29 protein-coding genes (1 of these 29 running past the window's edge) are annotated in these 57671 nt (G+C 42.8%); 21 read left to right on the top strand and 8 right to left on the bottom strand.

Annotation, left to right across the window (positions count from 1 at the left end; genetic code table 11):
• The 4 genes from AC59IL_RS00145 to AC59IL_RS00130 form a co-directional block, all read right to left on the bottom strand.
• A protein-coding gene (locus AC59IL_RS00145) for a TolC family protein (RefSeq protein WP_496550028.1) crosses the window boundary here: on the bottom strand, nucleotides 1-981 show its 5' portion. The gene continues 348 nt to the left of window position 1, outside the view; only the first 981 of its 1329 coding nucleotides appear in the window; the start codon lies at nucleotides 979-981; its stop codon lies off the left edge, out of view.
• 88 nt (nucleotides 982-1069) lie between these two features.
• Complete coding sequence (locus tag AC59IL_RS00140) at nucleotides 1070-4159, bottom strand: efflux RND transporter permease subunit (protein ID WP_496550027.1); 3090 nt, start codon at nucleotides 4157-4159, stop codon at nucleotides 1070-1072.
• Between the two features lie 6 nt (nucleotides 4160-4165).
• Nucleotides 4166-5218, bottom strand: coding sequence for an efflux RND transporter periplasmic adaptor subunit (locus tag AC59IL_RS00135; protein WP_496550026.1), 1053 nt, complete (start codon nucleotides 5216-5218; stop codon nucleotides 4166-4168).
• A 203-nt stretch (nucleotides 5219-5421) separates the two neighbouring features.
• Complete coding sequence (locus AC59IL_RS00130) at nucleotides 5422-6732, bottom strand: 5-(carboxyamino)imidazole ribonucleotide synthase (RefSeq protein WP_496550025.1); 1311 nt, start codon at nucleotides 6730-6732, stop codon at nucleotides 5422-5424.
• A gap of 97 nt (nucleotides 6733-6829) precedes the next feature.
• On the opposite strand from AC59IL_RS00130, the gene AC59IL_RS00125 reads away from it, so the two are divergent.
• From AC59IL_RS00125 to AC59IL_RS00045, 17 genes are all read left to right on the top strand, one after another.
• On the top strand, nucleotides 6830-8284 hold the full coding sequence (locus AC59IL_RS00125; protein ID WP_496550024.1) for an alpha-L-fucosidase: 1455 nt from the start codon (nucleotides 6830-6832) through the stop codon (nucleotides 8282-8284).
• 159 nt (nucleotides 8285-8443) lie between these two features.
• Nucleotides 8444-8782 carry a GIY-YIG nuclease family protein gene (locus tag AC59IL_RS00120; RefSeq protein WP_496550023.1) on the top strand — a complete coding sequence of 113 codons (339 nt, stop codon included), beginning with the start codon at nucleotides 8444-8446 and terminating at the stop codon, nucleotides 8780-8782.
• Between the two features lie 370 nt (nucleotides 8783-9152).
• A complete protein-coding gene (gene hppD, locus AC59IL_RS00115; RefSeq protein ID WP_496550022.1) occupies nucleotides 9153-10283 on the top strand; it encodes a 4-hydroxyphenylpyruvate dioxygenase in 1131 nt (376 codons plus the stop codon).
• A 506-nt stretch (nucleotides 10284-10789) separates the two neighbouring features.
• On the top strand, nucleotides 10790-12007 hold the full coding sequence (locus AC59IL_RS00110; protein WP_496550021.1) for a L,D-transpeptidase family protein: 1218 nt from the start codon (nucleotides 10790-10792) through the stop codon (nucleotides 12005-12007).
• Between the two features lie 744 nt (nucleotides 12008-12751).
• A complete protein-coding gene (locus AC59IL_RS00105) occupies nucleotides 12752-15439 on the top strand; it encodes a 4-alpha-glucanotransferase (protein WP_496550020.1) in 2688 nt (895 codons plus the stop codon).
• Between the two features lie 95 nt (nucleotides 15440-15534).
• Entirely contained in the window at nucleotides 15535-16560 is a 1026-nt protein-coding gene (locus AC59IL_RS00100; protein WP_496550019.1) for a dipeptide epimerase, read from the top strand.
• A gap of 397 nt (nucleotides 16561-16957) precedes the next feature.
• The gene (locus AC59IL_RS00095) at nucleotides 16958-19555 is read left to right on the top strand and encodes a hypothetical protein (protein ID WP_496550018.1); all 2598 of its coding nucleotides are present in this window, start codon (nucleotides 16958-16960) and stop codon (nucleotides 19553-19555) included.
• A 9-nt stretch (nucleotides 19556-19564) separates the two neighbouring features.
• On the top strand, nucleotides 19565-20659 hold the full coding sequence (locus AC59IL_RS00090) for a hypothetical protein (protein WP_496550017.1): 1095 nt from the start codon (nucleotides 19565-19567) through the stop codon (nucleotides 20657-20659).
• Nucleotides 20660-20700: 41 nt separating this feature from the next.
• On the top strand, nucleotides 20701-21243 hold the full coding sequence (locus tag AC59IL_RS00085) for a hypothetical protein (protein ID WP_496550016.1): 543 nt from the start codon (nucleotides 20701-20703) through the stop codon (nucleotides 21241-21243).
• A complete protein-coding gene (locus AC59IL_RS00080) occupies nucleotides 21233-28132 on the top strand; it encodes a carbohydrate binding domain-containing protein (RefSeq protein ID WP_496550015.1) in 6900 nt (2299 codons plus the stop codon). The genes AC59IL_RS00085 and AC59IL_RS00080 overlap by 11 nt, the downstream gene beginning before the upstream one ends.
• Nucleotides 28133-28172: 40 nt before the next feature.
• Nucleotides 28173-28973, top strand: coding sequence for a hypothetical protein (locus AC59IL_RS00075; RefSeq protein WP_496550014.1), 801 nt, complete (start codon nucleotides 28173-28175; stop codon nucleotides 28971-28973).
• A gap of 38 nt (nucleotides 28974-29011) precedes the next feature.
• A complete protein-coding gene (locus AC59IL_RS00070) occupies nucleotides 29012-39475 on the top strand; it encodes an RHS repeat domain-containing protein (protein ID WP_496550013.1) in 10464 nt (3487 codons plus the stop codon).
• A gap of 9 nt (nucleotides 39476-39484) precedes the next feature.
• The gene (locus AC59IL_RS00065; RefSeq protein WP_496550012.1) at nucleotides 39485-40225 is read left to right on the top strand and encodes a hypothetical protein; all 741 of its coding nucleotides are present in this window, start codon (nucleotides 39485-39487) and stop codon (nucleotides 40223-40225) included.
• Nucleotides 40226-40349: 124 nt separating this feature from the next.
• Complete coding sequence (locus AC59IL_RS00060) at nucleotides 40350-40475, top strand: hypothetical protein (RefSeq protein WP_496550011.1); 126 nt, start codon at nucleotides 40350-40352, stop codon at nucleotides 40473-40475.
• 392 nt (nucleotides 40476-40867) lie between these two features.
• The gene (locus tag AC59IL_RS00055; RefSeq protein ID WP_496550010.1) at nucleotides 40868-41440 is read left to right on the top strand and encodes a hypothetical protein; all 573 of its coding nucleotides are present in this window, start codon (nucleotides 40868-40870) and stop codon (nucleotides 41438-41440) included.
• Between the two features lie 11 nt (nucleotides 41441-41451).
• Nucleotides 41452-41988, top strand: coding sequence for a hypothetical protein (locus AC59IL_RS00050; protein WP_496550009.1), 537 nt, complete (start codon nucleotides 41452-41454; stop codon nucleotides 41986-41988).
• Between the two features lie 21 nt (nucleotides 41989-42009).
• Nucleotides 42010-42594: a hypothetical protein gene (locus AC59IL_RS00045; RefSeq protein ID WP_496550008.1), complete on the top strand. Its 585-nt coding sequence runs from the start codon at nucleotides 42010-42012 to the stop codon at nucleotides 42592-42594.
• Between the two features lie 1530 nt (nucleotides 42595-44124).
• On the opposite strand, the gene AC59IL_RS00040 is transcribed toward AC59IL_RS00045, so the two are convergent.
• A complete protein-coding gene (locus AC59IL_RS00040) occupies nucleotides 44125-46560 on the bottom strand; it encodes a TonB-dependent siderophore receptor (protein ID WP_496550007.1) in 2436 nt (811 codons plus the stop codon).
• 525 nt (nucleotides 46561-47085) lie between these two features.
• Nucleotides 47086-47553, bottom strand: a complete 468-nt coding sequence (locus AC59IL_RS00035) for a carboxymuconolactone decarboxylase family protein (protein WP_496550006.1) — start codon at nucleotides 47551-47553, stop codon at nucleotides 47086-47088.
• Nucleotides 47554-47628: 75 nt separating this feature from the next.
• Here AC59IL_RS00035 and AC59IL_RS00030 point away from each other — a divergent pair, with 75 nt between their 5' ends.
• Nucleotides 47629-50502 carry a hypothetical protein gene (locus AC59IL_RS00030; RefSeq protein ID WP_496550005.1) on the top strand — a complete coding sequence of 958 codons (2874 nt, stop codon included), beginning with the start codon at nucleotides 47629-47631 and terminating at the stop codon, nucleotides 50500-50502.
• A gap of 8 nt (nucleotides 50503-50510) precedes the next feature.
• Here the strand turns inward: AC59IL_RS00030 and AC59IL_RS00025 are convergent, their stop codons facing one another.
• Nucleotides 50511-51389: a sigma-70 family RNA polymerase sigma factor gene (locus AC59IL_RS00025; protein WP_496550004.1), complete on the bottom strand. Its 879-nt coding sequence runs from the start codon at nucleotides 51387-51389 to the stop codon at nucleotides 50511-50513.
• A 211-nt stretch (nucleotides 51390-51600) separates the two neighbouring features.
• Between AC59IL_RS00025 and AC59IL_RS00020 the strand changes: the two genes are divergently transcribed.
• The 3 genes from AC59IL_RS00020 to AC59IL_RS00010 all read left to right on the top strand — a co-directional run bounded on the left by AC59IL_RS00020 (nucleotide 51601) and on the right by AC59IL_RS00010 (nucleotide 56549).
• Nucleotides 51601-54066 carry an ABC transporter permease gene (locus AC59IL_RS00020; RefSeq protein WP_496550003.1) on the top strand — a complete coding sequence of 822 codons (2466 nt, stop codon included), beginning with the start codon at nucleotides 51601-51603 and terminating at the stop codon, nucleotides 54064-54066.
• Nucleotides 54067-54696: 630 nt separating this feature from the next.
• Nucleotides 54697-55311 carry a hypothetical protein gene (locus tag AC59IL_RS00015; RefSeq protein ID WP_496550002.1) on the top strand — a complete coding sequence of 205 codons (615 nt, stop codon included), beginning with the start codon at nucleotides 54697-54699 and terminating at the stop codon, nucleotides 55309-55311.
• Nucleotides 55312-55670: 359 nt separating this feature from the next.
• Nucleotides 55671-56549 carry a leucine-rich repeat domain-containing protein gene (locus tag AC59IL_RS00010; protein ID WP_496550001.1) on the top strand — a complete coding sequence of 293 codons (879 nt, stop codon included), beginning with the start codon at nucleotides 55671-55673 and terminating at the stop codon, nucleotides 56547-56549.
• A 419-nt stretch (nucleotides 56550-56968) separates the two neighbouring features.
• Here AC59IL_RS00010 and AC59IL_RS00005 read toward each other — a convergent pair.
• A partial coding sequence (locus tag AC59IL_RS00005) for a reverse transcriptase domain-containing protein (protein ID WP_496550000.1) occupies nucleotides 56969-57671 on the bottom strand: 703 nt, incomplete at its 5' end.

Raw genomic sequence — 57671 nt, 5'->3', positions numbered from 1 at the left:
GTTCAGAATGGGAACATTTAAACCCAACCCGTAATTATATCCTTTATTCTGATTAAAAAAGGCCAGGTTTGGGTTTACCGCTATGTTGTTATTGGTTTGGGAAAAATTATAGGCTGAGTTGAATGAAAGAGTAGGCCATAATCCTGCCCGTTGTTCTTTTACGGTGAGGCTGGCAATATCAATGTTCTTTTTGGCCATCAATAACGTAGGATTGGTTTGTTCGAACTGCTGTGTCAGTGCACCAAATTGTAAGGCTGTGTTGAGCGGAATGCTGTCACTTACCTCGTAAACCGAGCCGCTTGTAAAGCCAATGAGCCGGTTCAGCTGATCGCGCAACTGGGCTATCAACGTTAACTGTTGCAGCTGTGCCGCTTTTTGCGCATTGTAGTCAACCTTTGCCTGCAGCAGTTCGGGCTTGTTGCCTAAACCAACCGATAATTTTTTATCGGCCAGTTTTACCCTTTCTTCATTGATCGACATCTGCTCTTCCACTGCTTTCAGCTGTTGCTTCTGACGAACAATATTGAAATAATTATTGATAACAGCTGCAATGCTGTTCACCATCTGACTTTTTACACCCAATGCACCCAGATGTTCAAGTTCTATGAGCTTTTCGCGCGTGGCGAACATTTTCATGCCATCGAATAAGGTCCAGCTCAGATTAACAGAGTAACTGAGATTGGTAGTTCTTACAGCGCTTCGCGAAACTGTACTATCTTTTCCCGACACACGGCTTACAAACTTTTGTTTTTGATTATTGGTATTCCAAACAGTAGCTGCCACGCCATTCAACTGAGGTAAAAAGGCGCCAAACGAATAATAACGGTCCAGTGCATAGGACGTTGAATCGTTCCGGCTCATCAAGATATCGTAATTATTTTTCAGCGCAGCGGAAATCGCGTCTTCAAGGGTCAATAATTGTTGCCCTTTTGCCAGTAATGTACAACAGAGGCAAGCAATTAGTATAAAAGCATATTTCATATTGCCGGGAAAATAGTTTGTTGTTTGTAGTTGTGTTACCAGTTACCGGATACCAGATACCAGGAAAACTGGTAACTGGTAACAGGCATCATGCTCTATGCACCTCCGCTTCCATCAGTTCCAGCTCACTCTTTTTCTTTTTGGCGCTCAGGAACGAATACATGGCTGGTATCACATATAAGGTTAATATAAGTGAGAACATAATTCCACCTACGATCACAATACCCAATGGTATACGGCTGGTAGCCGCTGCACCAAGCGATAAAGCAATTGGCAATGCACCCAGCGACATAGCTAAACTGGTCATTAAGATCGGGCGCAAACGGGCGCTCGCTGCTTCAATAACTGCCTGTTTTTTGGGCAAACCTGCCAGCTGCTTTTGATTGGCAAACTCCACAATCAGGATACCATTTTTGGTAACCAGTCCTATAAGCATAATCATGCCAATCTGCGAAAATATATTCAGGGTTTGATCGAATAACCATAACGATAATACAGCACCGGCGATCGCCAGCGGTACCGTTAACATAATCACCAGCGGATCGATAAAGCTTTCGAACTGTGCCGCCAGTACCAGGAATATCAGCGCCAGCGCCAGTATAAAAGCAAACGAGGTATTACCCGAGCTTTCGGCAAAGTCGCGGCTTGAACCGGCCAGCGAAGTAGCAAATGTATCATCCAGCAAATGACCGGCGATGGTTTGCATCTCTTTTATACCTTCTCCTAACGTACGGCCGGGTGCCAGGCCGGCAGAAATAGTAGCCGACTTATACCGGTTAAAATGATACAGCGTAGGAGGGGTGGTTTGTTCGCGTATCGACACAAGGTTATCGAGCGAAATGATTTCGCCGCGGGTATTACGAACATATATATTTTTCAGATCGGTTGGGTCGTCACGATCATTACGCGCCACCTGGCCAATCACTGAATATTGTTTACCGGCCCTGAAGAAATACCCCAACTGCAGATTACTCAATGCCAGTTGCAGGGTTTGCGATACGTCGGCCACGCTTACACCCAGCTGGCTCGCTTTTATACGGTCAATTTCAATATTTATCTCAGGCTTATTGAATTTCAGGTCAACATCAACGCCCTGGAAAACCGGGCTCTTGTTGGCTTCTTCAAGAAATTTGGGCAATACCTGCGATATCTTGCTAAAGTCATTATTCTGAATTACGAACTGTACGGGCAGTCCACCACGGCGGTTTACCGAAATGGTTTGTTCCTGTATGGCAAAAGCCTTTCCTTCAGAAAACTTACCGAGGTTGCGGTTCACCATATCAACAATCTGCTGTTGTGAACGGTTTCTTTCATTTGGTTCACTAAGGGTTAAGCGTACAAAACCTGTATTGGTAGCGCCGGAACCACTGAAACCTGGCGCCACTACGGTAAGATCGGTGCGGTTTTCGGGAACAGAATCGAGCATGAACTGCGACAGGCGATCGATGTACTGATCCATATAATCGTACGAAGTGCCTTCGGGTGCTGTAACCGATAAACGAAACTGGCTGCGGTCTTCCATGGGCGCCAGTTCCGACTGCAGGCCAGTACCGATAAAGTAGATAATGCCAAAACAAACCACCACAATGATCAGCGCCACCCAGCGTACGCGCATAAATCTTTTCAGCGAATTGTAATAGCCGGTTTCCATCCAGCGAAAGAAGGGTTCGGTTTTATGATAGAACCAGCCGTGCTTTATTACTTTTCGGGTAAGCTTTACGTTCAGTACCGGCGTTAAGGTAAGCGATACAAAAGCCGATATCAATACCGCACCCGCTACCACAATACCAAACTCGCGGAACAGGCGGCCTACAAAGCCCTGTAAAAAGATAATGGGTAAAAAGATAATCGCCAGGGTAATGGAGGTGGCAATAACCGCGAAATATATTTCCTTGGAACCTTCACGCGCCGCCTCGTATTTGTTCATGCCCTGTTCAAGCTTCTTAAATATGTTTTCGGTAACCACAATACCATCATCTACTACCAGACCGGTTGCCAGCACTATACCCAGCAACGACAACACATTTATGGTAAAACCGCTCAGGTACATAATAAAGAAGGCGCCGATGAGCGAAACAGGAATGTCGATCAACGGACGTAATGCAATTAACCAGCTTCGGAAGAACAAATAAATGATGAGCACCACCAGCACAAGCGCCACAATGAGCGTTTCCTCTACTTCGGAAATTGATTTTTTAATGAACTTTGTTTGGTCCAGTGCAATGCCCAGTTTAATATCGGCGGGCACTTCTTTTTTTATCTGCTCATAACGTTTATAAAACTCGTCGCTGATAGCCACATAATTCGAGCCGGGCTGTGGCACCAGCGCCAGCGCAATCATCGGTATGCGGCTTTCCTTTAAAATCGTTTCCTCATTTTCGGGGCCCAGCACGGCTTCTGCCACATCTTTCAGGCGAATATCGCTGCCGTTTACGTTCTTTATTATTACATTATTGAAATCATCTTCGGTAGTTAAACGGCCAAAGGTTCGAACCGTTAATTCGGTTGAATTGCCTGATAATTTACCCGATGGCAGCTCAACATTTTCGCGGGTCAATGCAGTTTGTACATCACCCGGCGTTAAGCCATAGGCGCTTAATTTGGCAGGATTGAACCATATGCGCATCGCATACCGTTTTTCGCCCCATATCTGAATGGCGCTTACACCCGGTATCGTTTGCAACCTTTCCTGCAACACGTTTGTGCCATACTCCGTAATCTCTAACTGGTTACGGGTATTGCTTTGCACCGTCATAGAAATAATGGCATCACTGCTGGCGTCGGCTTTGGCAACTACAGGTGGCGCCGGAAGGTCATCGGGTAATGACCGTTGCGCCTGCGACACTTTATCACGCACATCATTAGCTGCTGCTTCAAGATCGATGCTCAGATCAAATTCTACGTTTATACTGCTAACGCCCTGGCTGCTGGTAGAAGTAATGTTACGAACACCGGCAATACCATTGATGGCTTTTTCGAGTGGTTCGGTTATCTGCGATTCAACTATTTCGGCATTGGCTCCCGGATAACTGGTGCGCACACTTACATTCGGCGGATCAATTGCAGGATAATCACGAACTCCGAGGTACGTAAAACCAATCACACCGAACAGCACGATCGCAATGTTCAGTACGGTTGCCAGCACGGGGCGCCGTAAACTCAGCTCAGAAATGTTCATGGAACCTTATTGTACTTTGGTTAATTTAATTTTACTATCGGGGCGTATGGTAAGCAAAGCCGTTGTTACTATTGTATCTCCTTCCTGCACGCCATCTAACACCTGTACAAATGAAGAATCACGAATGCCGGTAGTAACAACCGTAAAATTGGCGGTACCACCTTTATAAATGATCACCCGCTTGTTGCGCGCCTGCGGTATTACAGCCTGCGAGGGCACAATCAGCGACCGGTCGTTCTTTCCCAACTGCAAAGATACTTTAGCAAAAGCACCCGACACCAACAGCTGGTGTTTGCCGTTTACTACAGCACGTATTTTTAAGGTGCGTGTATTGGCTTCGATATTCGATTCGGTAGCAATTACCGAAGCGGTGAATCTGGCATCGCTGCCGGCCACCGAAAAATTTATCGGTCTGCCTTTGCGCATGTCTTCGCTGTATTTTTCAGGTACAGAAAATTCCAGTTTCAGCTGACTTACCTGACTGATGGTGGTAAGCAGGGTAGTGGGGGTAATGTATGCTCCGGTACTGATATTCTTCAAACCAATTCTTCCGGCAAAAGGGGCCCTGATTTCGGTTTTACCAATGCTCACCTGGGTTAGTTCAATATCGGCTTTAAGATTACTAACCTGCAGTTCACTTAAATCGTATTCCTGCTGACTGATGCCATTGATCTTTAATAATTCCTTCTGACGTTCGGCTGTTTTTTGGGCGATCTGTAACTGCACCTGTAATTTTTTTAACTGTGCCTGCAGATCATTATCGAACAACTTAACGAGTAGCGTTCCTTTTTGAACAAAACTTCCCTCGGGAATGTTCAACCAAACTATGCGACCCGATATTTCGGGGCGAATTTCAGTTTCTTCAAACGGTAACAGGGTCCCGGGAATTTCGAGGTTTTCGCTCAGCGATTTTGTTCTTACAACAAATGCTTCTGCCTGTACAGGACGGTCGCCACCTGAACGACCACCGGCAGGAGGATTAGTTTTCTTTTCGCTTTTGCAGGAAATAAAAATAAAAGACAGAATAAATCCGAGTAAAATCCGGCACTTAAAATTCATCTGATGTTATATATTTATAAACTACCTAAACCGGCAAATGTGAAACGGCAAACGCGAAAACATTCCCAAATCAATAAGGTTACTTAATGAGGGCATGGCTTCTCGTTTGCCGTTTTTACAAATCACGTTGCTCGCTCCGCAAAATTAATGCTTTCACAATGGCAGAACCATAAAAAGGGGATGAACGGAAGGCTGAACCGCTGCTAACTTACTACTTTTAATATGTTTTTAATCCGGTTAGCTTTATACGTCAAATCCTGTTTGTCTTTACTGACGATAGTTACATGTCCCATCTTGCGACCTGGTTTGGTTTGTTTTTTACCATACAAATGAACAAATACATTATCCATTTGCAATACTTCCTGCAGGCCTTCATATTTTGCTTCACCTTCAAAACCGGCAGCACCTATGAGATTCACTATCGCTGCGGGTAAAATATGTTCTGTATTACCGAGCGGATAGCCGAGCATTACGCGCCACAGCATATCGAACTGCGAACTGTAATTGGCTTCAATAGTATGATGTCCGCTGTTATGAACGCGGGGAGCTGTTTCATTCACAAAAACATCCCCCTGCTTATCTACAAACAATTCAACAGCGAATATGCCGGGACTCTTTAAACCTTTTACCACCGCCAGTGAAATGGCCTCTACTTTCCATAATATTTTTTCGGTAAGTTCGGCCGGACTTATCTGGTAGTCGAGCAGGTTTAACCGTTGATCAAAAACCATATCTACCGCCGGATACAAAGCTGTTTCGCCTTTTTCATTTATGGCAATGATCTGTGATATTTCGCGGTGGATCGAAACCATTTTTTCCAACACTGCGGGGGCATCAAATCCTTTGTCGAGGTCTTCGTTTGTTTTAAGCAATTGTACGCCGCGGCCATCGTATCCGCCCTGGCCCAGTTTATGTACAGCTGGCAGGTAAGAGGCATTGCTTTTTAATTCGGCGATGTTTTGGGTAACTATAAATTGCGAGGTAGGTATTTGTTGTTCTTTATAAAACTGCTTTTGTAATATTTTATTTTTTATGGTACGCAGGGCCGAAGGGCGGGGATAAACCTTCACACCTTCCTGTTCAAGTTTTTCCAGCGCATCTTCATTCACCGATTCAATTTCTATGGTAATCGCATCGAGGCCTTTACCGAAATTGTACACATCGTCGAAATTGCGAATATCACCCTTTACAAACCGGTGGCATAAATGCGCTGCAGGGCATTGCTCATCGTTTTCAAGCACAAAGGTTTCAACAGGATAATTCGCTGCTGCCTGTAACAACATCCTTCCTAATTGTCCGCCCCCAAGGATACCAATTTTTTGCATGGTTAGTTTTATTGAGCGGCAAAGATAAGTATCCTGAGCGTAGTCGAAGGATCGCAAAAAAGGATTGAGCGTAGTCGAAATCCATTGAATAATCGAAATCCACACTTCGACTACGCTCAGTGTGTTAAACTGGTCCTTCGATAGTTCGACTTCGCTCACTACGCTCAGGACCAATGACTGATTTGACAAACTTGACTAATTTTACCTGCTATTTTAAGGGTAAAAGGCTGTTATGGTTGCCTTACTGTTGAAATCCCGGAATAATCATTTACTTATAAAACACAACATGAGTTTCAACCAAATTGTATTATCTGCAAAAAGATACCTGGCCTTCATGGCGGCAGCCTGTTCATTAATCCCTTTATCAATGTATGCCCAGCCGGCCCCCAAACCCATAGGTCCCGAACCCAACGCAAGGCAAATTGAATGGTACCATCGGGAGATCATCGCTTTCTTTCATTTTGGTATGAATACTTTTACCAACGATAACGAGGGCGAAGGAAAAGCAAGTCCGCAATTGTTTAATCCAACTGCCCTGAACTGCAAACAATGGACAAGCGTTCTTAAAAAAGCCGGCATTCACTGTGCTATTCTGGTAGCCAAACATGCCGATGGTTTTTGCAACTGGCCTTCGGCCTATACCGATTATTCGGTAAAGAACAGTCCCTGGAAAAATGGTAAGGGCGATGTGGTAAGGGAATTTACCGATGCCTGCAAAGCTGCCGGCATAAAAGCCGCTATTTATCTCGGTCCGCACGACCGCCACGATCACCGATATGGAACACCGGCTTATAGTGACTACTATGCCGGTCAATTGTCGGAGTTATTAAGAAATTATGGCCGTATTTGGGAAATATGGTGGGATGGGGCAGGAGCCGATAAGCTGACGACGGATTTTTATACACGCTGGGCAGATACGGTTCGTCGTTTGCAGCCCCAATGTGTTGTTTTTGGAACCAAAAATTCATATCGCTTTGCCGATTGCCGGTGGATGGGCAATGAATCGGGTTATTCAGGCGATCCGTGCTGGTCGACCATTAATCCAAACTCAATAAAAGAAGAAGCCGATCACATAAAGGAATTAAATGAAGGAGAAATAAATGGAACAGCGTATGTTCCGGCCGAAGCAGATGTATCGATTCGCCCCAGCTGGTTTTATCATCCCGAAGAAGATGATAAGGTAAAAAGCGTCGCTACATTGTGGGATATTTATTTTAAATCGGTTGGCCGCAACAGCGTATTGCTGCTGAATTTTCCGCCGGATAAACAGGGACTCGTTCCGGCCATTGATGCACAAAGAAGCGATAGTTTGCGCCGGCTCATCAATACAACTTTTAAAACCAATCTTGCCAAAGGCGCCGTTATTCAATCGCTTCATGGCCGTGGTGCAAAATACAGAGCAATCAACTTGACCGACAATCTGGAAAGCACGTATTACGCTACTTCAGATGCTTTTACAACAGATACCATTACTTTTCACCTGACATCGCCCAAAACATTTGATGTACTGATGCTACAGGAAGTAATTGAACTCGGCCATCGTACCACAGTATGGTCGGTGGATTATTCAGCCGATGGCAGCAACTGGACGGCTATTCCAGAAGCAACCGGCAAACAATGTATCGGTTACAAATGGCTGGTAAAATGCAAACCGGTAACAGCGTCGCATGTACGCCTGCGCATCACCGGCGGCAAGGCATGTGCAGCAATACACACGTTTGGGATTTATAAGCAGCCGTAAGGATCCTGAGCGTAGTCGAAGGATCGAAATAAAGGATTGAGCGTAGTCGAAATCCACACTTCGACTTCGCTCAGGACACTTTGAATACCTTGTAGAAATCTTTTAATATCCTCTTTAGTACAAGTTTCAAAAATAGTTGTTATAATAGTAAACATCTATATGATTTACCACGATGGACCCCAGGATGCATACTATGTATATATCATACTTTGTAAGGATAATTCCTATTATGTTGGATTAACAAACGACCTCATTAAGAGATTTGCTGAACACCAAACCGGAGTATATCCCACCTGCTATACATTTAAAAGAAGGCCATTGGAATTGAAATATTATGAAATGATTCCTTTTCTACAGGATGCAGTTCAAAGGGAAATGCAATTAAAAGGCTGGACAAGAATAAAGAAGCAGGCTTTAATTGATCAAAATTTACATAAGCTGCAGTTATTATCTCAATGTCAAAATTTGACACATCATATTTATAAGGATTTACATTAGATCCTGAGCGTAGTCGAAGTACCACACAAAAGGATTGAGCGTAGTCGAAATCCTTATCGGAAGTGGTTTGCTATATTCTTTGCGGCCGCACTTCGACTGCGCTCAGTGCGTATTAAGCGATCCTTCGATAGTTCGACTTCGCTCACTATGCTCAGGACCTTTTCCTCCATTTTCTTTATCTTTGTACGGTAATATGCAACCCGATTACCCTCATAAAGTTTTTAACGACAAACGCATGGGCTATTGCCTGCTGATGGAAGCATTGGCTATGGACAGTTGTTTATAATCTTTCTTTTATTCTTCTTCCGCTGCTTATTGCGAATTCACTGCATTCGTGAATGTATAATTTATACTATCTAAACAATTTATTATGTCAAAGACAGTAATGGCGTCTGCATCTGCCGATACAAAAACTGATTTTTTACCGCTCGAAGGAACCGATTATGTTGAGTTTTATGTGGGCAACGCCAAACAGGCCGCTCATTTTTATAAAACAGCTTTTGGGTTTCAGTCGCTGGCTTATGCAGGCCCCGAAACAGGGGTTAAAGACCGTGCCAGCTACGCCATCAGACAAAACAAGCTCACTTTTGTTTTAACCACGCCGTTGCGCGCCGGCAATGCCATCGCTGATCATATTTACAAACATGGCGATGGCGTAAAAATGTTAGCGCTCAGAGTTGGCGATGCCACCAAAGCCTGGGAAGAAACCACCAGCCGCGGTGGTAAAAGTTATATGGAACCAACCCGCCTTACCGACGCTCATGGCGAAGTAGTATTAAGCGGTATTCACACTTACGGCGAAACGGTTCACCTGTTTGTTGAACGAAAAAACTATCGCGGTGCTTTTATGCCGGGTTTTGTTGAATGGAAATCGGTATACAATCCTACGTCAACCGGCCTGCAGTATGTTGACCATTGCGTGGGCAACGTAGGCTGGAACCAGATGAATAAATGGGTAGGTTTTTATGAAGAAGTAATGGGCTTCAGGAACATCCTGAGCTTTGATGATAAAGATATTTCCACCGAGTATTCAGCCCTCATGAGTAAGGTAATGAGCAACGGTAATGGTTTTGTGAAATTCCCCATTAATGAACCAGCCGAAGGCCGCAAAAAATCGCAGGTGGAAGAATACCTCGATTTTTACGATGGCGAAGGATGCCAGCACGTGGCCCTTGCCACCAATAACATCGTAGAAACCGTAACGGGTTTACGCGACCGGGGAGTAGAATTTCTGAAAGTGCCCACTTCTTATTACGATGACCTGATAGACAGGGTAGGGAAGATAGATGAAGATCTAGCCCCGTTGAAAGAACTGGGCATACTGGTCGACCGCGACGACGAAGGATACCTGCTGCAGATATTTACCAAGCCCATCGAAGACCGGCCCACCTTATTTTTCGAGATCATTCAGCGAAAAGGCGCCAAAAGCTTCGGCAAAGGCAACTTCAAAGCCTTGTTCGAAGCCATTGAACGTGAACAGGAATTAAGAGGGAATTTGTAGAAAAAGTCATTTCTCTGGTATAGCCATAATAAAGACCAACGTCCCGCCTGCGGCGGGACTTTTTTTATTTGAAAAAAATCAAATATCAGTAATCCCGGAAAAGAAAATATTATATTTAAACCATATATACCCCTGAGCGTAGTCGAAGGGTATTGTTTAAAAAGATTGAGCGAAGTCGAAATCTTTGTAAGTCGCACTTCGACTACGCTCAGTGCGTATTTTGGATCCTTTGATAGTTCGACTTCGCTCACTACGCTCAGGATCTTTTCGCTGAAACACCTGAATATGAATATTGATTAAGGTTAATTTGTAATTTATAAGAAAGTCAGGTGATAAAACCGGCTGTGTTAATAGCGATGCCTGCCCTATAGGATTTTTCCGTTTTCCACAATGTGCATAAGCTAAAATGAAATTTGGTGCTTTGTTTGCATTAATTTTAACATCAGATCAGCATTGTGAACCAAATAATCATAACCTAATTTTCGTTTTAATCGCAGTTACCTTCAATGAGATACCTAACCATAATTTTACTGGCAGCCATGGGAATGGCAAAAACAGCAACAGCGCAAATGGCTGCTGCCAGTTATAATTTTATCGACTATCAAAGGTCGTTCCCGCGTATCAGTGAAGCGCTTAAACATAAGGAAGATACGCTGATGAAACAGTTTAAGGATAAAAGATTAACCTGGCCTGCCAGGTATATTTATATCCGTTCGTTCAAGTACGACAGCCAGATAGAAGTTTGGGTTAAACAGGAAATGAACGAAAAGTTTAAGCTGTTTAAAACCTACCGGGTATGTGCACTGGCCGGATCGCTGGGCCCTAAGCGTATGGCAGGCGATTATCAGGTTCCCGAAGGGTTTTATTATATCAATGAGTTTAATCCCAAAAGCAACTACCACCTGTCGCTCGGTTTAAATTACCCCAATGCATCAGACAGGATACTCAGCGATTCATTGATGCCGGGTGGTGATATTTACATTCACGGCAGCTGCGTAACAACCGGTTGTATTCCGGTTAATAACGAACAGATCGAAGAATTATACATTCTCGCTGCGCAGGCCAAAAGCATGGGACAGGATTTTATTCCGGTGCATATTTTCCCCATACGGTTCGATAATCCGCGCAGCAGCGATTACCTGAAAAAATACGTAAAGGATTTTCCTGAATACCACGATTTGAGTGAAGAATTAAAACACGCCTACCTGTACTTCGAAAAAACCCATAACCTGCCCGTTATTATGGTTTCAAAAAAGGGCGATTATGTGGTAGAAGGCTCCCTTCCCAAAGAAAAAGAAGTGGCGCCAGCCGTGGTGGCCAAAAAGGAACGCCGTCCGCTTAAAACCTACAACCAGGATGAAATTTCATCGGTGGTTGAGCGCCTGCCGGTATATCCGGGCGGAAACGATAAATTTCAGGCTTTTCTCGAAAAGCTGAGTAAAGACATGGTGCCTTACCTGCAAAACGGCCAGGCCAAAACCTTTGCCATGGTTGAGTTTGTGATCGATAAACAGGGAAAAGTGATCTATGCCAATGTTATTAAAGGAGGGAACGACGACCTGAACGATCGCCTGATAGAAGCTTTTGAAAATATGCCGCAATGGACACCCGCCGTTAAACACGAACAAACGGTAGCCGTTAAATTAAAACAAACCATTTTTATCGAAAAGCCCGAAACGGCTATTGTAAACCTGCAAACGGCGCCTATGAGCAATCAACAATAGCGTGAATGGTGAATGGTCAATGGTGAATAGGAGTCTCAGTGAGCAATTTTGATCAGCAATCAATACAGACCTTTTGTTAGAAATGATATAAAACAAATGCCACCGATATGGTGGCATTTGTTTTATATAGAACGAAATAACGTGATGAAATATACTGAGAAATGAATTTACCAGGGAATTCCAAAGCGCAACGACTATTGCCTATTGCCCTTTGCCCATTGCCTTTTAAATAATGTCCATTGCTTTTACAAAAAATGTACAAACAAAAGGAAGGATCAGGGTCAGATACTCAAATCGCGAAGCGATTGCGAAAACAAACAGGGCAGCAGATGCTAAAAACAGGATCCAGTACAAAAATTTTGAAGCGCCATTAGCCATATGGTAAAATTTTGTCGCAAAAATAGGGCGAAATTGCCGATTCAGGTACAAAATAATGCTGTATTTTTTGCTACCTTCCCGGCCTTGTATTTTTAACTCTGCTTGTCCGCCAAAGCTTTAGCAAAGGCGGATACCCTGAACCTTGTATCCTGAGCCTTGTGCTTTGTTTCTTAATCCTGTGCCCTGAGCCTTGTATCTTGTGCCTTTATGATGATTCCCCTCCCGGTTGCGGCCTGTTAGCATTAATCATATAATAACATGAATTTGTACACTTTGTAATAATTTCGTTGACAATTATCAGCTTTCCTGCCATTCAGGAAAGAGGAAAAGTTTACAGGTTAAAAGCGTACAGTTAAATACTGCAATATGACGATTCATTTTTTTATCAGGTTTTATACCCGGCCCGGCGAATCTCTGCTGGTTACGGGCAATACCGAAGAATTAGGAAATTTTACCATTGAAAAAGCGATCCCCTTAACCTGGCTGAACAATGACCTTTGGACAGGCACCGTTACGATCAATTCGCCCCAAACCGATACCATTCACTACAGCTACGTTTTTAAAAACCAGGAAGGGTACAGCGAGCTGGAATGGGACGACAATAAAACGATCGACATCACCAAAAATCCCATGCAGGAAATAAAGGTGCTTGATACCTGGAACCATCCCGGCGAATTTGAAAATGCGTTTTATACCGACCCTTTTCAGCAGATTTTGCTAAAAGACAACGAAACACGCATCAAAGCAAAAGCCGTTAAACACCCCACCCATGTTTTTAAAGTAAAATCGCCGCTGCTCAAAAAAAATGAAGTGATTTGTTTATCTGGCAGCACCAGGGATATGGGCGACTGGGACGAATCGGCTCCCGTGATATTACACCGTGAAGACAACTGGTGGACAATAAAACTGCAGCTTCCCAAAGAATCATTTCCCATTCAATACAAATACGGCGTTTACAATATAAAAAACAAAACTTTCGAGCGGTTCGAAGATGGTGAAAACCGCTGGCTGCATGGTGATGCCCTTACGAACACCCTTACTATATTACACGATGGGTTTGTTCGTTTACCCAATACCACCTGGAAGGGCGCCGGTGTAGTGATCCCCGTATTCAGTTTGCGCAGTAAAAATTCTTTCGGAACGGGTGAGTTCACCGATCTGAAATTACTGGTCGACTGGGCCGCAAAAACAGGCCTGAAAATGATCCAGATTTTACCGGTGAACGATACAACCGCCACCCATACCTGGGTTGATTCATATCCATATGCGGCCATTTCGGCTTTTGCGTTGCATCCTTTGTACCTGAATCTTACCAAAGTAGCAGGAAAGGAATATGCCGAATTATTAAAGCCACTGAAGAAAAAGCAAAAACAACTCAACGATCTGGCCGAGCTGGATTATGAAGCAGTGATGAAACTAAAACTCGCTGCTATAAAAGAATTGTACATGGTGCAAAAAGAAGAGTGGGCAAAGGACGCAGACTATCTTGAGTTTTTTGAGAACAATAAACACTGGCTGGTGCCTTATGCCGTTTTTTGCTACCTGCGCGACTATAATGGCACTTCTGATTTTAATAAATGGAAGCAATACACCGAATACAAAAAAGAAGCCATTGAGAAACTGGCTGCAGCAAAAGGCAAATCAGCTGATTATATAGGCATCCATTATTTCACCCAATACCACCTTCATCAGCAACTGCAGGATGCTGCAGAATATGCCCATAAGAATGGTATTATTTTAAAAGGCGATATTCCCATTGGTGTTTACCGCTATGGCTGTGATGCCTGGGTTGAACCGGAACTGTATCATCTTGAAATGCAGGCCGGCGCTCCACCCGATGATTTTGCGGTGAAAGGACAAAACTGGGGATTTCCTACTTACAACTGGGACCGCATGGCAGCCGACGGATACGAATGGTGGCACCAGCGGTTTATACAAATGAGCAATTATTTCGATGCTTTTCGTATAGATCATATTCTTGGGTTCTTTCGTATATGGAGTATTCCTTTGCATGCCGTGGAAGGCATCATGGGACATTTTGTACATGCCGCTACGGTACACATCGAAGAATTTGAACAACGGGGAATTTGGTTTAACGATATAAGGTATTGCCAGCCCTTTATCAACGATACCGTTTTGTGGGAGCTGTTTGGTCCGAATACAGAAAAGTTCAAACCATTTTTAGATGGTCCCGGAAACCAGTACACGTTAAAGCCGGAGTTTGCTACGCAACGGCAGGTTGAAGCATATTTCAACAAACTCGAATTAAGCGAAGATAACAATCACCTGCGGCAGGGATTATACGACCTCATATCGAATGTTATTTTGTTTGAAGAACCAGGTTCGCAGGGCAGGGAATTTCACTTCAGAATAAGTATCGAAAGCACCGCTTCGTTCAGGCACCTCGAAACCTACATACAGGATAAACTAAAAGATCTGTACATAGATTATTTTTACCGCAGGCAGGACTTTTACTGGATGAAAGAAGGGTTAAGAAAATTACCGGCACTGAAACGGTCGACCAATATGCTTATTTGCGGCGAAGATTTAGGCATGGTTCCGAATTGCGTACCAATCGTAATGAAACAGCTGGGAATTATAAGTCTGGAAATTCAACGCATGCCGAAAGATATACATACCGAATTTTTTCATCCGGCACATGCGCCGTATTTATCGGTAGTTACGCCTTCAACCCACGATATGAGCACCCTTCGCGGATGGTGGGAAGAAGACCGCATAAAAACGCAACGGTTTTACAACAATGTATTAGGGCAGTGGGGCGAGGCGCCATCTACCTGCGAAGCATGGATAAATAAGGCCATCGTAATTCAGCATTTTGAATCGCCCGCTTTGTGGGTTACCTTTCAGCTGCAGGACCTGCTGGGCATGAATGAAACGTTGCGCAGGGAGAACCCGCATGATGAGCGCATAAACGTGCCTGCTAATCCCCAACATTACTGGCGCTATCGCATGCACATTACACTTGAACAATTGCTAAAGGAAAAAGAATTTAACTCGGAAATAGAAGAGTATATAAATGATGCAGGACGCTAAAAATTAATATCGAATATTGAATATCCAATATTAAATGTCGAAATTTGAAGGTTCTTCATTTCGACATTTAGCATTCGACATTCGATATTTACAATATGAAAGTAACATATAAACCAGTCAGTTTTCCGTTCACATACCCTTTTACTATTTCAAAAGGAACCAAAACCCATCAACCTTCTCTGATTGTTCAGCTCGAACACCGCGGTTTATATGGCTATGGCGAAGCGCCGGCCATTGCCTATTATAATATTCCGGTCGAAAAAATGATCGAAGACCTTGAACGCAAAAAAATGTTCGTTGAAAAATTTGCATTTACCGACCCCGAACGTTACTGGCATTACCTGCACCATCTTTATCCGCAAAATAATTTCCTCGTTTGTGCATTAGACATAGCAGCCTGGGACCTGTACGGTCAAATTCGTCAGCAACCTTTGTATAAACTATGGGGTCTGGATATGGAAAAAGCACCCCCTACCGATTACACTATAGGCATCGACACCATTGAAAAAATGGTGCAGAAGATGCAGGAAAAGCCCTGGCCCATTTATAAGATCAAAGTAGGTACCGATCAGGATATAGCCATTGTAACTGCCTTACGAAAACATACCAATGCTGTTTTGCGTGTTGATGCCAATGCTGCCTGGACGGTTGATGAAGCCCTTGAAAAAATACCGGTGCTTAAAGACCTGGGGGTTGAGCTGGTAGAACAGCCGCTGGCTAAAGATGACTGGGCAGGAATGAAGCGGTTGTTTAACGAATCACCATTGCCATTAATCGCCGATGAAAGCTGCGTAACCGAAGAAGACGTGCAAAAGTGCCACGAACATTTTCATGGCATTAATATAAAGCTCACCAAATGCAGCGGCATTACACCTGCCCGCCGCATGATCACCAATGCCCGCTCGCTCAACATGCAGGTGATGATCGGCTGCATGAACGAAAGCACTATTGGTTCTGCCGCCATTGCACACCTGGCTCCCTTACTCGATTATGTTGATATGGATGGCCCCTTATTACTCGCCGAAGACAGTGCAACCGGTTTACAATTTGATTATGGAAAAGTTACCTGTTCCAGTCAGGCCGGACTTGGTATAACCGTAACAGATAAGGCCTTTAATTAATGTAACATCCGCAGGTCACTTACACAGTTATCGCCCAAAATAACACACTTATTGTTTAAACTGCACGGCTATCAAAAATAATTAGGTGATATATTAAAAGTGTTACTTTTAAACTGTTAAGGTACTCAGAAACACCAAGCAAGGGACCTGTTAATTTAATTTCCTAACCAAAACGAAACCGAGACCATGTTAACCTCTTATCCTCACGTTTCGCGCAATACCAAATTGCCTGTTATCACTTACTGTTTCGAACACTATTTCCCGTCAACATCTTTACTCCCCGATTATTCATAGCAGTTTAGCACAGCTGTTACTATTGTTTTTTTCATAACGCTGCGAAAGGTTTTCCCTTTTTCACAATTGCTGTTATGCCAGTTTTTGGCTGTAAAGAATTTATATGCCTTATAAAAAAATATTATTCCTTTCGGGTAACCGAAAAAGTGTATTGATAATGGCATTGCTGTTATCAGGTATAATCAGCGTGCAGGCCCAAAATACAACCAGCTTAAAGCTGCCGGCAAAGGATTCTTTGTCTTCGGGTATAGCGCTGCCTTTAATTGCCGATAAAGCCATGTATAATAATATGGTCGATTCGCTGAATCACCGCAGGTTGTTTCCCAACGGTTTTGCAACGAGTCAAACCCGGTTGGATACACTTTTTAAAAGCAAACTAAAAGAAACTGCTTTTGGTGGCATGAAGGATTCTGTTATGGGGGAGTTCCTTTATTATGTAAAGAACAATTTTGGAACAGACCGGGTAAATAAAATAGTGAAAAGCTTTTCGGTTTCGCGCGACTCAGGTTCATTGCAGAAATTTATTGGCAGTAAAATACGCGGTTTTTATTCGGTAAATGGAAAGGAATCTTTTAAGATACCTACATTCGATAAATTCCTGAACAATCATTTCAGTGGTATTGAATACAACGTTGTACACGATAATACCCAAATAACCCCGGCTCCATGGATGCACCAGTTGCAGGTAAGCGACCAGGTAATGCTGATGGATATTCCTTTTCAGGTTGGGTTTTCAAATCTCTCCAATGACTATACGCCGTTGCAGTACAACAATCTCATGAAAGTATCCTTCGACAAAGACGGGTTTCAGCAGGGCCTGCAGCAAAAGTTGGGGAAGTATTATAATATGAAGAAGTACCTGCTGACAGATATGGACATGCTATCGTATGTGAAAACACATTTCGACAGCGAAGTGACGCAGCAAATAAAAGGTGCCACAACCGATGCAATTCCTGATCCCGAAGCTTTTGTAAAAGCAAGAATTTCGAACGATGAACTGCTGAAGCTCGACAATAATCAGATAAAAGAAAAGCTGATGCCGGCCGGTGAAATACAGGCCCTTCGTGAACGCCTGCAGGGATCGCAGCAATTACTCGATGAACATGGCGCTTCGATGACCGCTCAGCAAAAAGATTCATTGCTGCAGCAAATGAAAAACCAGAGCGACTATTTGTCGTCGATGGAGCAACTCAGCAATAAAATTGGGTCTTTAAAAAATAAAATGGCTGCCAGCGGTATCAACGCTAACCAGGTTACACGACTGCAGCAGCATATGAATGCCCAGGCCGAAGAAAGCCTGAAACAACCGCAGGTAATAAAAGAAGCCGCTTCTAACTTATTACCGCTAAATGGACTGCAACGGTTCTTTACCAATGTAGGTGCAATGAATGCCGGTACGTTTGGTATGAATGGAAGTGAAAGAGGAGTAAACACATTACTTCGCGGAGGTGCTGCATTATCGGTTCTTAAAAATAAAAATACATTCTCGGGTGGTTTGGGCCAGGTTAAAGACGGCGGCTTTTTAAAAGATGCCGGCTTACAAAATTCGCTCATGAGCTCAGCTTCGTTTATGCAGTTCTTACAATTCGGAAAAGGCGAAGAAGGAAAGAACAGCACCCACGTAACCGTAATGAACAGCAATACCACCTCGCCCAATACAGCTTATTTTTCACAGCTGGCATTACCCAGAAATATTTTTGCAGGTACTATTTCAAAATCAATTAAAGTACGCAGGGCCGGACTGGTAGAAGCCGAACTGTCAAAATCGGCTACACAATATAAAAATACCGTATCGCCCGATGCCAATACAGTAATGGAACATAAAAGCGCGGTATTCAGCTATACCGACGATTTGTTCCAAACGCTTTCGGCAGGCGTTCGGTATATGGATGAATGGGAAAAAGCAGGCCTTTCGCATAATGTGCATGTTGCATATGCAGGTTTTGGGTATACCAACCCCGGCAACCCTTCTGCTTCAAAAGGGTCCTGGCAATATGATATGCAATTACGCAAGCAGATCACCCGAAAGGGTTATGTGCAGGCCCGGTTCGCCAATCGTATTTATAATTATTCCGGCGACGGAAATCTGAAATGGAACAACATGCAGTTTGATCTGCAGGGACGCTACCGCTTCAGCCGCATACTTACACTTGGTGGAAAGTTCAATCAGTATCAGTTAGTGCGCAAAGATGCAGACAGTAAAGAAAAAATGTTTGTAAGTCGCAAAGTAACGGCCGATGCGCAATATTCAGGCCCTGTAAAGGGGGTGTCGCAACGCACTAATTTTTCACTCGGCTGGCAGCAGTTCGATAACATCGCCGTTCAAAAAGGCGGACAAAGCAATCTGTTGTTAATGCAATGGTCAACATCGGTACCAGTGGGTTCAACCGTGCTGATGATGAACACCTTCTATAATAAAGAAATTGCCGATTATGAATTAATGGGCAACCTGTTTACCACCGAAATAGGAGCGGGGTATCCGTTGTTCAAAACAATATCGCTCAATTCATCCCTTACATACCTGAACAATTCCATAGCAGCACGGCAGGTGGGCATCAGACAATCGGTGAACGCCATGGTGTTGAAGAACTGTTCAGTTGGCTTATATATCGATTGCCGTAAAAATCTTATTACGCCTGTAAATGCTTATTTGTATGGCAGTTTCCGCGGCGAGCTGTCTGTTCGTTACCAGATCAAATGATGCTGAATTATGAGAAAACTATTTATAATAATTTTTTGCACCAGCCTGTGTACCATTAGCCGTTCGCAAATAATTGTACAGTTTGTACCTGAATTGCAGGGACGCACCACCGATGGCTTACTGCTGGCAAAATTTACCAATGCAACCGCTGAAACAAAAACCGTTTCGATCGACATTGCCGTAACCGAAAAAAAATCGGGCAAAGTGGTGATGATCAGTACGGCTCCTTTTAATCTGATGCCGGGTGTAAACAGTATCGACCGAAATGCGGTATCGGCAGCGGTTATCAGATTCTCAGAAAATAACCTTGCCCGGTTGCTCAGGCAAAGCGGTGTATTTCCCGAAGGCGAATATGAATATTGCTTTCAGATATACCGGCAGGATAAAACGGGCAGGGGCGAAATGCTGGGCGAGCAGTGCTTCGATTATTTGGTAGAACCCCTGACCCCGCTGTTTTTGATTGAACCCTATTTAAAAGAAAAGATCTGCGAAAAACGCCCATCTTTTACCTGGCAGCCTTCGTTGCCCGCCATTCCGGGGTCGCAATACCGCGTTACAGTAGCCGAAATGAAATCAGGACAGCCGGCCAGTGAAGCATTGGTATATAATCTTCCACTTATCAATCAGTCGAATATTTTGTCGTCCATGCTAATTTATCCGCCTGCTGCCAAAGAGCTGGAAGAAGGAAAATCCTATGCATGGCAGGTAACGGTATATAAAGAAGGAATGATCCTGAACCGGTCAGAAATATGGGAGTTTACAATAAAATGTAACGACACACCGAAAGTCGACAAAGACGACGGTTTCAGGGATATCGAAGACCTGGCAAGGGGCAATTACTACATAGCGAATGGCAAAATAAAGTTTGCCGTGTATAATGCATATGAAGAAACCAACCTGCAGTACTCGATCTTTTGTTTGAACAAACCCGACCAGGCTGTAAAGCATCTTCCAAAAGTTAAGCTGAAAAAAGGTAATAACAATATTGTGATCGATGTGTCGGAAAACGACTCATTCACCGATGGGTATCATTATATCATGACTGTACGATTACCCAATAACACCGAAAGAAAATTACGGTTTTTGTATAAATCTGGATCATGAAACAAACATCCGTCCTGCTTAAACTAATTAACCCAATGCGGATGAAACTAACTGCTTATTGTTTTACGGCACTCCTTATTGCTACCGGTTGCCGCGAAACCTGCAAGGAGAAAATTGCCCGTATTTATTCGGCCGGCCGGAAGGATCTGGCTGAACAAAAAGAAGTAAACAAATTCTCGCTGCAGCTTTCATACGTGCCTTCCTCGGTATTAATGAAGGATGATTCACTGCCAACGGCAAGGGATACGGCTTTTTATTATTTCAAATTACAGGTTGTATGTCCTGAAAACAATGCACAAACGGCAGGCGATAAAACAGCACTGTATTACGGATTGGATAGTTTGTTTGCCACTTCCGAAGCGCTGCCACGCCTGACCCCCGTTTTGGTAGAACCGGTAGTTACCGGTAACCATAAAAGCTTTGAATACCTGCTGGTATTTGCCAAAAAAGATTTTACGCCAGGCAAACAGGTTAAGGTGATATTCTTCGACCGCTTATTCACCAACACCAAACAGGTATTTGTTTTTGACCGAATCAAAATTGATGAAATAGAAACATTGCAATGTTATGCAAATGAAGCATAGAATAAAGTACCGCAAACCTATTGCCGCCTTCCTGTTAATAGTTATAGGGGTACAAACCCTGCTGCCGGTAACCGCATTGGCATTAACTTCGGGTCCTTCGCAACCCGAAGCTTCTTCGTTTAAGCAGGCCGGTGTGAGCGATATGGTCGACCTGTTCACAGGTAACTTTAGCTATAATTTACCGGTTATGGATGTTGACGGGTATCCGTTGAACCTCAATTACTCCTCAGGCTCAGGTATTGATGACGAAGCGAGCTGGGTTGGCCTTGGCTGGAATTTGAACGTGGGCGCCATCAACCGCCAGTTACGCGGTATTCCCGATGATATGAGCGGCGATGCCTATGTTACCGAACACTATACCAAACCCAAAGTAACCGTTGGCGGTCGCCTGACCGCTAAAGTAGAAATAAAAGGTAAAGGCGTTTTAAAAGACCTGGGCGTAAATGGTTCTTTTTCGCTGGGTGTGTTCAGTGATAACTACACAGGTATCGGCGCCGAACTGGGCGCTAATGCCGGTATTTCATATTCTTTTGCGGGAAGCGGCGCCCTTACGGCAGGTATGGGTGTAGGACTGATGTCGAGCACCCAAAGCGGTGTAGATGTTACGCCCTCACTTTCGCTTTCGTATAAAATGCAGGTAGCAGATAATACCACTGCATCACCCGGTTTATCTGCTTCGATCGGTTATAATACACGTGGCGGATTAAAAGGACTTACACTTGGTTCTTCTTTTTCTGTATCGGGTCAAAAACAGGAATCAGAAACAGGAAAAGTAAAGAACGGCAGCGCCAGTTACGAATTGGGCGGTTCTACCATTTCATATAATACCGATCCCGTACAACCGAAGATTCAGGTGCCTTACCGGTCAAACTTCGGTTCATTCAGCTTTGATATAGGAGGCGCAGCCTGGTTGGTATTTGCCGGGGGCGGTGGTACAGGTTATAAATCTGTTCGTGAAGTAAAATCACGCACACTAACCAATAGCGCCTTTGGCTATTTGTATGCCGAGCGCGGTAAAAAGCAGGCCAATGCCATGATGGACTTTTTACGCGAAAAGGAAAATATGATCATGCCCGAACTGCCAAACCTGGCCGTACCGGTAGCTACGCCTGATATTTTCTCATACACAAGCCAGGGAGGAAGCGGCCAGTTCAGATTATATCGTGGAGGTTCCGGCGTTTTATTCGATAACGAGGCCATTGATGAATCAACCACGCAAACACTCGGTTTTGACGCCGGTATCGGTGGCTATGCACACGGCGGTATCACTTATTATGAACAATCGGTAAAGAACGCAACCCGTAAATGGACAAAAGATAACTCGTATTTGCCAAAAGGCGATTTTCAGGATGCACCTACTACTAACCCCAATGCAGAGAACGTATTTTTTAAACAGGTAGGTGAAAAAAATCTTGAAGACAACAACATGGTTTCTTTGTTAAAAGGAACACAACCTGTAGCCGTTGATATCAGCAGCAAAACAGCTACGGGGAACTTCAGGATTGCTGGTAACACTACACTGCCTGTTTCAACCATTCAAAAAACAGATAAACAAAAGAAACGCGTTGCTATTTCTTATCTCACTGCCAAAGAAGCAAGTGTTGCGGGCCTGGATAAAACAATCAATTCGTATCCTTTTATATCCGTTGATCAGGCATTTACGCCGAATAGCTGCCATCAGTTAGCTGCTGCGAAAACAGAAAGCCGTTTGGGAGCAGGTGAAGAAGGAATTCAATACCGTAAAGCGCATCATATTTCAGAGATTACTGTAACCGATGAAGGCGGCAAAAGAAGTGTATATGGTATACCGGTATATAATGCCGGGCAAACAGAATATTCATTTGCCATTGGCCATCCCATTAATGATGCTGGTTATGGAACACGGGATAATGTCAATAACCTGATAAAAATTACAAAGAATGGCAATGATGTTGTACAAAATAAAAGCGATGAAAACGACAATTACCTGCACAAAGATGAACAGCCCGGTTATGCCACCAGCTATTTATTAACTGCTATTCTTTCGCCTGATTATGTAGATGTAACCGGAGATGGCATTACCGATGATGATCGCGGAACAGCTATTAAATTCAATTATTCGAAGGCGCCCTGGCTTTATTACTGGCGCTCTCCATACGGCAAGGAAAACTTTACTATGAGCAAAGGATTGCTTGCTGATCCCGACGATGACAAAGCCAGTGTTGTATTTGGTAAAAAAGAACTGTGGTACCTGCATTCTATTGAAACCAAAACAAAGATCGCCTACTTTATTACAGAAGACAGACAGGATGGCTTTGGTGTATTAGATGTTTGGGGGGATATTGATCTGAATAAAAAGCAAAAAAGATTAACTGAGATTCGTCTTTACTCAAAAGCCGATTTAACGCGACCAATTAAAGTAGTAAAGCTGAAGTATAACTATAATCTGGGTACAAATGTCCCAAATAGCAGGGCAGGCGGCAAAAACGGAAAATTAACCTTAGACACAGTATATTTCCAATATGGCAATTCGCCTAAAGGAATTGCACATCCTTACCTGTTTCATTATAATGGCGATCAGGTTAATGCTGATCCGGTGGCGTATGGTAATTTGCAAACCGACCGCTGGGGAACCTACAAATCGCGCGACGCGAACAGCAATAATGGCTTTCCGCTGCGCAATGATGAATTTCCTTATGACAATCAGGATAGAAATGGAAGCACTACCAATAAAACCGAAGCAGATATTGCAGCAGGGTATTGGCAGTTGTCCAAAATTGAGCTGCCCACCGGCGGAGAAATTAATGTAACCTACGAAAGCGACGACTATGCGTATGTGCAGAATAAGCGGGCGATGGCGATGGTGCATTTCGACAAACTGATTAAAGATATAAATGGCAATGCGGCACCCGGTTTAATTGATGCGTTCGGATTGCAGTTAACGGTACCGGAAGGAAAAAAATCAACTGACCCACCCAACGACAGAGACTGGTTTAAGAAAGCCTACCTGAATGGCTCCGATTACCTGTATACCAAACTTTTTGTAAATGAGGGTGGAATAGATGCCCAAAACCAGCCGCTTAACGAAACCTATTATGACTTTGTTCCCTGTTATGCCAAAGTGGTTGATGTAAAAGTTTCGGGAACACAGGTAAATGTAATATTCGAAAAAATTACGGATGGTAAAATTACCATGAACCCCATTTTGCTTGCGGCCTGGCAAAAGTTGCGTATGGAATATCCGCGTTATGCCTATCCCGGTTATAAAAACAGGGTTAAAGCAGGCGATGCAGCCAAAGCAGTTAAAGCAGCTGTAACGGCAATAGTAAATGCTGCCAAAAATCTCGATGAATTACGCCGTTCGTTTTACCAGAGAGCTTCTAAAGAAACATTTTGTAACAACTTCAATCTTGCCAAAAGTTTTGTACGCATAACAGAAATTGACGGTATAAAACTCGGAGGTGGTTCCAGGGTTAAAAAGATCGCGATCTCTGATAAATGGGCCGATATGTCGGGGAATGCCAGTACAGTCAGCGCTTCGTACGGCCAGGAGTATAAATATACCACGATGCTGGGCGACAAAGAGATCAGCAGTGGGGTAGCCAGTTATGAGCCATCGGTAGGTAATGATGAAAATCCCATACATCAGCCGGTTCCCTATGTTCAAAAAATAAAAGGGGCGATCAATAACTTTTATAACCTCGAAGAACCGTTTGGCGAATCTTTATTCCCCGGCGCCAGTGTTGGCTACAGCAAAGTAACTGTGCGTGATCTTGATGCAACCGGCAATCCTGACCCGCAGCAAAAAACAGGATATGTAGTCAATGAATTTTACACGGCGAAAGAATTTCCGGTAATTGTTAAAACACTCTCTAATAAAGTAAACCAGCGCGGACCTTCGGGATGGTATTCGCTGCTGGGCTCGAACAGTATTCACGAGCTGACCTTTTCACAGGGTTATTCTATTGAGTTGAACGATATGCATGGCAAACCCAAAGCCACACGCATATTCAATCAAAGCAATGCCGAAATTTCTACCACAGAATATTTCTATAATACCGAACCGCTGAATGCGGGCGAATTGAAATTGAGGAATGTGGTGAATGTGGTGAATGAAAAAGGAGAGATTGACGAAAACCAGGTCATTGGCCGTGAAATAGAAATGTTCACCGATATGCGTGAACAGGAAACATCATCTACCGGTCAAACCATTCAAACGGGCGGCGATGTGTTTCCGCTGCCATTTTTTGGTGTACCCGGATTTTTACCACACTGGCCCAGTAAGGAAAACAATGAATACAAATTGTTCCGCAGCGCCTGCACCATGAAGGTGATACAATATTATGGCATCATCGATAAAGTGGTAAAAACCGAAAATGGTTCATCCATTTCCACAGAAAACGTTGCTTATGATGGCTTAACCGGCGAAGTAGTGATATCGAAAACCCAAAATGAATTCGATAAGCCGGTATACACGGTTAATTTCCCTGCTTACTGGATATATCCGGCCATGGGCGGGGCTTACAAAAATATCGGGACCCTTATCCAGAGTTTTAGGGTTAATACCGATGGCACGATATCGAACAGTACTTATAATGATTTACTGTACCCTGGCGATGAGCTGGTCGATATTTCAAACGGCAATATGTGCTGGATCATTCAAAGCTCCCCGGATGGTAATCCTAATCTGCTATCAACCAAAAAGCTGGTCGACAGGTATGGAAATATTGTCAACAATATTGGCAGCACAGTAAAAATACTTCGTTCGGGTTACCGCAATATGCTTACGCCACCGGCTACAGGTATTGTTTGTATGAACGACCCGATCAGTGCGGTTGCAGATTTGAATACCGGCAAAAAATATGTTTTGTTCTCCAGGGATGCTGATAGAACGTCGCTGAAAGTATTAACGGCATCGGCTACCACATTTGAGGAAGAGTGGGGCGTTAAACCTGCCTGCGCTACTTGTCCGGCTGGTTATACATTGAGTTCAGATGGATTAACCTGCGTAGCGCAGCCGGTGGAAAACACCCAATACTGCTTCAGACTGTGTGCAGGGTGGCTGGCGGCTTATGGCACAAGCGGAGGAAAAATTTTTACACCCGACGGAAGAGATAGTGTTATAATAAAATCAGATTACTGGGGAGGAGCCTGTGCGGCATGCCCTGCAGGTGTAGCAGCCAGAGTGGCCACCAAATACGATTCAAGTGCGGCTGCATCTAATGCCCGTGTAGCGGTTGATGCTTCAGCAGCAGCTGTGCCGGCTGAAACCTGTAGCAGAACGAATCAAACACCAAACGTTGCCTGTGGCGATAAGTGCGGCAAACTGGCAAGGGTTGGTGTATGGCCTTGTACTGACGAGCTGATTGACGGTGAATGGCTCGCTTTTGAAGAATGTATATCAATTCCCGAAACAAAACAATACTATATTGGATATGCCGGTGACAACAGAATACGCATATATATCGACGGAGGATTGTGGAATCAATTTCCGAATTACGAATATGGAGACGCTTATCAATCGTGGCATGTAAAACCAATAACGCTTTCAGCAAGCTGCACACACACATTAAGGGTTGAATTTAAAAACGATTTGGGTCCGGCTTCTGTAGGCGTGGAAATCTACAATAATACTTTCGAAGAGCTTATAAGCAGCGATATACCTCAAAAGGCCAAAATCCTGTTCTCAACAGCTTCACTTTTAGGCGCCGATGTGCAGGTGTTCAGGAAAGTTGGCACTTCAGACGCTGTTGCAAGGTATACCTGCCCCAATGGCTTGCCCATGAATTCCTGCAAAAGCTGCCAGATGCCGGTAAATAAAGTGATAAACCCATTTGTAAACGGTTACCGTGGTAACTGGCGGCCGAAAGAAAGCAAAGTATACCAGGTGAACAGAAAATACAGCGACCTGTTCAATGCAGAACCTTTAGGTGTAGATGTTAAAAACGCCGGCTACTTTGAATTATTCAGACCTTTCTTCAATTACAATTACGGCAATTCAAAATGGGATTCCACTACCGTACCGGAATGGGTGACCGCTAATACCATTACATTATACGATAAATACGGGCAGGAGCTGGAAAACAAAGATGCCCTTGGTCGTTATAGTGCTGCTGGTTTTGTATTCAGGGGCGATTTGCCTGGTGCAGTTGCCTCCAATTCAAGGTTCAGGGATATATACTTCGAAAGCTTTGAAGATATCCGTTTCAGGTCGGGTTGCATCAGCGGCAATTCACCTGATGTGTGCGATCCGGTATTCAGAGTAAATCCGGGCGGTGATCTGCTGCCGCAAACAACCGGCGCCTTTACACACTCCGGTAATTACGCTCTCAATTTACCGGCTGCAGGCATTTTACTTACTACTACTGTTCATAGCATGGAAACCAGGCAGGTGCCCTATCTGGCCAACAATTGTAAAGGCGAATACAGTATCAAACCGGGAACCGGTATTTATCCCATTGGCTTTGAACCTCAGCCCAACAAAAAATATGTATTCAGTGCCTGGGTGAAAGATAATCAGCCTACTACTAATACACCGGGCATCACGGTTACTGTTAATGGAGCTGCTGTTACCCTTACTATGAAAGCAATAGTGGAAAAATGGAAACAGGTAGAAGGCATTATTGATATCCCTGCTTCCGCTAACAATACTTCTATCAGCATTCTTGTGCAACCGGCAGGAGGTACGGTGTATTTCGACGACCTGCGTATTCACCCCTTCGATGCGCATATGAAAACCTATGCATACGACGACAAAACCATGCGGTTGATGGCGGAAATGGATGAAAACAACTTTGCCACATTTTATGAGTACGACGACGAAGGATCGCTGGTGCGGGTGAAGAAAGAAACTGAAAGAGGCATTATGACCATAAAGGAAAACAGATCGTCCTATAAAAGAAAACAGTAGTACTGCCATTTGTAACAAAATTGAATAAGAAAAAGTGCTTATGAGTACTTCAAAAAAAATACGCATCCTGTTATTGATTACAGTGCCTGTAATTGCGGGTGCTATTGCAGTGGCCAATACAACCGGCATTAAGAAGTGGCTGGGCCGGCAACCCGAAAAAAGCAGTGCCATAGAGGAAACAGCCAACAAAAAAGATGCTGCGCAGGAGGCTTTAATGAATGAAATGTTATCGTGGTTAAAACCATTCGACACCACGAATACCAGTTATTACCTCAACGGCCTGTTGACGGCCCTCGATAAAACCGATTCGGCCAATGCCATGATAGATGTTGCCTATACTGTATGCAAAAACGGAAAACAGTTCTATCTGCAAATGGGAAAAACCGAAACCATCAACAACGATGAACATTATTTTTTCGTTGACCATGCTGCTCAAAAAATGTTACTGTCCAAATCAAAACAGGTAATACAGTCGCCCGGTTTGCCTGTAAATGAATTGTACGATTATATCCGCAGCGAAGGATTTGTGTTTACAAAAGAAACCGGCAGCAACAGGTTGTTTACCATCAGCATGCAAAACCCTAACCACATTTCCTATAAAGAATTATCGGTTCAGTATGATAGTGTGAGCCGTCAGGTGAAAAAAATATTTATGCGCCAGGCCGATGTAACCGATCCTATGAACGCCGATAAAGAAAAATGGATAACGCTGGTTATAAAAGACTGGAATGATGATCCGGATGCAGGTCATTACCTGAGCACACACAAATTTGTTCAGAAAAAGCAGGATGAATGGGAAGTTACACCGGCGTACCACGATTATGAACTGATTAACCAGTAAAGCAAAGCTAACCGATCACCGATCAAATCACCATACTCATGATCCACCAAAACAGGCTAAACCGGTTCCTTTTAATACTGCTTACGGTGGTAAGCAGCCTGCAGTCATTTGCCGGTGTTGAACCTTATCAGAACCAGTTGAAAGGCATTTTTAAAAAAGGCGATTCACTGATCGTAAAGGATGAGAAGTTTCGCAATCCGTATTTCGACTGGAACGAGATCACCAACCGCACGGTAAAGAATTTTGTGTCGTTACAGCTTACCTACGACACGCCGGTGGTGATGAACAAAGCCTTTAGCTGTGAAGTGGATCTGAAAGTAGAATATTTCTCAACGCCTGATCAGGCTGAACCGGTGACCATCAACAGCGTTAAATTAAAGATCAATTTTTCGCCTGATTCCGGTGCTACCTATAAAGCCAAAGATGTATACCCGTTCAGCAACGGGTACTGGGTTAAGATAACGGTGAACAGTATTAGCAGTCCTGAGCTGGGAGAGAATATTCCGCCTGTGTTGCAGCTTACCAGCCAGGTAGTGATTGATCGTGATTATGCATATCATCCTGAAAAAAGTATAGAATTTGCAGGTTCGTTTTCTGGCTCGTCAACAGAAAATGTTGCATCAGATAGTAAGATGAGTGCGCTGTCTGTAACAAATGGTTCCGGCATCAGCGATAATTTTCTGCATCTTACATGGGTTCCTATTGATGGAGCAGAATACGATATTGAATGGGCGGTGTTCGATGAGAATGTTACAGATAAACAACCACTGCTTAACCAGGTGCTGGCCAATCAAACACCGGGCGCCGATGTACTGGACGGCCTCTTCCGCAATAATGCCACCCGTATTACCACGGCAGCCAATACCTACGACATTACTATGGTGTACAATGCCAAATACATTATGGTACGCATGCGCCAGGTGCATTATACCAATGGATATCGCAATGAAGATGATTGGGATTATAAGGTTACAACCCCAGACGGTACGCCAACCGGTTATGCCATATGGACAATCCCTTTATGGCATGAAGACAAACTGAACTGGCAGTATTCGGCCGCCTTTGCTGAAGAAGGAAAGAAAAAAGAAGTGGTAAGTTATTTCGATGGCTCATTGCGCAACCGGCAAATGGTTACCATCAATAATTCAGATAACGTGGCCGTGGTACAGGAAACCGTATACGATGAGTTTGGGCGTGCGGGAGCCAGTATTCTGCCCGCACCCACCAAAGACTATAAGTTCCATTTTTATCCTAATTTCAATCTCAATGGAAATGGCGCCTCCTATGATTATCGTAATCTTCGAGGCGCCATCGGTGAGCTCTGTGAAAACATACCCGATACATTGAATAGGATCAGCGGCGCTGCCCGGTATTATTCTGAGAAAAACGAGTTTTACAACGACAAAAAATATAATAAGTATATACCACACGCCAATGGATATCCTTTATCTGTTATCCAATATGTAAACGACAATACCGGCCGTGTTCGCACCCAGGGTGGGGTAGGGCCCGTTTTTCAACCCGGTATAACCGGTCGCCATGTTACCAAATATTATTATGGTAAACCCGAACCCTGGGAATTGGATCGCCTCTTTGGTAGCGATGTAGGTTACGCCCACCACTACATGAAAAATATGGTGGTAGATCCCAATAAACAGATCAGTGTAACATATGTAAATGCCAGTGGTAAAACCATTGCTACGGCACTCACCGGCGGTACACCTGAAGGGCTGGATGCCCTCGCTTCGCAACCTGTTGCCGAAGCCAAAACCTTTACCATTCTTCGGCCTTCGCAATTTACATTTGATGCTACCGCATTAAGTCTGTATGCCAAAACTACCTATCTCAATTCGGTTTTGAACGCCAACGCTACTTTTAATTACGACATTCAAAAACTGATCTATACCTATCAGGGCAGCGCTTTTCAGGTGTGCAGCAATTGTTACTACGATCTTACTATTCATGTAACCAACGACTGCGGACAGGAAGTTCCTACAGGCCTCACCATGCCCATACCCATCGGGTCATTAACCGGTGACTGCAATAATAGCGGTACACAAAGCAGTTCCTTCAACGTTACTTTTAATCAGATCGGGGAATATTATATCAGCTTTGAATTTAAGCTTACCAATAAAGCAATTGACGATTATACCGAAGCCTACATTACCCAACGTCAGGCAAACAACTCGCTGCGTACCGAACTGAATTTTGTAAATGATTACCTGAGCAGCAGCGATTTTAACGGTTGCTTTAGCGACTGCAATACCTGTGAAGTGGCCCTGGGAACGCTGGCCGAGTTCAGTCAGGCAATCAAGGGCAAATTAACCGACGATAGTGTTAAATATGATCCAAACGACGCTACTCTCAATAATATAATCAGCACAAAGTACAATGAGCTACGTGCACAATGCATTGCGCTCAGAGCAAGCTGTATGGTATCATCCTGCTCGAAGTATGAGCAAATGATGCTCGATGATGTAACACCGGGCGGACAGTACGCGCTGTTTGGAACTGATCCGTTTACACCGCTTGAACAGGATATCAATGTTATTGCTCTTCACTGGAGAGAAGTGTTTCCCGTAAAAGACCCCGGATCAGCAGAGTATGAAGCAGAAGCCATTTATGATGAAAATGGCAATAAAACTTCTCCCTACGATGCTTCCTTTACCCTTGAGATGCTCGTTAAATACTGGCGCGAAGACTGGGCCGCTAAATTTATTCAATGGCATCCCGAAAAATGTAAGCTCGATTTTTGTAGCGCCAACAGCAATTATATCATGTGGGACGATCAGGTGCAAACACTCATCACCAAAGCATCGGATATACCGAATATACCCCGCACCAGCGGATTGCAATATGACTATAACAATGGAGACTGGTTATTGGCTCAGGATCCTTTCTTTCAGCCAGGAGCACCCGGAGGTACTTACTTCCCCGACATGCAAAACGACCTGAAGCAGTTCAGCAGTCGTATCATGGGCGTTACCGCCGCCGGCGCTACAGTAAAAGGCCTTACCCAGGTGATCGATTACCTGATGTATTGCAGTGATCTTGATGGCAGCACCAATGCAGGTATTTCAACAGACAGCTGGAATGGTTGTTCGCCGGTACCCGTTTGCCGCGTGCCCGATAAGGAATGGAGCCAGTATAAAGACATCTACTTTCAGTTAAAACAAAAATATTACCAGCTGCTAAGGAACAGTACCACCTGTGCCGCCAGTTGTCCGGTAGGTACACCTTACGGCCCATCGGGTGCATGCGCTACCAGGAATGATTTTACGGTTGAAAAAGTAACCGGCAGCAATACCTGCAATGATGCCGGTATTCAAACTGTTCGCATATCCTTCGCCAAAGGCGCTGCACCGCGACCAATGACCGTTGACCTGTATTATCCGGCTGAATTTGGTTTGTATACCAGAACAACCAGCGTAAATTTTGCCATTGGCGAATCAGAGAAGTTAATCTGTATATCAGATAAAATACTGGTACCCTCTATAAAAGTAAGAGGAGTAACCTGTACCGGCAATCCACCCACTACCTGTATTGCCGGCGGCACCAGCGGTGACTTATCGTTAACCGGTAATGTGCAACAGCTGTCATCTACTAAATTTCAGGTGTCTACGCCAACCGGTATCGTTACTACCTATTCCATTGTACCCGGTATATATACCCAGGAGCCGGCCAATGCCCCGTATTGCCCTGATGGCACCATTGTTCGTAAAAATTTTTATAATTGTTTTAAGCTCTTCATGCCCGGCTCTACCATACCGGTACAGTTCTTTAATGTATGGGTGATTGGTTGCGAGAAAAATATGTGCGCCTCGCCAACCACTTATGAAGTGGCAAAACAGATCGATCCCTATACCTTCTATGCCAATGGCAAATACTATTATATATCGCTGCAATCGGGCGGTGGCGCCACTCCGAATTGTTCAGCTACCCCTTCGCAGTATTACAGCTGTTTGAAAATGAATGTAAGCAATACCAATTCTTCGGTATTGTTCCTTAACGCACGCGTTACAGAATGTAGTATTTGTCCCGACGGACCATCCGGCTATCTTGATGCCGTAAACAAAGTGTATTATGATGTATACAGGTTAAGTAACGGACAGCTTGTTCAACTATTTGCGGAAACACCACCGGACTATCAGATAACGCCTTTTTATTGCCAGGATAGTTATCATTACTGGACTCCGTGCCTTCAGTTGAACTATAATGGTAGTATAAAAATGTATTATAACGTTACGGTATCCTACTGTCAGTATTTTGATCCCTGTGTTTATTCTCACTATGATGTAACCGGTCGAATTGACGGTCTGAATGATGTTTATTATTATCAGCTTGATGATAATTACTATAAGTTTTATTGGGTAATTCCGGGCGATTTTGATAATCCGCCTAACACTAATAACTATTGCCCAAATGCCTATTCTACTTTTTATGAATGTCTTACTATACACTTTCCCGATGGAAGCACCGTTTTTTATCCATACAATGTATGGTTGATTGAATGCGAAGGTTCTTGTTTCTATTGTAAGAGAGGAGGACAGGGTAACTCGCCGACGGCAAAAGCGGGACCAGCAACCAATAAAAAAGCAATACCCGGTAACAGCACGCTTCAACAGGTAGTAGCTGCAACTGATGCAAACGCATTTAAAGATTATTACAACAGTTCTATTTACCTGATAAAAAATGCAGACAGTGCCGATAAAAAGGCCTGGGAAAAAGCCAGTGACGGGCATGGTTATCTGGTTCGCACCGCTCCCCGTACCGGTTTTACCGCCTATAGTTACCGGCCACGCTTTTCCGTATATACAGGTAAAAGCTCATTTATTCAATTTGAGAATGTTTGGGTAGCCACCCATATCGATAATGGCGACAGCACTTTATCTGCTGCCGAAAATGAAGAAATAGCGCTGCGACAAGCATTCGAAACCGATAGTACCAAAGAACGGGCTGTGCACCAGCGCGATTTTATAGCTTACAATTATCAATCTCCCAATACGGTACAAACCGGTAAAAGCGCATCCACTCCATTTAGTAATGTTTGGCTTGCAACGCCTTGTCCGGAAGCATACGCCTATAAAAAATCACGTTTCCCCGAATTTAATTACCAGTATAGTACCACATCGCAGGAGCTACAGACCATGCAGGATGAGAACAACTCACTCATAAGCGATCAGATAAAATCCAGCTGCGAAGAACAGGCCGATAAATGGATGCAGCAACTGTATGCATGCACGGTATTGTATCCTGCTAAAAAAACCGATCTGAGAAACGCGTTGATTGAAGTATGTAAGAACGGCGGCGACCTCGATCATCCTTATGGCGCCAGCACCATTAAGCCCGGTGCTACGGGAACGGCTTCCTTTAAACAGGCTATTTTGCAGGTGCTCGGCATCAGTGCGCCTACAATGATCTGTAACCCCTGGTTGCTCGATGAACCACATCCCTATGAACCCAAACAACAAACGGTATCAAAAATGCTTGGCAGCACCAATGCCGCATTGTGCACCCGCTTGCAACAATTGATTACCGATGCCGGCGGTAGTAATTTATTTAACTATCTGAAAAATAAATACGGCGATGCGATGAACCTCACAAGCGCCCAACTGGATATGCTTGTTAAATCGTGCAATAATTGCCGTTATATACTCGATCAGGATATTCCGCTTCCTGTATTTATGGAACCGGGCGCTGTTGGTTGCATTACCGCTTCGGATTATAATACCGCCAAAGCAGCCCTGGCCTCTGAAATGGGTGGCAACCTCGATGTAAACCATGCCAACTATCCCGATATGCTGGCCAATTACCTCAACCACCGCTGGGGTTTTGGCATGGCTTATTACCGCTATCAGGATTATGAAATAGCACTGCAAACAAATGGCTCTGCCATTCTTTGCAATAACCCGCCGTATACCGAAGTAGAGGTTGACCGCTATGTCTGCGTGAAAACAGTAGTGGCTGCAGCTATCGTAAACGGCCGCCGCGATTACGACCAGTATATTGCCGAAGAGAAACGTTTGTTCAGGCTCAATTATGTAAACACCTGCTCGCAGGCGCAGGCACGTGTCCGGCTTACCAGTGCACAGCAAACCTATCATTATACTTTATATTACTACGATCAGGCCGGTAACCTTGTAAGAACAGTACCGCCCGAAGGCGTTCGGTTGCTCAGCGATCAGGAAGTAGACCTGGTAGATGAGTTTCGTAAAACCGATGAGGTGGTCGATTGCAGTGGCTTTGGAACACCCGCCACCGAAAGCAAAACCGTTGCCTTTAATGCATTCAGCAGTGCATTGCAAAGCAGTAAAGTAAAATCGATGGAACTGTGGCTCAATGGCAGCGGCGCTACCCGGCAGGTTCGTTTTGTAACACCCGATAATAAATATTTTTATCAGGCAGCTATTGCCAATAATAAACTGTGGGTTGAGCTTTATACCATGGAGCCCGGCAATGGCGACATATCGCTTACACTTTCCAATCAGGCCGTGGCCGATATCAGCAGTATATCTTTACAACCCTGGTCGAACCTGTTTATTCAGGGCAACGACTTTACCGGCGGCGACTGGGACCTGTACCTCGATGGCCATAAACTAACGCTGATACCGTATAGTTCGGCGCCACCCTATCCCTTTGACTGGGAGATCACCGGAGGTTATACTTTACCGGCCGAAGATATCGGTCAGTTAAGACATCTGCGTATTTACGACCGGTTTGCCGACGTTGCAGAAATACTGACCAACTATGCCAATCAGTGCCGGGCGCCCGAAGGATTGCTTTCTGTAACAACCAGTCCGCTGGTAATGTGGGCAAGGCTGAACCTGCCTTCAACCTGTACCAATACGGCTCAAACGCGTACCATCAGCAACCGTGGCGCCCTGGCGGTGAATGGTGTTTTAGCCGACGGAGATAGCAGGGTATTCAATGACATCACCAATAATTTTACTGTAGAACTTTGGGTAAAACCACAGGAAGCCCATGAGATAGATGCCGAATCAACATCCGGCTCAGCAGGCACCAGCGGACAAAAATTTGTAATTTTCCCTGCATGGGGTGGTTTAGCGGGTACAGGTCGTGCAGGCATGGGTATTTCAGTTGGTACCAATGGCGTAAGTGTGTATGAACATGCCGACGGATACATACCACCGTTACTGGTGTGGAGTGGCGCTATTACCACCTGGACACATGTTGCGGTAGTGTACAACAATAAAATACCTTCATTATATATAAACGGGCAATTAGTAAGAACCGGTCTTCAAAGTCAGAAATCACTGGTAAGCCCAAGCTATAACTTCTGCACAGGTGGCTATGGAGTAATGAAAGGGAATTTAGACGAAGTACGTATCTGGAATATTGCACGCTCGCAGGCCGACATCAGTGCCGATTATCGCCGCAGCATACCACCATCAACAGCCGGACTGGTAGCATACTGGCCAATGAGCCGCGAAGATGGAGCTGACCTGTACGATATGACGTGCGCGCATATACCGGTGCACATGACAGGTAATTACAGCTGGACTTCCGTGACCTCACCCGTGGCCGATGTGGTACCGCTGGAATATGCGGTGCAGGGAATATTCCCGAGGCATAGGCTGGTGAGTAGTTATGCTTATAATAGTTCCAATAGCGTGGTACAACAACAATCGCCGGATGGTGGCTTGAGTTATTTCTGGTATGATGAATTAAATCGTTTAATTGCCTCACAAAATGAAGAACAGCATTCCCCGCATGACAATATTAATCCTAATAGGTATTCATATACACTATACGAACCAATGGGGCGAACTGTAGAAGTAGGAGAAAAGAGCAATGGTAAAGTATTGCCGGCACCAGGTTTTCTAAGTCAGCAAACCATTGATGAATTCACAAACAGCGGCAGCAATTCTCAGATTATCCAAACCATATATGATAAAATACCAGCAGCAGCCAGTGGAGTACAAACCGGATTATTACAGGAAAACCTGCGCAAACGTGTTAGTGCCAGATTTTATAAGGAAACAGCTGCCGGACCAATATTACAGGGAACTTATTATAGTTATGATTTGCCAGGCAATGTAAAAACATTGTGGCAACAGGTAGACGGCCTGGCACTTAAGCGCATAGATTATGAATATGACCTGGCAAGCGGCAAAACTAATTTTGTTCGCTATCAGGATGGCCAAAACGATCAGTTCTATTATGATTATCAATACGACTCTGAGAACCGGCTTATTGAAACCTATTCAGGGACACAGGCAACAATAAAACCAAACGGCAGCAAGTTATTGAACGGACAGATGGATGCATTTTACCAATACTATTTACATGGCCCGCTGGCACGTATTGAATTAGGGCAAAATAAGGTACAAGGACTTGACTATGCCTTTACGCTGCAGGGTTGGATGAAAGGAATTAACGGCCATAAGTTGAATGCTGCTACCGAAATGGGCACTGATGGCAACACAGCCGATAATCCGATTGCAAGAGATGCTTTAGCCTTTACAATGGGATATTATCAAAATGATTACCAGCCAATCGGTGGCAGTAATGCTTCAGCGTTTTCAATGCAATATGTATCTCAAAAAGGAGATATAGCGGGTAATAATTTATACAACGGCAATATTAGCCATACTACCGTAGCTCTTAGCAAGTTCCGGAATAGTGACCCTGTTGGTTATACATATCACTATGATCAGATGAACAGGTTAAAAGAGATGCGATATCATCAGTTATCGGCTTCCACTACAACCTGGAACAATAACACCCGGGATGTTAATGACGTTTATAGAGAAAGTATAAACTATGACGGCAATGGTAATATAATAAGCTATCTGCGAAATGGAGCAAACAGTGGTAACATGCCCCTGACCATGGACCAACTTACTTACCAGTATAAAAAAGAACTTGATCCTGTTAATAACCAGGAATATTTAACTAATAATCAATTGAAACAGGTACAGGATGCAATTGCTGAAAACAACTATTCACAACCAGTGAATGGTACAGAAGATGTAGACAATCAAACTAATATCGAAAATTATAAATATGACAAGATCGGCAACGTCGTTTTTGATGATGCGTCTAATATTACAAACATTACCTGGACCGTATTTGGCAAGATAAAAACAATTAGCAAACGGGATGGTACTACTATCTCATATTTATATGATGCAGAAGAAAACAGGGTTAAGAAAACTGTGACAGTAAATGGGGTATCTAATATCACATGGTATACCAAAGATGCTCAGGGCACTTCTTTCGCCATTTACAATGATAAACAGGATAACCAGGCAGGTATATGGTGGAAGGAACAACACCTTTATGGCAGCAGCCGTTTAGGTGTGTGGACGCCCGGTATAAACATTTCCAGCGCCAATGGAACCAGTGAATGGGGCATAGCAGGCAAAAAAAATTATGAATTAGTTAATCACTTAGGAAATGTACTGGCTACAATTAGCGACAAAAAAATGGGTGTGCCTTCATTAGGCAATAGTTCAGAGATAGACCATTATGAAGCAGATATAGTGAGTGCGCAGGATTATTACTCTTTTGGAATGTTAATGCCTGATCGTAAATGGGGTCAAAGAAACTACCGTTATGGGTTTAACAGAAAGGAAAATGATAACGAAGTAAAAGGGGAGGGAAATCAATTGGAATATGGTGAAAGAATATACGATACCAGAATCGGTAAATTTTTAAGCGTGGATCCCCTTTCTGAGGAATTCCCCTGGAATAGTTCATACGCCTATGCTGAAAATGATGTAATAAGGTCAATAGATTTGGATGGTGCAGAAAAATCAATTGCAATTGATGGGGAAGTTATTATGGGGCCATTCGATGTAAATGAAATTAATAAAACCAAAATTGCTGATGCAATAAAAAACAAGGATTACGGCACATTACTCAGATGGTCTCAGGGGAATAACACCAATTTATACATTAAAAATGTATTTACTCCAAATGGGGGCCTAAAGCCTGCAATAGGACCCTCAAAACCCCAAAATGAGAACAATGGAGATATAGATTTAAGGGAAAAAGTTAAATTTACGAGTCAATTTAGCCTGGAAAATCCAAAGGTGGCCTGTTGTCGGGCCTCTCAAAAAATAATAAGGGATTTCGGAATAAAGAAGGGAGGAAGCAAAGAAGGGCGTATTATAGTCGCAAGAGAAAGTACAACAGACAAGAAACTGGACATTTTGCCAACCGCTCAGCAAGGTGTAAAATACATTGATGAACAATTGGACAAAGGCAATCCGGTAATGGTAGGTGCGAATCATACGTTAGGAAATAAGCAAGGCGATGGAGAAGCTGCTGATCATTTCTTTGTTATCGTTGGTAGAAAGTATGATGCAGAAAAAAAACAAACCTATTATTTGTTTTTTGAAGTTGGAACAAGACAGGAAAAAGAAGTAGGAAGAAGTGATAAAAATCGCCTTTATTTGCAAAAAGATAACACCCTGCAAGGAAGTAATAAGAATGGCATAAGGCATTTTACTGTTACAGACATAAGAAAAAATTAAGCTAATAATATGAAATTAATATCCGTATTCGCTGTTATAATAGCTTCCTCATGCTATAATGGCAATCGTTCAAATGAAATTGTTAAATCTGATACAGTTTTAAAAGCAAATAATATAAGCGTTAAACAGGAAGATTTGACAATATCAAATGGCTTGACTACAGATACTATTCATTTGCCATTAAGCTTTAAGAAGAATTCACAACTCATTAAACTACCTTTTAAATTTGAATTTGGTTCTGCAGAATGGGGTACAGATGATAATATTTTTTCCAAAGAAATTGATAGGGATACCGTTGTGAAATACATTTTTAATGGCGACAAATCAAAGGTTAAAATGAAGTCTGGCGGTTATAAACAATTTTATTTTCGATATTATTTCCAGTTTAAAAATGTTGATGAGTTAGTTCTTTATGCAACAGATAATGATGGTTTTACCGGCTATTATATGGTGCCATTTGTCAACAAGAAAGCTTCATCAAAGCCAATTTTAATTTGTGGTGCAAAAGGAGAAGATGATATAGAAGCACAAGTTGAATCTACCATTTCATCTGAAGGGTTGATAAAAAGTAAAATGCTAAAATTGGATCTTGAAAAAGAAGGAGGTAAAACTTCAGATATTCAAGGTAAAAAGAAGGATATAACCTATAAAATAGAGGGCGGACAAATACGCTTAGTTCAGGAAACTGAATTTTCAAATGCTCGATTAAAATTGAACTCAGATAGAAACTTACGGTTAGAGGAATATTAATTTGTTAGTTATTTGATAATAAAGTATAACGGTGCCACGGTCTAAAGCCATGGTGCTGTTTATGTATATGTCTCAATTAAAAACAGTTAGCGACTCTATTACATCCATAAGCAAAAACCATTTTATGAAACCAATTCTATCCTTACTTCTGTTTTTAGCAACAGGCATATCAGCCTTTGCTCAACTCGTCACTGCTTTTCAAAATAGATGTACAAGAATGGCTCAGCAGTCAGATGGGGCGGTGCTTTAATTGAAAATACTACCATAGACCTTAAGGATATCTTAAATGCGAATATGATTGCTCATTCCATTTTTTTACTTCAATGTTTATTTCTTTAGATATTTAAAATATATAGCAACTAAACGGAAACGTTATATAATTAACTCCTGAATGACAGCAGCTTTAGGAAAGCCTATAACAGGATTTATAGCAAATATTATACTGCGATCAGATCGTTAAATTATACAGAGGAAAAATTAAAAAGTAAACTCAATAAAGAAGATATAATAAAAAACTATAGATACCCATTGCAGAAAGACTATTACGAAATGAAAATGTTGAGTGAACAGGAGAATCTTAAAAAATACTTATCGGTATTCCTTTCAGATTTATAAATTCACAATCAGTTATTATATTGCTTCATGTTTACCCGAAAAACCCGTTACCCTTATTTACTGTTTTTACTGTTTTTTTTCAGTAATAATTCCTATAGCCAGGATAGCACCCTCCACAAAGCGAACGATAAAGCAGCCTACGATTCGCTTTTTTACTCTTACAAGAATGGCGCTTATCTTGAATTTTTAGGTAATTCCGAAACGCTTTTATCCCTGAATTATGAGCGCATTCTTAATGCAAAAGCACGTGGTAGAATGCATTATTCTTTACGTGCAGGATTTGGAATGGTTAAACGAAGTAAGGATTCTTCATATCAATTTAGTTTCCCCTTTGAATCGATTTTTATGTATGGAAGAAAAAAACATTACATTGAATGTGGCCTCGGATATACAGCTGTTTTCGGCAAACAATTTTTAGATAGCGCTTATTCGCCTCCCGCCCATTTTGAACGGTACAATCATATTTATGTATTCAGGTTAGGGTACCGTTATATGTATAACGGTTTCCTGCTAAGGGTTACACCGCTTTATATTTACAATCCTGATTTTTTAAATAAAACTTTTTTCAAGGGATGTATATCGATCGGAGTAGCCTTTTAAACCATCACACGATGCCCAATAACGTACGAGTTCTTTTCCTGCTATTATTTGTCAGTAAAATTTCCTACAGCCAGGATAGCACCATCACCAGAACAATTTATAAAAACACTGTATCTGCCGGAGTTTTGGGACACACCGGCGGTTTGATCGGTGTTAATTATGAAAGGATCTTTCGTTTGTATAAGAAGAATGTTTTTTGTACTGTTGCTACAGGCATAGGTTATGATCCGCCGGCCGACAGAGGCTCAAAGAGAATTAAGGCAAGCGTTTCTGTTCCTTTATATACTATGTTACTTGTAGGTTCCCATGGACATTATGCGCAATTGGGCATTGGATATGCAGGGACTTTTGGACCGGATTTTATAGACTCAACCACCAGACCTCCAACAATATATCAAAAATTTGAGTCTGCCTGCAGATTGAGTGCGGGTTACCGGTACATGCGGAATGATTTTTCAGCACAAATTTATCCGGTGTTTGAGTGGAATAACAATCCAGGTCAAAGTTTTGCAGCAGGTTTTGGGATTTTTCTTGGATGGGCGTTTTGAATAATTAATTAATTAATTAATATGAAAACATATAGGAATATCCTGTTTATTCTTTTACTGGTTGCCTGTAAAAATGGTAATAACAGGCAAACTGCAATTACTGACAAGGTAAACGATTCAATCCCTAAGGTAGAAACCGGTAATAATCATGGGTCAGTAATAGATAGTATACTTGCCGGGAGAAATTATGATGAATACATAAGCATGGGAGATCCGGATACCGCTCTGGCTTTATTTCTGTATAACGATTATTTGAATTTTAAATGGGATGACCATATTGAGGAATACATAAGATGGGATTTGGAAAACAGAAAAATTAAGAAATTGATTGCCAATTTGTTTTTGAAAGATAAAAAAAACGATTCGCTTTTGTCCATACTTGAAAGGAATCGAAATTTATTTATTCAAAAAACACGAGATACAGTCGTTGCGGAGTATAACCAATTTAATGGACTTTCAGGACCGTATTTTGAATTTTTGGTTGCAAGAAATGATAGCCTTGTTAAGCCAATGGTGATACGTTTGCTTAATAACCCTAAAGCCCCTTCAGATGAAAAAGAATATGCAAACTCGGTTTTAAAAAAACTTAATGATAAAAGTCGTTAAGATCCCAGGAAAATGGAGTGACCAGGTATCAGAGTACATTCGTTAAAAGAAAATTGCCCCCGGAGTATTTTACATACAAAGCCAACTGGTAAGCTCATGAGAAAAACTTCAACGATCGGAGGATAATATTATTCCCCTATAGATAACATCAAAAAAACAAAACAGGCCCTGCACAATAACAGGGCCTGTTGCCGGAAGCATTCATTTCAGCCTGTATTCACATGTATCTTGTATGGGTTATGCTTCCCTGTGCGTGCCGACTTGACTTGTTGATATTTCTGCAAAACAAAGCCGTTCGTTGCTATCTTCCCGGCTATTATTGCAGGTTCAAAAGCAAGTATATTTTTCAGATCTGACATGGTTATTCAAATCTGTTCTGAAATATTGTTTATGCTACAGCCTTAATTACTACTATCAGAAGCGTTTATGGGAATACTTTGGTTGGCGGGGGATTGCCGTGAGGGTTATATATCACCTATCACAGACCGAAGATAAGGATTACTTAACGAATATAACAAAAAAATAATCTAAAAAAATAAAAAAACCTTTAATCCTGTGTGGTAAGTGATAATAAGTATACAGGTATAAAAAATAACCTGTATGCCTTACTGTAGCAAATAGGGTAAGTTGCCTTAAATCATACAATAAAAAAACCTCCCGCCTTACGGGGCGGGAGGTCAATCTCTTTTGGCGTGTTGGTTTTTCCCAAAAGGATAAATGCTCGTGATCTTTCAAATTATTGGATTTTCGCTACAAACCGCTTTCACAGGTACAGCACTTGCTTTCAAAGGGTTTCAGGGATCAGGTTTACTACGGTACGGATTGGTTTAAGGTTCGGTTCGGATTATTGGATTTTTAGTTGCAAATCGCTTTCATAGGAACAGCAGATAAATTTCAAAGGGTATTCAGGATCAGGTTCATCAGGGTACAAACCGGTTTAGGTTCAGGATAATGGTCTTCGCTACAAATTCGTTTTCATAGGAACAGCGTACAAATTTCAAAGGGTATTCAGGATCGGGTTCATCGGGTACGGACCAGGTTACGGATTCAGGGTTAATGTTTTCGCTACAAATTCGTTTTCATAGGAACAGTGTACAGGTTTCAAAGGGTATCGGTATTCGGTTCATCAGGGTACGGATCAGGTTTAGGCTTTAGGGTTTACGGTTCAGGGATAATGGTTTTCGCTACAATCAGATTTCAGGATTCAGGTAAGGATCGGTTTGTTTAGTTTAGGGTTTAGGGTTTAGGTTTATCTGGTTTCGGGTTCAGGTTATGTTCGTTTGTTATAACGATGTAAAAGTACACCCCCCAACAACCCGTTTCCAAATTTCCCAAACACGTATTGCCGACAATTATCAGTAATGCTGATGGGTCGTAATGACATATACTTATTCACCGCTTATGCACATCTGGAAAACCTGTGAAAAAAAGGCACAAGATTCAAGGTACAAGGCACAAGGAGTATCAATTCAATGCGGTTGACTGAACTTGAACATCTTGTGCCTTGTACCTTGTGCCTTGTATCTTCTCTTAAAACTTAAACGCTATAGATGCTACCACGCTGCGTAGTGGTTGCGGGTTTACGGTAGTATACCCGATCCAGTATTTTTGATTGGTGAGATTATCAACTTTGGCCGATATCCTGAACTTCGGCTGATCATAAAATATTGAAGCATTCATTACTGTGTATTCGGGCAGAATAAATACGCCCTGACTCACACTGTTTATGATCTTGTTATCACTGGCATAATTGCCGCCAAATCCAAGTCCGAGCCCTTTAACCGCCTTCGAAAAACGGTAGCTGAGCCACCAGTTGGCCAGCCAGGGCGAAGCAGCTGTACCGGGGCGGCGGCCATCTACATCGGCATCGGCTTTTGTATATTTCGATTCATTATAACTAACGCCGGCTATCAGGTTTAATCCATCGAGCGGAGTGGCAATTACTTCTGCCTCAACACCTTTGCTTACCTGTGTTCCGTCCTGGATCGAGAAAGTGGCATTGCCGGGATATGCCCTGATCACATCGGTTACCTGTATGTTGTAATAACTGATGGTTGAAATTAACCGGCCGCCAAATACATCCATTTTTACGCCTCCTTCAAACTGATTGGCCTGTTCGGGTTTGAATGTCTTTTTGGTAACATAATCAGTACCCTGTTTATTCGTAAAACCATTCTGGTAATTGGCGAATACCGATATTTTATCTTTTATAGGTTGTAGTACGATACCGAATTTAGGTGAAAATGTAGTTTGATTATAAGGGGTACTATTTACGGCCGAGCCGTTTTCATTATCACCGGCGCCACGGTTGTTATAATGATCGGCCCGCAATGCTGCCAGTACCATAATGTTATCAGTTACATAAAATAAGTCAGATACATAAGCGCTGTACGTATTTGTATTATAGTTCACCGGATAAACAAAAGTTACCCCTTTATCCATATACAGTTTATCGAGGTTGGTTTTATTGAAATCGCGATAAGTGGCAATGGGGCCGGGAGCATACACTGTATCGTATGTACCACCCGAAAAGAACTGGTCGGCATGATGAAATGTATAATCAATACCGCCAACAAACTTGTTTTTAAACTGGCCGATCGAAAAATTGCCAATAAAGTTTTGCTGCAGTTCAATATACTGGTCTTTACTGTTATCGGTGAACTGATCGTTGCGGGAGATATATCCGTTGCCTATATCGTTCGGGTTACCCGTAACGGCACTGTTCGAAAGCAGATAAAAATAGGGTGAGGGGCCATCTGAAAAACTATTGGTAACTGTGAAAACCGTTTGCGATTTCCAGCTATCAGATAATGTGTAATTCATCTGGCCAAAGAAGTTGGTGCTTCTGGCTGTCTGGTACAGGTCGTCGCCGGCGTATGATTTTTTATAATCGATGTTCAGCTGATCGGCCCTGTTAGCCCCCAGCGATGCAATGGTTTGACCCCAGGGAAAGAAATATACATTCAGTCCGGTATTTTGCGAGTTGTAAAACTCTGCATCGAATAAAAAAGATAATTTATCATTCACTTTATACGAAAGGGAAGGGGCCAGCACATATCCTTTATTAAAACCATTGTCTCTGAAACTGCCATTGTAGCTATAGGCGGCATTCACACGCAGCAATACATTTTTAGCGGTATCGAGCGGTGTGTTGATATCGGCGCTGAGGCGATTGAATTCGTAGCTGCCGGCCGAATAGTTGATCTCTCCGCCAAAATGATCATAAGGTTTTTTGGTAACGCGGTTAATGAGTCCGCCATAAGAAGTAAATGCATTACCGAACAAAGTAGCCGAAGGGCCTTTGATCAGTTCAATTCTTTCGAGGTTGGCGGCATCTGTTTTACCCGATACAATACCGGCGATACCGTTGCGCAACTGACTTTGTACAATAAAACCGCGCATATTGTAATAACTGCCGCCATCGCCGCTACGGCCGGTGGCATCCCACATTTTTTGTAACCCGGTACCATTGCGCATGGCATCATCAACGGTAAATACCAGTTGCTCGGTAAGCATTGGTTTGGTGATGGCGCTATACACCTGCGGGTTCTCCATATTTTTTAAAGGCATTTTCGATACATAATCGCTGCTGCCGACAGTAAATTTTGCCCTGTTGGTTACCACCACTTCCTGTAATTCTTTTTCAGATATTTTAAGTTGAATAGATACGGCGGTTGTTTTATCGCCATCAACCTGTACCTGTTGAATAATTGTTTCGTAACCTATCTGCGATATTTCAAGCTCATAACTACCGGCAGGTACACGATGAATAACAAAGCTGCCATCGTCTTCGGTAAGCGATGCTTTTTTGGTGCTTTTCAGCAACACGGTGACCGAACCTGCCGGTTTGCCATCGGCTGTGGTTACACGACCTTTGATAATTCCAAAACCATCTTCGGGATCATTGGCTAATACATAACTAATGGAAACAAAAAAACAAATAACAATCTGTAGTATTCTTTTCATTGGGAACCTTGTTTTCAAAATTGTCGATCCTGAGCGAATCCTGAGCGTAGTCGAAGGATTGAATCAACGACACTGAGCGAAGTCGAAGTGTCGGGCTGCATACAAAAAATCTGTCCGGTTCCAGGTGAGCAAAAGGTTTCCGAATGCTACCTGAATTGAGTTGCATCCTGTACAATGGATCACATATCCTTCTTCGTCGCTATAAAATAAGGTTTGGTACGAACACATAGATGACATTGATTTAATGTGTTAATGATGGGCTACCGGTAAAGGGTATAGCAAAAGTATATGCGCAGAAAGTGGCGGGCTTTCAAAAAAGGGAAATTGTATTTACGCGATGAGGAAAATGCAGAATAACGCTCGCGAAGGCGCTAAGGCGCAAAAATTAATCGATTCTTCCTTTTCGATTTTGCGGGAAACCTATGACACAAAAAAAACTCCCGACTTGTCGGGAGGGTTTGCATAATATAATAGCGGTTGTAAATAAATCAATTTGTTTTCCTTCGCGCCTCTGCGAGAGATTTATTACACCGCTACAGCCGCTCTTTCCGGCACTTTATAATTGCCCGGTACAGGGCCGCACGAACGTACGAGACGGTTCCACGAATTGATTTGTATGATGGCCATGGTGATGTTGGCTATTTCTTCTTTCGAAAAATACTTTTTCAGTTCATCGTGAATATGGTCGCTGCTTTCTTCTGCCGGCATATGCGTTAATGTTTCGGCAAAAGCCAGTGCTGCCTGCTCCTGCGGTGTATAATACGGCGTTTCGCGCCAGGCCGATACCGATATTAAACGCAATGGTGTTTCACCGGCATGGATCGCCTCTTTATAATGCATATCCAGGCAATAGGCACAGCTATTGATTTGCGATACCCTGATGCGTATCAGCTCAAGTAATTTGATATCTAACCCGCAATTGTCAACATAGTTTTGTCCTTGTTTCAGTGCATTGTACACGCCCGGTGCGTCGTTAAATGTTATTCTTTCCATATAAAAATGCTTTTGTAAAGTGATGACAAACGAGGGGGGGAAAACGTGACAGGCTAAGGGCCATAATCCTTAAATTTGGTAAACCCTATTACTATGAAAAAGGCCTCTCAGCCATCATTCGACAATAACGATAACCGTTCTGTAGCATATAATAACCAATCTTCAGGTAAAGCACTTCCTGCCGTTGACCCTTTTAAGAATGTTAAAGAAACAGAAGAAATACCTGTTCAAAGAATAATTGCAGATACCGGGAATAAAGAAGAAAAGCCGGGCCCTTGGAGCGGGAAACAAATTGAGATTTATCTTAATTCAAAAAACACGGAGATTAACAGTTTAATTAGTAGGAAAAAAGCAGAATTTCAAAAAGAATTTACAAATGCAACAGGTGAAAATCAGGAGGTGGCTGAGTTTAAAGATGGAAAAATGTTAGATGAAACATTAAATAGGATCATATATAAAACGCTAAAAAATGAAGTGATTATTGCGCAGGGTGATACAAAAAGTTGGGAAATAACAGATATCATTAATGCAGCCGACCAAAGTCTTACTACTTTGTTACAAAAAGTAATTACGATAAAAAAATTGTTCACTCCAAAATCAATAGGCACCGAATCGGAAGAACAGTTGCAGGAAAAAATCCTGGATAGTGACATGATGGAAAACAATGAATGGATTGAGCCCTGGGGTGCTTTAGCGCTTGGTTATGTGAAAGCCTTATCAGGATTTCCTGCTGAAGATAAAAGCGCGCAATTATTAATAAACGAGCAAATTCAACAAACCACTGCGCTATCTTTTGATACTGTGACAAACGATGTGGTCCCTCAAAATATTGTAATCGGCATGGCCGGATTGTTGAAAGATAAAAAAGGCTTGTATGAACAACAGTTTACAGATGCCATTCATTCGCGTTTTAAACAGGAATTTAACAGTGACCATCTTAAAATTAAAAACGATCTTCAAGCTAATGCGAAAGAAGCATTAATAAAGGGTAGTGATACCTCTTCTATTCAGAAAATAAGCACACCGCCCGACGATGATTTTTATTCACTGCTAATGTCATTCATTACGCAAACCAACCTGTCTATAACCGGAAAGGATGGTTATTTAAAGACCATAGCTTCTGTGGATGGCTTAAAATTGACACAATTGATCGGGTTACTTCGATTTATTCCACGTAATATACTTCGAAAGGAATTCAGAGCCCTGATGGCTGATGAAAATGCATTTCAGCAGGTGAATAATAAGCTTTTTAGTCTTGTTAAGGTCGACCTTAATGCTGATGGTTTGGTTTTATCACATTCAGCCCCAACTTCCCGGGCAATGCTGGATGCTGCGGAACCAGATGTGGTGAATATTACAGAATGGCCAAAAGTGAAAAAGGATTTTGATGAGTTTAAGCCTGAGCAGAAAACAACGATGCCGGAAAAACTTATCCCAATTATAAAGAAGTTACAAAACGAGGAACCCTTCGAATTGAATAAAACGATATTTACGCTGGGGCGTACGGCCATATTCCCCGATGATGGGCAGAAAGCGTATGCTGTTAAATTGTTGAAAGAACAAGAACCCCTGGATGAATTTGAAAAGGAACTCAGGATGCAGGCATTTCTTACCGGGAAGCAAAATGACTGGAAACTGAAAAGTGAAATTCCTGAGCCAATAGGTATCTTCAGCATTGATCAAAAGAGTTGGGAAAAGTTAGCAACATATATTAGTGGGGGCATATTATTTGCTCAACAGGAAGCCGATAAAAAGCATGAACCGCCGGTTGAAAAAATAAAATTAAAACAACCGGAGAATGATAAGATGAAAGTGTTGGTGTACAGGGTGAGCAGCAGCTATTTCATGTATCAAAACCGAAGCGGGCAAAAGATAGGATCTGAAGAAAAAGAAATTGATTACGAAGAATCGCAGGCGATTTTTTTTAACGACGTAATAACTTTGCTTGAAAAAGGTATCGCTTTTTCTCAATTGATTGATCTGAATCATAACGAAGATCGTGTTTATAACTGGATGATAGATGTCATAAGAGCGCGTCGTGGCTATCGGGGTATGGGCAAAATTGCCAACTGGAAAGCAGCTGCCCGTTACCCAAACATCAGAGCAAGCGGGCTTGCAGATTTGGGAGATATGATTTTTCTCCACGATTTGAATTATGATCCGGATAAGAGTGAAACAGATCAGGCTGAATCGGGAGTAGGAAAAATATGGACCCAAACGGGCCCGCAAGCAGGTAAAATGCTTACCGCTCAGTATATAGGTAACTATCTCCTGGGTGCTGTGCTTACAGAAGCGCATGGTTTTTTTGTATCTAACAAAGAGAAGCTGACGACTTCAAAAAAAGATGAAGAGGAAGATAAAGAAGAAGCTAAAATTATCGTCGAATTGAAGAAATTGATGAAATCAACTTTTGCAAATGCCATAACCGCATTTGCAAAAGTGTATAAAAAAACTTTACCTGCTGCCCTTATTACTGATAGCGAACTACTATTGCTTTCCAAACAAATGTATTATTTTATGAGTGGCGCGTATGTGCACGATGTGAAGAATGCTTTACTGGAGAATGGTTCCCTCGAAAATTACAAGCCCCTGGTAATGCCACAGAAAAACAATAGGTTTGATAAAAGATTAAATGAGTTATATCCTACAAAATTAATTAGCCCGGTTAATATACTGAAGGATCAAAGAAGTAATGCAGTGCACAAAAAGCAGGTAGTAGGAAATGAAGGTATATTTACAATCAGAGATAGGGAAATAGAGAATGAGTGGCAGAAAGAGGGCGACGGGAAGGGAGAAATTAAAAAAAATACAACGGTAGAGGAAGAAATAAATGAAGAAAAAAATAAAGTAGATATGGGCTTTATAAATGGTCCATTTCCGATTGCCCAGCTTCAGCAACTTATTTACAAAGTAGTTAGTTATTTGATTATTGCCGAAAAAAACACCTGATTGTACCTTTAGTTCAACCCAACGAGCTTATCAGGATTACGCACAAAATAAATACGATTAATCAATCCATCCTTCCATTCAAATATCTGGCAGTTCACCAGTTTATCATCTTCATAATAGAACAGGGCAGGGTGGTGGTTCACGTATCCCTTTTCAATACGCCGGTCGGTATAGAATTTAATAAATACACCCGATAAGAACAGCGAAGCGCTTTCTTTGCCCTCCAATGGTTTGAGAGCAGCAGGTACTTTGCCACCGCCGTCGGATACAATCATGATATCATCGTTGAGCAGTTGCTCTAACCGTTTTATATCGCGACTGCGTATCGTTTCGATGTATTTATCGAGATAGGCGGATGTCTCTGCTCTGTACGATGAAGCCTCCGCCTTAAAAGAGGGAGCTATAAGCTCGTCATTCAATACAGACCCGTCTTTTAAATCGGATATCTCTTTCCGTGCACGGCTCAGGATCTTTCGTGAATTTTCTATGGAAATATCAAGTACATCAGCAATTTCTTCGTGTTCGTAGGCAAAAGCTTCTTTCAGAATAAATACAGCGCGTTGTTTGGCATCTAATTTTTCGAGCAGCACCATCAGCGAGTAAGTAAGTATATCTTTCTGGTGCAGCTCGTCGTCGGCCGTTTCGGTAGCAACCGGTTCGGGCAACCAGTTACCGGGATAATCCTGTACAATCTTTTGGTGCCGCTTTCTGGCATTGATAGCGCGGTTGATCACCGACCGGGTCAGATATGCTTTTTCATTTTGAACGGCATCACCGTTGCGGTTGAGCATTTCAACCATCACATCCTGCACAATATCTTTTGCATCTTCATACGAGCCAAGGATATTATAGGCATAGGAAGTAAGTGTTTGGCGCAAAGAATCCATACGCAAAATTAGGCATGAAAAATGAAATGTAATAGCGTGGTAAAGAAGGGCGTTAGCGGCGAGCCTTGTCACCAATTTCAAACACCCCTTGTATCGTAACCGAACAGCGAAGAGCGCATAGGCAGGCCATAAAGAATTGTTTATTAAATAGATATTGATTCGGCATTCTGTTTGAACATCTACCTGCATGTTTTTCCCAAAATAACTTCTTATGCTTAACAACTATTTGACTGTTGCCTGGCGTAGTCTCGTCCGCAATAAAATATATAGCCTCGTCAACGTGCTGGGCTTAGCGTTAGGTATTTGTGCCTGTTTGGTCATTTATCTGATTACCCGTTACGAATTCAGTTTTGATGACTTTCATCCGGACCGTGACCGCATCTTTTGCGTGGACGCGGGGATGCATGGTGGTCATATGAATTGCGTACCTGGTCCTATGCCGGCCGCTATGCGCCGGGAAATGACCGGCTTTCAGATCGTGGCCGCCTTTCAGACCTATGCCGCCAGCGTGACGATATCAGGTGGCCGGCATGGAAAACCGAAGCGCTTTGCCGACGACGGTAGCCTCGCTATCGCAGAGCCACAATACTTCGACATTTTTCGGTACCGGTGGTTAAGCGGAAATGCCGCGACTTCCCTGACGATGCCCAACTCGGTGGTGCTTACCGCGGAAAAAGCCAGAAAATACTTTGGCGATCTCGACCCGGACAGGATCATCGGCCGGACCATCAATTACCAGGATTCGCTGATGGTTACTGTAACAGGGGTCGTCGCCGATTGGACAGGCAACAGTGATTTTAATTTTAGCCAATGGATCTCTTATGCTACGATCCCCGTTAGTTTTCTGAAAAGTGAGATAACGCTGGACCGCTGGGACAAAATGGAAAGTTCCAGCCAGGTCATGATCAAACTGGCAAAGGACGTCAGGCCTTCACAGATCGATGCGCAATTTATCGACTTTGCCAAAAGGCACGGCCCGCACCCGGCGTTCGCCGCCCGTTTGAAACCGCTGTCGGGCATCCATTTTCATCAGGAATATGGCGGTGTAGACAGAAGAAAGGCCAGCCTACCGGTCTTGTACACACTCATGGCCGTGGCAGGCTTTATCCTTATTCTTGCCATTGTCAATTTTGTCAATTTGTCCACCGCGCAATCCATGCAAAGGGCGAGAGAGATCGGCGTCCGAAAGGTGCTGGGCGGCAGCAGGTCGGGCATCGCCGTGCAATTTTTTACCGAAACCCTGGTGTTAACGTTAGCTGCCGTGGGTATTGCGGCGTTGATGGTAAGGCCGGTGTTCAGCCTGTTCGCCGGGTTCATACCAGGGGGAGTTCATTTCCGGGTGGATAGTGCTACACTTTTATTTTTGCTGTTGGTAACCGTGGCGACCACCTTCCTTGCGGGGTTTTATCCGGCGAAGGTGCTGGGGAACTATCAGCCCACGGTGACCCTGAAAGGGATCACTGCGTTGCCGGGCGGCGAAAAAGGGACGCTGCGCAGAGGATTGATCGTGTTCCAATTTACCATATCGTTGTTGTTTATCATAGCGTCCCTCGTCATTGGTTCGCAGCTACGCTACGCGCTGCATGCAGACCTGGGTTTCAAGACGGATGCGATCGTCACGCTCAGCCCTCCGCGTGAGAAAAGACCGGGTAAGGTAGTTTTCGAGCCGGAGAGCGGCCGGCAACCGGCTACCGAAGAGACGGGTAAGACAGCGGTACTGACAAATAAGATCCGGCAACTGCCTGGCGTAGAGCAGGTGATCAGAGAGTGGAAGCCGCCGATGGACAAGAAGGGTATTAATTTCGGCGGCGGCGCGCTGAAAAACAGCGATGAGAAGCCGATTGAGGTATCCCTTCATTTCGGCAACGAAGATTACGTCCCTTTTTATGGGATGAAGCTGGTCGCGGGGCGAAATCTGCTTCCAGGCGACAGTATTAGGGAACTGCTGATCAGTGAAACTTGCGCCCATGCATTGGGTTTTGCCGATGTGAACAAGGCCATTGGCCGGGAGGTGGTCGTTGGCCCTAATGAGGCCTGGCCCGTAGCCGGAGTGGTGGCAGATTTTTACGAGAGCCCTTTTGATCGGGCGACCGGGCCAGTCATCATCAAACACGATCCCACGATGGAGACCACCATTGCGGTTAAAATCGCCGCAAAGAGCATGACCGCCGGTGAGCTGAAAACCCTCATCGGCCATATAGAGAAGGATTGGAAGACCGTGTTCCCCGGGGAGCCGTTTGGCTATTTTTTCCTGGACGAGAGTATCGCCAATATGTATGCAGACGATCTTCGGACCGGGTGGTTGACCAATGTGGCGATGGGCATCACCCTTTTTATCTCTTGTTTAGGGCTGCTCGGCCTGGCCATTTTTTCTACGGAAAGAAGGACCAGTGAGATCGGCATCCGAAAGGTATTAGGGGCCGCTGTGTCGGATATTATGGTTATGCTTTGTAAGGAGATCGTTATGCTGATCGTTCTCGCCCTGTTGATCGCCACACCGCTGGCCTGGTACTTTATGCATGAATGGCTGCAAGGCTTTGCCTACCGCAGGCCGCTTAGCGGCTGGATGTTTGTTGCAGCAGGAGCGGCGGCGATCGGGTTAGCGCTGCTCACCGTCGGTTTTCAGGCGATGAAGGCGGCAAGGGCCAATCCGGTGAAATCATTGCGCACCGAATGATGTGAGAGATCATTGCTGCATAGAAATTTTCATAGATTTTTAATAAAGGCCGGTTATACTTAACATTGAAACTGAATTATTAACAGGAAGATATATTTCTTATCAGAAATTATAAATGATTAACATGGAAGCTGAATTATTGTTATAAAACCTGCATACTTATTCTGAATTTCAAATTCTTGTCTGAAAAATGAAATTATTAATTAGAATACCGGCCTTTTGATAAAAAATCAGGAAAATTATTAAGAAACCAGATTTTGTAATAACATTTTCTGTTTTTAAACAAATTATTGTTGCTTTAGTTAATGATTTTGATTTGTTGTTCTGAAACTGGTATTTATTTCCTGAATTACAATTTATTGATAGCAATACCTGATATTATTCATGAAATCCGGTTTATTGTTTATGATCAATTTTTTTTGCAAATATTCATTCAGGTTAGATAGTGTATGAATTTATTTAATGTAATTTACTATATTTAGTTATCAAATCAATCCCACTGCAGGGAACAACCGGTTAAACTCTCTTTTTAGTCAGCAAAATTTTATTGGGCTTTGTAGCATGACGCAAAGAAAAAGCTTTGCGGCTTAGCGCCTTTGCGCGACCTATTATTTACAAGCAATACAGCATATGAAAAAAACACTGGCTTTAAGCGTTAACGACCATTCTGACCAGGAACTGCAGGATATTGCCCTAAAAATTTCCGGTGGCATGACGAACAATGACTATTTACCAAAGAGTGCAGCGGCGGCGGCGGCGTTTATTGAACTAACTGAACAGTTTATAAAAGCCATTTCTGCTGCCAAATCAAGAGATATAGTAGTGGTATCGCGGAAAAACGATATCCGGCAAAAGCTCATTGTAAAAATGAAGGAACTGGGAGCTCTGGTTGTAAATGAAGCAAACGGACAACTCACACCATTAATCAGCAGCGGGTTCCCTTTGGCCGAACGCGTTGAGGAAGTAATACTAAAAGACCCGGAAGGTTTCAAGGTTTTACCCGGCGTCAATAATGGTGAAATAATTATGCAGGTGCGCAGGGTAATAGGAGCGAAGTCGTACCTGTACCAGTATACGCGTGATCCGCTTACCCGGGAAAGTGTTTGGGAAACCGTACCCGACACCCGTTGTAAAAAAGTAATTGCCAACCTGCCCTTAGGCATAAAATTCTGGTTTCGTATGGCCGCCATTGGCCCTAAGAATCAGGTGGTGTATACAAGGGAGTTATGGAGGTATGTGGCGTGATTGGGATTTAAAGGATTATCAGGGCAAGAATAAACAATGCTTATCAAATGTTTGTCAGGAAAATTTAAAGAGCAAATTAATATACAGAAGATAAATTTCAGATTTTTTTAAGCAAGTTCGAATCCAGTTGTCCCGACGAAAAAAATGAACCCTTAAAGTTGCGGTTTTGCCTTTTCTCTACTTTTACGTGGATCAAGCTGGTTAGTACCGAGGCGTTGCCGTAAGCCTATTCTTAATGAGGCCCCCAATGTGGGTGATTTCCTGGACATCTGTCAAGTGTACGGCCTCAACCAATTGAGTAAGGTGCATATATATCGGCTGGGTACTGAATTCGATGCCCGCATCCGCAAAGCTCGTCGTTGCAAGAGACTACAGGAAGAAATAGTTTGACCAGCACACTGGTTTCTTCAAAATTTAATTTTATAATTAAGGTGATAATTAATGCTGAAGATATGAATCTGCAATTACAATGGATGTTAAGGACTGCTGAGGATATTGTGTACTTTGCTATCGAAAAGAAAATACCTGCAATTATGATACGATCAACAATATTTATCATTTTAGTCTTAAGTATTAGCATTGTGTCATGCAAGCCCCAAGAAAAGCCTAAATATATTTATTTTGGTTTAGCTGACGCATTAAAAGAAAAAAATCCAGAAAATGTTTTACGCCTGTCGTTTATTAACGCTAACCTCGATTCAATTCCAAAAGAGATAACCAAATTCACGAATCTTATTGACTTAGACTTTTCATACAATAATTTAAAATCAATCCCTGCCTGGCTTAACCAATTTAAAAAACTTCAATCCTTAAACTTGAGTGTAAATCATATTGATACTTTATATTCCTCATTTTTTGAATTGAATAGTTTGAAAAAATTAGAACTAAGAGATAATAAGCTAAAAAATATACCAATAGGATTTGGAAAATTAAGAAGATTAAAATCGCTTAATTTGGGAGCAAATGATTTAAGTGATTTGCCGAGTGACTTTTCTGCTTTAGATAGTTTATCTCTATTATTAATTGACTTAAATAATTTTAAAAATGTACCACAAGTTATTTTTAGTTTAAAATCGATTGAGAATCTACATCTCTATCATAATAATATTTCAGAAATTTCAGATAGTATTTCCAAATTGACAAAACTATCCCAACTTACTATCGACAATAACAATTTGACTAACGCTCAAATTTTGCACTTAAAGAAAATTCTACCAAATTGTCTTATCGACGAATAACTGCAGGTAACAGTGCATTTGTTAAAGCATGGCTTGACCGGCAACACTTAAATTATATTGGATTGCTGTCTATGAATACCAGGTTCATGGTGTTGCTCCTACGGGGAAGTCTTATAACAATTGCTTCTGTTCAATAATCACAATTAAAGACCGAAGAATAATTTACTGGCGTGATTATATGGACACGATTGCTGTGATGACTTCAATTTCTTCTGACTAACCTTATTCGGTGCCATATCTTGTCATTTTGTCATCCATGGCTAATTCATCAAACCAATTCTTATTATACTTCATTGAGGCAAAAAATTCGGCTAATGCCTTTAAATCCCATATTAGCAGGTTCCGGGTAGAGCGGTTCGTTTCCTCACCGCTCCCCCACAGACCCGTGCGAGCAGCTTTCCTGCACACGGTTCCTCCATTTACGGTTTCGCTAAAAGATTACTATGATAGATTTTTGGTTTCACTAATGGCATCCATTCCTCCGTTAGCCTTTTGATCTTTTCCCATGACCAGACCCGTTTGCCTCCACGGTGGTTGAGCCAGTTGTGGAGTAATCGTTTTGTCTGGTAATAGTACGAGTTCAATCTTCGGGTGTTGAATGTCATTCCATAATAGGCATAATGGCCCCGAAGCTTTTGGTTCAGTTCGGCTATCAGTAACGGCATGCTTAGTTTATGCCTGTTGAGTTTCAACCACCCACTCATTCTTTTCAGTGAAGCATTCAGCTTCTTGCTACTGGTCTTACGTTTAAGGATACATTTGCCTTTTCGGCTCATACCCATGTAATGGGTGAAGCCTAAGAAGTCAAATGTTTTGTTTTCCTGATTCGGCTGCACCTTTTCGCCATTCAACTCTATCAGCCTGGTCTTTTCAGGATGCAGCGTCAGTCCATATTTCCCTAAACGTTTAGGCAGCACTTGCATCACCCGCATTGCATCTTCCTTGTTAGTAAACCCTAACAGAAAATCATCAGCAAAACGGATAAGAAAACTGTCGCCTTTCAGTAGCGGCTGTATTTGCCTGAAGAACCATTCATCCAGCACATAGTGCAGATAAATGTTACTGATCAATGGTGAGAGTACTCCTCGTACACAATTGGTAGTTTTTATCATCTTGCTCGTT

The organism is Niastella sp. sgz303648 (assembly GCF_059587045.1).
This window is presented reverse-complemented; position numbering and strand designations above follow the sequence as displayed.

What these genes read in the sequence shown, in the direction of transcription:
- AC59IL_RS00070 (WP_496550013.1), top strand. Translation starts at nt 29,012, where the DNA reads ATGATCCACCAAAACAGGCTAAACCGGTTCCTTTTAATACTGCTTACG.
- AC59IL_RS00135 (WP_496550026.1), bottom strand. Translation starts at nt 5,218, where the DNA reads ATGAATTTTAAGTGCCGGATTTTACTCGGATTTATTCTGTCTTTTATT.
- AC59IL_RS00085 (WP_496550016.1), top strand. Translation starts at nt 20,701, where the DNA reads ATGAAACTAACTGCTTATTGTTTTACGGCACTCCTTATTGCTACCGGT.
- AC59IL_RS00090 (WP_496550017.1), top strand. Translation starts at nt 19,565, where the DNA reads ATGAGAAAACTATTTATAATAATTTTTTGCACCAGCCTGTGTACCATT.
- AC59IL_RS00125 (WP_496550024.1), top strand. Translation starts at nt 6,830, where the DNA reads ATGAGTTTCAACCAAATTGTATTATCTGCAAAAAGATACCTGGCCTTC.
- AC59IL_RS00040 (WP_496550007.1), bottom strand. Translation starts at nt 46,560, where the DNA reads ATGAAAAGAATACTACAGATTGTTATTTGTTTTTTTGTTTCCATTAGT.
- AC59IL_RS00035 (WP_496550006.1), bottom strand. Translation starts at nt 47,553, where the DNA reads ATGGAAAGAATAACATTTAACGACGCACCGGGCGTGTACAATGCACTG.
- AC59IL_RS00095 (WP_496550018.1), top strand. Translation starts at nt 16,958, where the DNA reads ATGCCTTATAAAAAAATATTATTCCTTTCGGGTAACCGAAAAAGTGTA.
- AC59IL_RS00105 (WP_496550020.1), top strand. Translation starts at nt 12,752, where the DNA reads ATGACGATTCATTTTTTTATCAGGTTTTATACCCGGCCCGGCGAATCT.
- AC59IL_RS00050 (WP_496550009.1), top strand. Translation starts at nt 41,452, where the DNA reads ATGCCCAATAACGTACGAGTTCTTTTCCTGCTATTATTTGTCAGTAAA.
- AC59IL_RS00015 (WP_496550002.1), top strand. Translation starts at nt 54,697, where the DNA reads ATGAAAAAAACACTGGCTTTAAGCGTTAACGACCATTCTGACCAGGAA.
- AC59IL_RS00140 (WP_496550027.1), bottom strand. Translation starts at nt 4,159, where the DNA reads ATGAACATTTCTGAGCTGAGTTTACGGCGCCCCGTGCTGGCAACCGTA.
- AC59IL_RS00055 (WP_496550010.1), top strand. Translation starts at nt 40,868, where the DNA reads ATGTTTACCCGAAAAACCCGTTACCCTTATTTACTGTTTTTACTGTTT.
- AC59IL_RS00045 (WP_496550008.1), top strand. Translation starts at nt 42,010, where the DNA reads ATGAAAACATATAGGAATATCCTGTTTATTCTTTTACTGGTTGCCTGT.
- AC59IL_RS00080 (WP_496550015.1), top strand. Translation starts at nt 21,233, where the DNA reads ATGAAGCATAGAATAAAGTACCGCAAACCTATTGCCGCCTTCCTGTTA.
- AC59IL_RS00065 (WP_496550012.1), top strand. Translation starts at nt 39,485, where the DNA reads ATGAAATTAATATCCGTATTCGCTGTTATAATAGCTTCCTCATGCTAT.
- AC59IL_RS00075 (WP_496550014.1), top strand. Translation starts at nt 28,173, where the DNA reads ATGAGTACTTCAAAAAAAATACGCATCCTGTTATTGATTACAGTGCCT.
- AC59IL_RS00100 (WP_496550019.1), top strand. Translation starts at nt 15,535, where the DNA reads ATGAAAGTAACATATAAACCAGTCAGTTTTCCGTTCACATACCCTTTT.
- hppD (WP_496550022.1), top strand. Translation starts at nt 9,153, where the DNA reads ATGTCAAAGACAGTAATGGCGTCTGCATCTGCCGATACAAAAACTGAT.
- AC59IL_RS00110 (WP_496550021.1), top strand. Translation starts at nt 10,790, where the DNA reads ATGAGATACCTAACCATAATTTTACTGGCAGCCATGGGAATGGCAAAA.
- AC59IL_RS00025 (WP_496550004.1), bottom strand. Translation starts at nt 51,389, where the DNA reads ATGGATTCTTTGCGCCAAACACTTACTTCCTATGCCTATAATATCCTT.
- AC59IL_RS00060 (WP_496550011.1), top strand. Translation starts at nt 40,350, where the DNA reads ATGAAACCAATTCTATCCTTACTTCTGTTTTTAGCAACAGGCATATCA.
- AC59IL_RS00020 (WP_496550003.1), top strand. Translation starts at nt 51,601, where the DNA reads ATGCTTAACAACTATTTGACTGTTGCCTGGCGTAGTCTCGTCCGCAAT.
- AC59IL_RS00120 (WP_496550023.1), top strand. Translation starts at nt 8,444, where the DNA reads ATGATTTACCACGATGGACCCCAGGATGCATACTATGTATATATCATA.